We start from the raw sequence: 57,671 nt of genomic DNA on the forward strand, positions 1-57,671 counted from the left end.
GTTCGCCCTCTCCCGGCTGGTGCGGCTCTTTCCCGCCTACTGGGTCAGCGTGGTGGTCACCGCCGCGGTCTACGGGCTGACCGCGGCCACGGCCCTGGACCCCAAGCTCAGCCTCGGCGAGTACGGGGTCAATCTCACCATGCTCCAGCGGGCCTTCGGCGTCTATGACGCCAACGGCGTCTACTGGTCGCTCTGGGTGGAGCTCCGCTTCTACGTGCTGATCTCGATCCTGGTGATCACCGGGGTCACGCTCAACCGCTGCCTGGCCTTCATGGGCGTCTGGCTCCTGGCCGCGGGCTTCTTCGCGGGAAGCGATGAGGCGTGGGTCGAACTTGTGATCATGCCCAAGTACGCGGCCTACTTCGTCGGTGGCATGGCGTTCTTCCTGATGACCAGATTCGGTCCCAGGCTGGTCCTGTGGTGTCTGGCCGGGATCAGTGGCGGCCTGGCCGTCAGCGCGGCGCTCGACCGGGTGGCCGGGCGCGTGGAGAAGGTCGGCTACGCCGCGATGCCCGTGCCCGACTGGGCCGTCGTCGCCACGGTGGTCGGCTTCTACGTACTCATGGCGATGGTGGCGCTCGGCTGGCTGCGGTGGCTGCGCTGGCGCGGCCTGGTGGTTCTGGGCGCGCTCACCTACCCGCTCTACCTCTTCCACACCGCGGCCGCCGTCCTGATCGTCCCGGCCCTGCGGGACACGCTGCCGCCGCCGTTGACCGCCCTGGTCACCGTGCTGGCCGCGATGGCGTTCTCCTACCTGGTGTATCGGGTGGCCGAGCGTCCCCTTCAGGAGTTCGTCAAGTCGAGAAGGCGCAGGAAGGCCGCGCAGGCGTCGCCCGCACAGCCTCCCGGGTTCTCCTCGATCCCCCTCGCAACGGGCGAAAAGGCTTCGGTGCCATAACTGTCCGACCACCGGGCATAGTGAAGGGTCTAGGGTCGGGAATAGATACCTCGGAGAGAAACAGTCCCTGATGAACAGAGGGTGCGCATGACGGTACGGCGGGTGATGGGCATCGAGACCGAATACGGCATCTCCGTGCCCGGACAGCCGGGGGCCAACGCGATGGTGACCTCCTCTCAGGTCGTGAACGCCTATCTGGCGGCCTCGGCGGCCAGAGCGCGGCGCGCGCGATGGGACTTCGAGGAGGAGAACCCGCTGCGCGACGCGCGGGGGTTCGACCTCGCGCGGGAGGTGGCCGACCAGAGCCAGCTGACCGACGAGGACCTCGGCCTGGCGAACGTGATCCTCACCAACGGGGCCCGGTTGTACGTGGACCATGCCCACCCCGAATACTCCACTCCCGAGTGCACCAACCCTCGGGCGGCGGTGATCTGGGACAAGGCAGGCGAGCGGGTGATGCACGACGCGGCGGTTCGCGCCTCGGCGATGCCGGCCAACGCCCCGATCCAGCTTTACAAGAACAACACCGACAACAAGGGCGCCTCCTACGGCTGCCACGAGAACTACCTCATGCGCCGGGCGACCTCGTTCGCCGACATCGTCAGGCACCTGACGCCGTTCTTCGTCTCCCGGCAGGTCGTCACCGGCGCGGGCAAGGTCGGCATCGGCCAGGACTCCCGGGGTGAGGGCTTCCAGATCAGCCAGCGGGCTGACTTCTTCGAGGTCGAGGTGGGCCTGGAGACGACGCTCAAGCGGCCGATCATCAACACCCGGGACGAGCCGCACGCCGACCCGGAGAAGTACCGCCGCCTGCACGTCATCATCGGTGACGCCAACATGTCGGAGATCTCGACCTACCTGAAACTGGGATCCACCGCGCTCGTCCTGGCCATGATCGAGGACGGTTACTTCACCCGTGACCTCACCGTGGACAACCCGGTCCAGGCGCTGCGCGCGGTGTCGCACGACCCGACGCTCAAGTACGAGATCTCCATGCGCGACGGCCGCAGGCTGACGGCGGTGCAGCTCCAGATGGAATACCTGGAACTCGCGCGCAAGTATGCCGAGGAACGCAGCGTCAACGGCATGGACGAGCCCACCAAGGACGTCCTGGAGCGCTGGGAGTCGGTTCTCACCCGCCTGGCGGATGACCCGATGCAGCTGTCCGGGGAGCTTGACTGGGTGGCCAAGCTGGAGCTCCTGGAGGGCTATCGCACCCGCGACGGCCTTCCCTGGTCGCATCCGCGCCTGCAACTCGTCGACCTTCAGTACTCCGACATCCGCCCCGACCGAGGGCTCTACAACCGGCTGGTCGCCCGGGGCCGCATGCAGCGCCTGGTCACCGAGGAAGAGGTCCAGCGGGCTGTCGAGGTGCCGCCCAACGACACCCGCGCCTACTTCCGAGGCCGTTGCCTGAGCCAGTACAGCGAGTCGGTGGCCGCGGCCTCCTGGGATTCGGTCATCTTCGACATCCCCGGTCGCGAGTCGCTGCAGCGTGTCCCCACCCTTGAGCCGCTGCGCGGTACCAAGGCACACGTGGGCGAGCTGTTCGACCGCTGCCGTACCGCCGCGGAGCTGGTGACGGCGCTGACCGGTGAGTAGTGGCGCTCCCGAGGGGGAGGCTCCCGGCGGCCTCCCCCTCGATCCGGGCTGTCCCCACCTGCCGTACGAGGTCCGTGCGGAAGCGGCTGCCCGGCCCGGTGGTGATCGGTAGGTGCCGTACGGCCTGCCCGCCCGGTCGAAAGCGGGAGCGAGGCGCTACGCGTAGGCGTCCGGTGGCAGCCGTGCCGCGGGCAGTCGCGGCCGGGCCAGAGCCACGCCCTCCGCGTGCAGGACGGCCGACAGCATGCGACCCGCCTGACCCATGCTGATACGGGTCGCCGGGTCGCGCCGGAGCAGCCCTTCCAGGACGGGACGCAGCGCTCCCGCCCGTACCATCGTCTCCGGGTTCCCGTCGGCGGCCGAGCCCCGGGACGTCGGCGCGTGGTGACCGGATCGAGGCGGCCGGCCCTTCACCGCGAAGTACAGGCTCGCCCCGAACGACCACAGGTCGCCCGCCGGGGTCGGCGAGCCGCCCCGTAGCCGTTCCGGCGCGATGAAGGCGGGAGCGTGGGTGAGCGGCAGGGTCGTGGAGGTGCCCGAGTCACGGTGCAGCGCCGCGATTCCGAAGTCGGCCAGCACCACCCGGTCGCCGGTCAGCAGGATGTTGCGCGGGTTGATGGCCCGGTGCAGGACGCCGGCCCCGTGCGCGTGGCGCAGCCCGCCCAGCAACTGGAAGCCGATCCACGCCACCCAGTGGATCGGCAGGGGGCCCATGTGCCGCACCGTCTCCTTGAGCGTGAGGGCCTCCAGCAACTCCATGACGATCCAGAGCCGCCCGTCCTCCTCAAGCAGGTCGTGCACGGAGATCACCGCCGGATGGTTCAGCCGCCCGGCCGAGCGCGCCTCGCGCAGGGCTCGCCGCCGCGCGTCGCGCATGTCCGCCCCGTATTCGCCGAACCGCGGCTGGATTTCCTTGATCGCCACATTCCGCCTGAGCAGGGAATCATGGGCACGCCACACAATGCCCATGCCGTCCTGCCCGATCGGCGAGGTCAGGTGATAACGCCCACCCAGTGGGCGTGCCTTTCCTGCACCTGTTCCCATGAATCACCTGTTGCACATAGAAGCCGGGCCCCTCAGCTGATTCATATTTTCACCTGGAACGGTGCGCCATGTGGTTACTTATGGTAATTATGTGTAACAATTTAGTTGCATGGGCATAATGGAATTTTGTTCTGCGTCCTTAAATCCCTATTAGGTAATCAGAAAAATTGCCCAGAAGTCGGCGAACGCGCCGCGAAACGCGTCAGGCCGCGCTGAAACAGCGCACGTCCTCCAGCATCTTCGAGGTCCGCTCGGCACTCAGCCGAGCCCGTGGATCCTTGCGCAGCAACCCGCGCAGCACCGGCTCCAGGGCGCCCGCCCGCTTCGGCGCGCGCGGCGGCTCTCGCAGCGCCGCCACCAGCGACGCCATCGAGTTCACCGTACGGAACGGGGTCCTGCCCTCCACCGCCATGTAGAGCGTCGCGCCGAACGACCACATGTCCGCCTCGCGGGTGCCACCCCTGCCCTGCAGCGCCTCCGGCGCGATGAAGGCCGGCGTGCCCCGCATCGAGGTCGTCGCCGCACCCTCCGGCGCCGCGAACCCGAAGTCGGCCAGCACCACCCGATCACCGGTCAGCATGATGTTGGCCGGTTTGATGTCGCGGTGGATCACTCCGCCGTCGTGCGCGTGCCGCAGCGCCTCCAGCAGGCGGCACCCCATCGCCGCCACCAGGTCGACCGGGAGCGGGCCCGCCTGCACGAGCGTGTCGTGCAGCGTGAGGGCCTCCAGGAACTCCATGACGATCCAGAGGCGCTCGGCCTCCTCGGTCAGGTTGTGCACCGTCACGATGCCACGGTGGCTCAGCCGTGCCGCCATCCGCGCCTCCCGGACCACCCGCCGCCGCTGCTCGGCCGCGGCGGGCCCAGGTGGCAGGGGTATCTCCTTGAGGGCCACCTCTCGCTCCAGAAGCAGGTCGTATGCGCGCCAGACGACGCCGGTCGCCCCCTGGCCGACGCGGGAGACGAGCTTGTACCTGCGCGCGATGATGGTGCTCACCCCTCAATGATCGCAGTTTTCCACCCGGGAGGCCTACTTGGAACGTTCCCCACCTTCCCGTGGGCGCCGGATAACTCCGGATTCGAGGGTGATGGTGGTCACACAGGGCCGACCAGGGCGGCGGCACGCCCGAGTCGGGCGGTATCTCGTCCAGGAGAACGGGGCGGAGGGGATTTGCCGCGGAGCCCCCGGGGAGGTTTCCTGACGGGAGGTACCCCGGGACGGAGCAGGGGAGCTCCCGTAAAGATCGCGGGACGATCCGCGCGCAATGTCGTCCGGTTCGGGGAAGATATGAGTCAGATGCGTCCCCCAAGCGGAGGTGCCACACATGGCAAGTAAGGACACCGGCGGCCAGAAGCAGACCGGCCGGACCGACAAGGAAGTCGAGGAGACCGCCGCGGCGGAGACCTCCGACGTCCAGGAGCGTCACGAGAAGCTCTCCGACGACGTCGACGCGATCCTCGACGAGATCGACGAGGTTCTTGAGGAGAACGCGGAGGAATTCGTTCGAAGCTACGTGCAAAAGGGCGGTGAGTAGGAGGCCGCGCGGGAAAAGCCACCAGGGAGCGGCCGGAGGTTTCCGCCGGCCGCGAATATCGCCGGAGATACCAGGCGACCAGGCCGCGGGCCGAATTCAGCCGTGACCGAGCACGACCAGATGGACTGACTTCTCACCGCAAGCCCTGTCGCAGCTGGATGAAGAGGGCCGGCGAGGTCAAGAACCACGGCGGCGAGCGCGGCTACCGGCCGAAACCGAGGCATGGCATTACCGAGGGACGTCATCGAGGCCGACGTCGGTCGGATGTTCGCCGAGCGAGGTGGCTTCCGCTCGATCTACCGGGCGGGAGAGCGGAGCGGCGGGAGGAGGGGGCCCGGGGACCGGATGGGTCTCCGGCCCGCCCGCCCGCGCGCGCCCGGAGGTGGGCCGTGCGGCTCGCGCCCGGCGTCGACACCGAGGTGCGCCCGCCCGCGCGCCGGAGGCGGGCCAGCGGGCCGGCATGTCGCGACGACCCGGCCACCACACGGATGTGATCACCCGTAAAGATTCAAAAGCCCGGCGGAGGTGGGTTCGCGCTGAGCTGATCCAGGGAAGTGCAAGCAGGACGGCAAGATGAGTAAGGTCGGGCCTTAAAGGACTGCACCTTTGGAGGGAGTCGCGTGGGATCGCACAGGGACCTGCCCGCCGGCATGGTGAACCATATCTTTACCGACACCGGGAGCTCCTCGTTCACCGAGTTTGTCAGGTCCCATTCGCCGGACTTGTTGCCTGGCCGTAACGAGACTCTGGCGACCCCGGTGGGCGACCAGATCCCGCATGCCACCACGATCGTCGCGGCGATATGCGCGGGTGGCGTGGTGATCGCGGGAGACCGCCGGGCGACCTCGGGAAACATCATCTCCCAGCGCGACATGGAGAAGGTGTTCCGCACGGACGACTACTCGGGCATGGGCATCGCGGGGACGGCGAGCACCGGGATCGAGATGGCCCGCCTCTACCGGGTGGAACTCGAGCACTACGAGAAGCGGGAGGGCCGCACCCTCTCGGTGGCGGGTAAGGCCAACCGGCTCGCCACGATGATCCGCGGCAACCTGCCGATGGCGATGCAGGGGCTCGTGGTCGTGCCGCTCTTCGCCGCCTACGACCCCGATGTCGACGGCGGCCGGATCTTCAGCTACGACGTGGGCGGTGGCCCCTACGAGCAGTACCAGCACCACGCGATCGGGTCCGGCTCGATCTTCGCGCGGGGCGCGCTGAAGAAGCTCTACCGCGAGGGCGCCTCGCCCGAGGACACCGTGCTGACGCTCGTTCACGCCCTCTACGACGCGGCCGACGACGACTCGGCGACCGGCGGCCCCGATGTGATCCGCAAGATCTGGCCCGTCGTCGCGGTGATCACCGCCGACGGATACCGCCGACTCCCCGACGAGGAGGTGGGTGAGTTCGTCCGCACCGTGATCGACTCCAGAACGAACTTCCCCGACGGCCCCACCGCCCCGCTGCGCTAACACGAGAGGATCACCCCAGGTGTCCATGCCTTTTGGATATGTCTCGCCCGAGCAGCAGATGCGAGACAAGGCGGACTACGCGCGCAAGGGGATCGCGCGGGGCCGTAGTGTCGTCGTCCTGCAGTATGAGGACGGCATCCTGTTCGTCGCGCCCAACCCGTCCCGCGCCCTGCACAAGATCAGCGAGATCTACGACAAGATCGGTTTCGCCGCGGTGGGCCGCTACAACGAGTTCGAGGCGCTGCGCCTCGGCGGCATTCGCTATGCCGACATCAACGGCTACACCTACGCCCGTGACGACGTCACCGCCCGCGGCCTGGCCAACCTCTACGCGCAGAACCTCGGCCAGATCTTCACCGAGTCGCTGAAGCCGTTCGAGGTGGAGATCGTGGTCGCCGAGGTCGGCGACTCCTCCGACGAGGACCACATCTACCGGCTGACCTTCGACGGCTCGGTCTTCGACGAGGCGGGCCTGGTGGCCATGGGCGGCCAGGCCGAGGCGGTGGCCGGCCGGCTCAAGGAGCGTTACCGCGACGGCCTGTCGCTGGCGGAGGCCCTGGAGGCGGCGCTGTTCGCACTGACCGAGCCGGGCGGCGAACGCTTCCCGGCGAGCCAGCTGGAGGTCGCGGTCCTCGACCGGAACCGGCCGCACCGCAAGTTCCTGCGGTTCAGCGGCCCGAGGCTGGAACGCCTGCTGTCCGCCGGGGCCCCCGCGGCCGAAGCGCCCGCCCAGCCCGCCCAGCCCGCCCAGCCGGAGAGTCCCCTTTCCGCGCCCGAGACGCCCGGTGCCCCGCCGACCGCGCCCGACGGCGACATCGACACCGGGGCGAGCGGCTGACCGGGCCCGCCGGTCGACCATGAGACAGGAGAGCGTCGCCCTGCCCGGGGCGGCGCTCTCGGTGTGTCCTGGATCACTTCCTCCCCTGACAACCGGACCCGCTCACCGATGGTCACAGTCTGTGTGAAAAACGCCACCCCCCGAGCCTGGACCAGGCTCACCCTCCCCTCGGCCGGTCCCGCCGCGCTCGCACTGCTCGCAGCCGTGGTACTGATGTCCGGCTGTGCCGAGACGCCGGCTCCCGCCGCCTCCTTTGCCCCCTCGACCGGAGCGCCCGACGCCGCCGCCTCCTCCAGTCCCGCGGCCACCCCCGAAATCTTCGGCACCGAGTTCCAGGCCGCTCCCGAGCACGACTGGAGCAAGGGCGGCCCGCCCCCCTTCGAGGGGGTCCTGCGCGGCTGGCTCACCGACGTGGACAAGGGCGGTGTGGCCGAGTACCGGCCGATCCGCTTCACCCAGAGCGGTGGCGAGGACGGCCACTTCGACGGCCCCGAGGAAGGCGACGTGACCCGCTACGCGGCGCCCATCGCCGAGGACGTGCTGTTCCTCGCGGACAGTGGCTGCGACGGCTCGTCGCAGACCTACGACAAGGCCACCAACCTCGGCACCGAGAAGTGCACCCGCCAGACGTTGATCGACAACGTCAAGGAGGCGGCGTCCCTGGCCGGGGTGGAGGGCCTCTACCGACCGGCCCTGATCACCACGGAGAACGGCAGGATCACCAAGGTTGTCGAGATCTTCTGGCAGGGCGGCGGCTGATCCGGTTCACCGAGCCCGGCGCCCGCGCATCGCTCACACCCGGCGGTGACCCGGGTGCGAGACGCGTCCGCGCTTAGCCGCTCACAGCCCGGGGCATAAGCCGTACGACCGAAAACCCCATGATCCCTCCCACGAGAGGGGTTCGGCGAATAGTGTGAGGCAATGGATCGTCGCATCTTCGGGCTTGAGAACGAGTACGGCGTCACCTGCACGTTCAGGGGGCAGCGGCGGCTGTCACCCGATGAGGTAGCGCGTTATCTATTCCGCCGTGTCGTCTCCTGGGGCCGATCGAGCAACGTCTTCCTCCGCAACGGGGCGCGCCTGTATCTCGACGTGGGCAGCCACCCCGAGTACGCCACCCCCGAGTGTGACAACGTCGTGGAGCTCGTCACCCACGACAAGGCGGGCGAGCGCATCCTGGAGGGTCTCCTCGTCGACGCCGAGAAGCGTCTTCGCGAGGAGGGCATCGCCGGCGACATCTACCTGTTCAAGAACAACACCGACTCCGCGGGAAACTCATACGGCTGCCACGAGAACTACCTGGTGGGCCGGCACGGCGAGTTCGGCCGCCTGGCCGACGTGCTGATCCCGTTCCTGGTCACCCGGCAGATCATCTGCGGGGCCGGCAAGGTGCTGCAGACCCCGCGCGGGGCGGTCTACTGCGTCTCCCAGCGGGCCGAGCACATCTGGGAGGGCGTCTCCAGCGCCACCACCAGGTCACGCCCGATCATCAACACCCGTGACGAGCCGCACGCCGACGCCGAGCGGTTCCGCCGCCTGCACGTCATCGTCGGTGACTCCAACATGAGCGAGACGACCATGCTGCTCAAGGTCGGCGCCACCGACCTGGTGCTGCGCATGATCGAGGCGGGCACCGTGATGCGTGACCTGTCCCTGGAGAACCCGATCAGGGCCATCCGGGAGGTCTCCCACGACATGACCGGGCGGCGACGGGTCCGGCTGGCCAACGGCAGGGAGGCGTCCTCGCTGGAGATACAGGAGGAGTACCTTTCCAAGGCCCGTGACTTCGTCGACCGCCGCGGCGGCGACGAGATCAGCCACCGGGTGCTGGAACTGTGGGAGCGCACGCTCAACGCGGTCGAGACCGGCAACCTCGACAAGGTCGCCCGCGAGATCGACTGGGTGACCAAATACCAGCTGATCGAGCGCTACCGCAAGAAGTACGATCTGCCGCTGTCGAGCCCCCGGGTCGCCCAGCTCGACCTCGCCTACCACGACGTGCACCGCCGCCGTGGCCTGTTCTACCTGCTGCAGAAGCGTGGCGCGGTGGAGCGGGTGGCCTCCGATCTGAAGATCTTCGAGGCAAAGTCGGTGCCGCCGCAGACCACCCGTGCCCGGCTGCGCGGGGAGTTCATCCGCAAGGCGCAGGAGAAGCGCCGTGACTTCACGGTCGACTGGGTGCACTTGAAACTCAATGACCAGGCACAGCGCACGGTGCTGTGCAAGGATCCCTTCCGCAGTGTCGACGAGAGGGTGGACAAGCTCATCGCCGGAATGTGATGGTCACGCTTCGGCAAGCTCCTTCCATGCTTACCTCCTCCGTATGCCGGTACGGGTAGTGTTGCGCGAACCTGACGTCTGCTTGAGGGATACCTATGCGCCGCCGCAGCATGGCCGTACTGGCCGCAGTGCCTCTGATGTTCGCCGCAGCATGCGGCTCGGGAGGGGACGCGACCACCGGCGCCTCCACTTCCACCGGCAGCGGAGTCACCGAGCTACAGGTGACCGGGGAGATCGGCGCCAAGCCGAACGTGGCCTTCCCGACCAAGGTCGTCGAGACCTCCTCCTACAAGGTGCTCACCCCCGGCACCGCAGGGGAGGCCGCCAAGCTCGGCACCAACGTGGTGGCCAACTTCACGGTCTTCGCCTGGGACGGCAAGGAGAACAAGCTCGCGGGCTCGACCTACGACGAGGGCGGCCCGCAGGTCATCACGCTCAACGAGCAGGTCCCGGAGATCCTCAGAAAGGGCTTCGCCGAGACCAAGAGCGGCGGCAGGTTCATGTCCGTCGTGGCCAAGGACGCGCTGCCCAAGGAGCAGCAGGCGCAGGCCCCCGCGGGTCAGTCGCAGGTCTTCGTGGTCGACGTGGTCGGCGTCCCCGAGGGGAACGCGGCCAAGGGCACCGCGACCGACCCCGGCGTCGCCGGCGTCAAGGTGGAGAACCCGGGCGGTGAGACCGCGCCGAAGCTCACCACCAAGACCAAGGAGAAGGCGCCCAAGGAACTCGTCGCCAAGACCGTGATCAAGGGCACGGGGCCCGAGGTCAAGTCCGGTCAGTCGATCCTGGTCCAGTACGCCGGGAAGATCTGGGGTTCGGACGTCGAGTTCGACAGCAGTTGGTCCCGTGGTGCTCAGCCGATCATGTTCCAGATCGGCACCGGCAAGGTCATCAAGGGCTGGGACCAGGGTCTGGTCGGCGTCCCCGTGGGCAGCCGGGTGCTGCTGAGCATCCCGCCGGACCTCGGTTACGGCAAGGCGGGCTCCGGCGACAAGATCAAGGGAACCGACACCCTGGTCTTCCTGGTCGACGTGCTGGCCGCCTACTGACGCTCCTCGCGGAGCGACTCACCCCCGAACCCGGCCGTGCGCGCACGGCCGGGTTCGCGTTTTCCGATCGCGATCTCCAGCTACTGACAATTCTCCCAATAGGGCGTTAGGGTTGGCGCAGCCACCGGCCCCGGGAGTTCGGATGCGTCCCACGGCACTGCTCGTCGCGCTTTCGCTCGTGCTGGTCACCGCCTGCGCCTCCGGCGACGGGCAGGCGGGGCCGGAGGTCGAGGTGCTCGGGAACTTCGGTGACAGGCCCACCGTGCGCTTTCCCGAGGGCGCGCCCTCCGGCGGCCTGAAATTCACCGAGCTGATGGCGGGCACCGGCGCGGAGATCGGGGGGAACGACCTGGTCGTCGCCCAGTACACCGCGCACGTGTGGGACGGCAAGGACAACCGCCTGCTGGCCTCCAGCTTCAACCAGGGCGCCCCGGCGTCCTTTCCGCTGAACCAGACGATCACCGGCGTGGGCAAGGCCCTGCGCGGCCACAAGGTCGGCAGCCGGGTGGTCGTCGCGGTTCCGCCGGAGGAGGCGTACGGCCCCAATCCGCCCGGCGGGATGACCGCCGAGGACGGGCTGTTCTACGTGGTCGACGTGCTCGGCGCGTTCCCGCCCGACGCCACCGCGAAGGGCGGGGGCGGGGTCCTCGACGGGGTCAGGGTCACCGGAGCCTCCGGCGGGCGCCCGGTCATCTCCCTGCCGGGCACCGCGCCTCCCGCCGACCTGAGGAGCAAGATCCTCGTCCGGGGCGCCGGGGCCGAGACCCGTGCGGGACAGCTCATCGTCACCCAGTACGAGAGCAGGGTCTGGGGCGAAGACGTCTCCGACTCCACCTGGGCGGCGGGGCAGCCCAAGGCCTTCCAGATCGGCAAGGGCCGCGTCATCGCGGGCTGGGACCGGGCTCTGGTCGGCGTCCCGGTGGGCAGTCGCGTCCTGGTGATCGTCCCGCCCAGGTTCGGCTACGAGAACGGCCTGCCGCCGTCCGTCGAACCCGGCGAGACGCTCGTCTTCGTCGTCGACGTGCTGGCCGCCTACTGACAGTCACGCCCACCGGCCATCGCGCTTCTCGGGCCGCTCCCGCCGGTTTGTGCTCGGGTTCGTCGGTTCCCGACCGTTACCTTCAGCTACCGACGACTCTCCCGGCAGGGCGTCGAGGAAGGCGTGCTCTCCGCCCGGGGAGTCCGGACGCGTCCCTGACCGACGTCCTGACCGTCCGCCGACGCCGCCCGGCCCGCCGCGCGCCACAGGGTTGGAATCGCATACCGGGAAACGCCGACGTGCCTGCCGAGTGAAATTCTTGGTGTTAACGGGGTGGCATGATCGCTCACTCTGATTGTATAGTCGAATAAGCGACCGCATTTACTATGGGATGTCTTCGTTCTCCGGGAAAGGCTCCTCTTGTCAAAAGTAGTGAGTGAGTGACTCTGCGTTGGCTCGGCAGGTCCTGATATTCACGAACCGTAATGACTTGCACAGCGACGTCATCATCGGCAAGCTGCACGAGCTACGCCAAACCGTGGTCAGGCTGAATACCGATGACATTCCCCAGAAAACGCTGATCGAGCTGCGTCTGGATTCGAGCACCTGGATCGGTGGCATTCGGCTGGGGAACGGGCGGGCCGTCGAGCTATCCGAGTTGAAATCTACTCTGGTCCGGCGGCCGGAGGGTTATGTCTTCCCGCAACACCTGGACCCGATTTCACGAGGATTCGCCGACGCCGAGACGCGGCACACCATGGGAGGGCTGTGGGAGTCGGTCGACTGCTACTGGATGAGTCGGCCGGACATGATCCGCGCGGCCAGTTGGAAGCCTGAGCAGTTGCAGAGGGCGGCGCGCATGGGCTTCGAGGTGCCACGCACGCTCATATCGACCGATCCCGACGCGGTGCGTGAATTCCACGAATCCTGCTCGGGCCGGATCGTCTTCAAGAGCATGACCGGCCCCGCGGCGCTGGCCTCGGCCGCCAAGGCCGGGGGGAGCCCGCAGGAGGTCGGCTTCGCGGTGCGGGTCGTCACAGAGGAGGATCTGTCCCGTCTCGAGGCGACGAGGATAAGCCCCTGCCTCTTCCAGGAGTACATCCCCAAGAGCCACGAGATACGGGCCACGGTCATCGGGGACGAGGTCTTCGCGGCCGAGATCCGTTCCCAGGATTCTCCCGAGACCAGCGTGGACTTCCGGCAGGCGAGGATAACGATCCCCTACCGGAGAGCCGTACTCCCGCCGAGCGTGGAGACCCGCTGCCTGGAGTTCGTGCACAGCTACGGGCTCACTTTCGGCGCGCTCGACATCGTCGTCACCCCGGACGGCCGGTTTGTGTTCCTGGAGAACAATCCAGTCGGACAGTTCATGTTCGTCGAGAGAAAGGTGCCCGAGTTGCGCATGACCGACGCCTTGGTCGCGTGCCTGGCCCGCGGGGCCGGTGCCCCCTGACGCCCGACTCATGGAACCGGCCGCCGTGGAGTGGACAGAGATCGCAGACGTGAACGTACTCTCTGACCCCCACGTGCTCCTGTTCTGCCGTGTTCTGACAGGCTTGGCCTTCACCGTCTCGCTCATCGGCAAGGCGGCCGACGTCACGTCGTTCCGCGCCGCCATCCGGTCACTGGTGCCACTCCGCGAGGGCGCCGTGTGGCCGGTGCTGTCCCTGGTGTTCCTGGCGGAACTGGGCGTCGTGCTCATGCTGATCGCCGGAGATCTCCTGGTCCTCGGGTTCGCGTTGGCGGCGCTCCTGCTAGCGGCCTTCACAGCCGCTCTGGTGGTCTCCCTCGCGCAAGGCAGGAAGGTCTCGTGTAACTGCTTCGGCAAGAGCAAGGAGCAGGTTACCGGGTTCGATGTGGCACGAAACGCGATCTTGATCATCGCCGCCGCACTTCCCGCGCTCTTCTTGGCGGGCTCGCCGGCCCCTAATGCCGCTTTCGAGCCATTGGAACTCCTCACAGTCACGGTGATGAGCGGGACGACCCTCGCGTTCCTCCTCCACCTCCGCGACATCTCGCTCGTCGTCTTCCCCCGCTCCGCACCGAGAGACAGGGAGGAGAGGGTTTGAGTACCGAGACCCTCGTCCTGCTGTTGTGGATCGCTGTGTTCGCCAACTCCTTCCTCCTCTTCCGGGTGATCAGGAAGCTCAGGCCGCTGTTCGAGCCTCCGAAGGAGCTTCCGGAGATCCCCTCCCTCCCGCTGGACGCTCCAGCGCCCCCGTTCGACGCCGAATCGATAGACGGCGCGATTCTTTCCCTGCGGGATTTCGCCGAGTCGTCCGTCACCCTGGTCTTCGTCTCGCAGGACTGCGCCGGCTGCCGCGCGCATTTCCCGAACCTGGAGAAGATAAACCGGATCGCGAGGGTGTCGGGGACGAGGATGGTCCTGGTCGGCTTCACCGATTCGTTTTCGCCGCGTGAGGCCCGCGACGTCCTCAGGACCAGGCACCAGATCACCGCAGACATCGTGATCGTCGCGCGCAGGCACGTGCTGCGCCGCCTGTACAACCCCCGAGGGGCGACGCCTTTCTTCTACCACGTCGAGGACGGCGTGGTGCGGAGGAAGGGAGGGCTCGACACGGAGAACTGGGCGGAGACGGTCAAGCACTGGCAGGCCCTGGCGAGGAGCGAGGGAAGCGCGGGCCGGTAGCCGCGGCCCGCGCACGAACGCGCCCGATCGCTCACCGGCCTGAAGCCGGTGGGGAGTGATCGGGCGCGTTCTGCTCGCCTGGTCACCGCGTCCCGGCCTTCATGGTGGTGAACGGCGGCCGGTCAACGCCGAGCGCCTGCCGGGGAACGCGGAACCGAATACGGCGTGAAAGTCCGGCTGAAAGAGCGGGGACTTAACACCAGTCGCCGAAAAAAACGTCAAAACACTGGTACCAGCTGAAGTTGCTGTTCGAGCAGAGGCATATCTCGGCCTCCGCGTCCGACCGTCCCACCCAAAGCTGCTGCTCCTCGTCGTACTCTCCCGTGATCGCAGGAGGGGCGAGAACCTGCTGTACGCCGGAGGGGGCCGCGCTAAGTGCGAATGGAATTTCCAATGGTCACTCCCCGTTTGAGGCTGGTGGCAAACGAATTCAGTATTACCCGGCTGTTCTGTTTAATGCAAGGAAGCTGTGCGGCCGAAAGCTGATAGCCGGCGGTTTTCTGAAAACAATAAGAACGGAATGATCTTTTTGGTCGTGCCGAAAACATGTCGTATCAGCGCTGGGTTGATGAATGCATGCGGGGAGTATTGGCGCCGGGATTGTATTTCCTTCGGGCCGGCCGGGGAATTTCCCGGCGAGGAGGGCCGGCCGGTCAACGGCGGGTGCGGTGGTTGCGGGAGCGTGCGAGGGACGCCGGGCCCCCTCTGGGGCCCGGCCTAGAATCCTTGCTGTGAGCAGTGACGACCTCGGCACGGTGGCGGTACTTCACGACCCGGTGCGCCGGGCCGTCTACGACTATGTGACCTCCCGTGGCCAGGAGGTGGGGCGCAACGAGGCGGCCGAGGCGGTGGGGATCCAGCGGACTCTGGCCGCCTTCCACCTCGACAGGCTTGTCGAGGCCGGCCTGCTTGACGCGGGCTTCAGGCGGCTGACGGAGCGGACGGGACCCGGCAGCGGCCGGCCTGCGAAGGTCTATCACAGGGCGCGGGGGGAGTGGCAGGTCAGCGTGCCCGCCAGGGACTACCGAACGCTCGCCCTGGTGCTGGCCGAGGCGGTGGAGTCGCTCGGCGGGGAGGAACGGGCCGAGCAGGTCGCGCGACGCGCCGGGGCCGGGTTCGCGCGGCAGGACGATGATCTCGTCGGGGTGCTGCGGCGGCGCGGTTACGAGCCGTACGAGGAGGAGGGCCGGGTGCGGCTGCGCAACTGCCCGTTCCACGTGCCGGCCGAGGAGCATCCGCTGCTGGTCTGCTCGGTGAACCTGGGGCTGTGCCGAGGGTTGCTGGAGGCGCTCGGCCAGGACGCCTCGGCGGCCCGGCTGGACCCGCGCCCGGAGGAGTGTTGCGTCACCTTCTCTAAAAACAATGAGAGTTGACATAGAAAGGCCGGGGGTGATCTGCTGTGCTCATGCATCTGGCCCAACTGAACATCGCCCACATGCGTGCTCCCGTCGATTCCCCGGAGCTGGCCTCCTTCGCCGCAGGCCTCGACCCCGTCAACCGGCTGGCCGAGGCGACTCCCGGCTTCGTCTGGAGACTCAAGGGCGGTGACGCCCCCGAGGACACGGTCAAGCACGACTACGGTGACCACCTGCTGATCAACTTCTCGGTCTGGGAGTCGCGCGAGGCGCTGTGGGACTACGTCTACCGCAGCGGCCACCTGGAGTTCCTGCAGCGGCGCAGGGAATGGTTCCTGCGCATGGCGGAGCCGTCCTCGGTGATGTGGTGGATTCCCGAGGGGTACGAGCCGCCCCTGGCCGAGGGAATGGAGCGCCTGGAGCGGCTCAGGAGGGAAGGCCCCACGCCTGAGGCCTTCACTTTCAGGGTTTTCTACGACAGCAGCGAGGCCGTGTGGCGTCCGGCGGCGGCCGAGGCCAGGAAGTAGGCCAGGTCCTCGTCCAGGCCGCGGCCCATCGTCGACAGCCTGACCGGAGACTCCCGCAACGCCGCGTACAGCCCGTCCACCGGCACCTCGATCAGTTCGTGCCGCGCGGCGAGCGGGCGCGACTGCTCGGTCACCCGCCTGCCGAAGTCGCCGGGCAGCACGGGTACGGCGATCTGGGCGGGGGCCAGCGCCACCCGGCCGTAGGCGGTCAGCGAGTGGTGCGAGACCCCGATGTGGCGCTCGCGCAGGTCGCCTTCGCTGACCCGCAGCGCCGCGACCGGGCGGCCCCCGAGGACGGCGGCGGCGTTGACCGCCTCGCCGGCCGAGACGCCGGAGAAGCCCCAGCGGGTGCCGCTGCCCAGGTTGCCCGGCCCCTGGGTGACGACCGCGACATCGGCCCCCAGGACATGCCGGGCCGCCAGCAGGCCGGTGTGCGGCGTCACCGCCTCCACGTCGCCGCCGAAGGCCTGGCCCACCGTGACCACCCCGCACAGCCAGCCGGTCTCTCGTAGCCGCGCGCACGACATGGAGAACCAGGCGGGCAGCGCGCCCCCGTCGAGCATCACGTAGGCGACCCTGGCGGGCCGGTGCCCGCCGGACTCCCCGGTACGCGGCGGATTCGAGCCGTACAGGCCGCAGAGAATCGCCGGCAGGGCAGAGTGCAGGTCGGCGACGATCACCGGCATGCCGTCCACGGAGTCGGCGTCACGCAGGAGGTGGTGGAAGGGCGAGTCCTGCTCGTCCGCGCCGAGTACGGTGGTCTGCAACGGGGTGTAGCGTGCCTTCACCAGGTGTCCGGGACCTTGAGGATCTTGTGGCAATCGGTCGGGAACAGCCACCACCATGGCGTAACCTCCCGTACCGAGACCCATTGCGAGCGCGGTCGTGTTGAGCAGCACCACGTCACCGGGCTCCGGGCGTCCCACCAGGGCCGGATAGGCGAGCGCGCGCGCCTCGCCGTCCTCGGTGGTCACGTCGAGTTCCATTGCCCCCGGCCATTCGCGCCGGATCCGTACGACCTCGCCCCTGCGCCATCTGATCACGGGGGAAGGGTAGCGTCACTTGAACAGGGAGGAGGCCGGATGTCGCGCCGGAAGACCGAGCGGCTGCTCAATCTCGTGATCTGCCTGCTGGCCACGCGGCGGCCGCTCAGCGCCGAGCACATCCGCCAGGCGGTGCCGGGCTACGACGCCGACAACGACGAGGCCTTCCAGCGGATGTTCGAGCGGGACAAGAACGAACTGCGCGAGATCGGCATCCCGATCGAGGTCCACAAGGACCCCTGGGAGGAGGATCCCGGCTACCGGATCGTCCGCCAGGCCTACGAGCTGCCGGAGATCACCCTGGAACCGGACGAGGCCGCGGTGGTGGGCCTGGCGGCCCAGGTGTGGCAACGGGCCAGCCTGGCCGAGGCGGCCAGTGGCGCGCTGCTGAAGCTGCGCGCCGGGGGCGTGGAGACCGACGAGGCGTACGGGGTGCTCGGCGGGGCACTGGAGTTGCGCGTCGACACCCAGGATCCGTCCTTCCCCGCGCTCTGGGAGGCCGTGCGCGACCGGCGGGCGGTCCGCTTCGCCTACCGGGCGGCGGCCAGCCAGAACGTGCTGACCCGCACCGTGGAGCCGTGGGGCGTGGTCAGCCGCCGTGGCCGCTGGTACATGGTCGGTCACGACCGCGACCGGGACGCGCCGCGGGTCTTCCGGCTCAGCCGGATCGGCGGGGCGGTCACCACCGTCGGCCGCCCGGGCTCCGTGACGGTGCCCGAGGGCGTCGACATCAAGTCCATGGTCGTCTACAGCGACGCCGCGGTCCGGGAGCGTACCGCCCTGGTCCGGGTCAGGCAGGACACCTGCCAGGGACTGCGCCAGGTGGCGAAGGCGGTGCGGCCCGCCGGCGACGGATGGGACGAGCTGGAGGTCGACTTCACCGATACCGGCCGGCTGGCCGGGTGGATCGTGGGCTTCGCCGCCGACGCGGAGGTGGTCGGCCCGCCGGACGCCCGCGACGCGGTGATCTGCCGCCTGAAGGGAGCACTCGCGTGAGCACCGCCGATCGCCTGCCCAGGTTGCTGGCGCTGGTGCCCTATCTGATGTCGCACCCCGGGGCACAGGTGCCCGAGGTCGCGAAGATCTTCGGTCTGAGCGAGAAGCAGCTCATCGACGACCTGCAGCTGGTGTGGATGTGCGGGCTGCCCGGCCACACCCCCGGCGACCTGATCGACGTGTCGTGGGACGGTGGGGAGATCGTCATCGACAACGCCGACACCATCGCCCGCCCGCTGCGGCTGGGGGTGGACGAGGCCAGCGCCCTGCTGGTCGCGCTGCGCCTGCTCGCCGAGATGCCGGAGTTCGGGGAGCGCGACGCGCTGGCCCGGGTCATCGCCAAGTTCGAGCAGGCCTCGGGCGAGGGCGCGGCGGCGGTCAGCAGCCAGGTCGCGGTGGAGGTCGACGCCGCACCCGACGCGCTGCCCAGCGTCAACGAGGCGCTGCGGCGCGGTAGACGGCTGTCGCTGCGCTACTACGTGCCGGGGCGCGACGAGATCACCCCGCGCGAGGTCGACCCGATGCGCCTGGTCGTCGTGGACGGCCGTCCCTACCTGTCGGGCTGGTGCTACCGGGCCGAGGCGGTCCGGCTGTTCCGGCTGGACCGGATGCTCTCCGTCGACGTGCTCGACGTGCCCGCCGATCCGCCCGCCGACGCGGTGCCGGACGAGGTGACGTCCGGGGTGTTCCGGCCCTCGCCGACCGACGAGCTGGTGGAGCTGGAGCTGACCGCCGCGGGCCGCTGGGTCGCCGAGTACTACCCGTGCGAGGAGGTCACCGAGCTCGGTGAGGGCCGCGTGCGGGTGGCGCTGCGCGCCAGGGACCAGGGCTGGGTGGTACGCCTGGCGCTGCGCCTGGGCGACACCGGCAGGGTGATCTCGCCCGCCTCGCTGGACGCGAGCGTGCGCGCCGCCGCGACGGCCGCGCTGAATCGTTACGAGTCGATCTCCTGACGTGCGGTACTAGGATCTCCCACTATGAGCTGGATCATCGCCGCGCTCTCGCTGGCCCTCGTGGGGCTGGGAATCCTTGGTTTTCTGGCTGTTCGCGTACTGCGCGCGGCCACCGAACTCGGCCGCGAGATCGACCGCGCGCATGGCAGGCTGGAGCCCGTCCGGGTGCTGTTCGGCGAGAGCGGGGGGACGATACCTGCTCCGAAGGGATGAGTCTGTCCTCGGGGCAGCGTACGATCGGATGCATAGACCGCAGGTCATTCGGAGTAAGGATGTGTAATGCCAAACCTCGGACCTGGTGAGCTGATCATCATCGGCTTGATCCTGGTGCTGCTTTTCGGTGCGAAGAAGCTGCCGGAAGCCGCTCGCGGGCTCGGCCGGTCGCTGCGCATCTTCAAGTCGGAGACCGCGAAGCTTCGCGAGGACGACGAGGCCGACGGCACGACCAGCACGGTCGTTCAGGCTCAGGCCCATCCCCAGCCCGCCGCCCCGGCGCCGCAGCCGATCCCGGCTGCGACCTCGACGCCGACCGCCGCGCTGAGCGTCGAGGAGCAGGCCCGCCAGCTCGAGGAGCAGGCGGCCAGGCTGCGAGCCCAGGCCGGAGCGCCCAAGACGCAGTGATCGGCGGTAGCCTGAAGATCTACCCCGATCAACCGACTCGTCACCCCAGGATTCGTGAATGGCGCTGCTGAAGTGGCCTAAACCGGGCCGGAACGGGACGGAACCGCCCGCTGACTCTGGCGACGGTCGGATGCCGCTCATGGAGCACCTGCGCGAGCTGCGCAACCGGCTGATCATCAGCCTGCTCGGCTTGCTCGCGGGCATTGTGATCGGTTTCATTTTCTTTGCCCCGATCTGGCAGTTCGTGTCGGCTCCCTACTGTGGGCTTCCCCAGGCGCAGGAGCTACGGCCAGGGGAGTGCACGATGCTGATCCTCGGCGTCTTCGACTCCTTCTTCGTGAACCTCAAGGTCGCGGCGATGTTCGGAATCGTCGTCTCCTCACCGGTCTGGCTCTGGCAGATCTGGGGTTTCGTCACCCCCGGCCTGTACCGCAACGAGAAGCGTTACTCGATCCTCTTCATCGTGCTGGCAGTCCCGCTGTTCCTCGCGGGCGCGGCCCTGGCCTACTTCGTGATGGACACGGGGTTGTCGATCCTGCTCGGGTTCGCCCCTCCGGGGACGCTGATCGGCATCACGATCGACGAATACCTCAGCTACGCGCTGGTCATGCTCATCATCTTCGGCGTCTCCTTCGAGCTGCCGCTGCTCATGGTGTTCCTGAACATCATCGGGGTGCTGCCGCGCTCGCTGGTGGCCAAGCACCGCCGCATGGTCATCTTCATCATGTTCCTCTTCGCGGCCCTGGCCACCCCGAGCACCGACCCGTTCTCGATGATCGCCTTGGCCATCCCGATGGTGGTGCTGTTCGCATTGGCCGAGGGGGTCATGTACCTGCGGGAGAAGAGGCAGCCGAAGGGCGAGGACTTCTCCCACCTCTCCGATGACGAGGCCTCCTCGCTCGACGACGACGCCTCGCCTCTGGGCGACGTGACCCCCGTCGATGATCCGGCTCCTATCGATTCGAGAACGACCGACACCGATCCCAGCAAATAGGGGATAAGTTCCGATCTGTGCCCGCAGAGATCGCAGTCCTCGTCAATCCCGCCGCCCGTGGCGGCCGTTCACGGGGACTGCTCTCCCCGGTGCTCGACCGGTTGCGGCAGGGCGGTCGCGAGGTCTCGGTGATCCTCGGAGACTCCGCCGCCGACGCCCTGGACCGCGCCTGCCTGGCCGTCGCCGAGGAACCGGAGGCGCTGGTGGCCTTCGGCGGTGACGGCCTGGTCCATCTGGCACTCCAGGCGGTCGCGGGCAGTGGCGTGCCGCTGGGCGTCATCCCCGTGGGCACCGGCAACGACATCGCGGGCGCGCTCGGCATCCCGCTGAAGGCACCCCTGGCCGCCGCCGACACCGTGCTGCGCGGGCGGGTGCGCACCGTCGACGCCGCGAAGGTGGGCGAGGACGAGTGGTTCGCCGGGGTGGTGGCCTGTGGTTTCGACTCCCGCGTCAACGAGCGGGCCAACCGGATGACCTGGCCGCCCGGCATGGCCAGATACCTGGTCGCGCTCGCCGAGGAACTGCGCTCCTTCAGGCCCATCCCGTTCCGGATCGACCTGGACGGTGAGATCGTCGAGCGGGAGGCCATGCTGGTCGCGGTCGGCAACACCCGCTCGTACGGCGCGGGCATGCGCGTGTGCCCTGATGCCGTGCCCGACGACGGCCTGCTGGACGTGACGATCCTCGGCGCCGTCCCCCGGGGGGAGTTCCTGCGCGCCTTTCCCCGCGTCTATCGGGGCTCGCACGCGAGCCACCCCGCCGTCACCATGCACCGCGCCCGAAGGGTGCGGGTGGAGGCCCCCGGAGTGATCGCCTACGCCGACGGCGAGCGGGTCGGTCCCACTCCGCTGACCTGCGAGGTCGTTCCCGGAGCGCTGGCGGTCCTCGTTTAGGGCCGTTCCGTCCGCGCGATCGGCCGGATCGCCGGGTAAAAAGGGGGGACGGACCGGAATCCCGATATCGGTAGGCTGGGAGGTATGACGACCCCAGCGGAACGATACGCTGCCTTCCGTCAGAGCCAGGCTGAGAGTGGGCCGGCGCTGACCTCGTTCCGCGGCCTGTACGACTTCGAGCTGGATGACTTCCAGATCGACGCCTGCCGGGCGCTGGAGGCGGGCGACGGGGTCCTCGTGGCGGCACCCACCGGCTCGGGAAAGACGGTCGTGGGCGAGTTCGCCGTGCACCTGGCCCTGGCGGAGGGCCGCAAGTGCTTCTACACCACCCCGATCAAGGCGCTGTCCAACCAGAAGTACAACGACCTGGTCAGGCGGTACGGCGCGACCAAGGTGGGCCTGCTCACCGGTGACAACAGCGTCAACGGTGAGGCTCCCATCGTCGTCATGACGACCGAGGTGCTGCGCAACATGCTCTACGCCGGCTCCGGCACCCTGGCGGGGCTCGGCTTCGTCGTCATGGACGAGGTCCACTACCTCGCCGACCGGTTCCGCGGCGCGGTCTGGGAAGAGGTGATCATCCACCTGCCCGAGTCGGTGCGGCTGGTCGCCCTGTCCGCCACGGTCAGCAACGCTGAGGAGTTCGGCGAGTGGATGGGAGAGGTCCGCGGCGACACCAGCGTCATCGTCGACGAGCACCGCCCGGTCCCGCTCTGGCAGCACATGCTCGTCGGCAACCGCATCTACGACCTGTTCGTCACCGGCGACGAGGACCGTCGCCCCCAGATCAACCCCAACCTGCTGCGCATCGCCAGGGACGAGGAGCGCCAGGCGTACGGCAGGGGCCGCCGCGGCTACCCGCGACCCCGCAGGAACGGCCCGCCGGACCGGGCCGCGGCCATCGAGCGACTGGACGCCGACGCCCTGCTGCCCGCGATCACGTTCATCTTCTCCAGGGCCGGTTGCGACGCCGCCGTCATGCAGTGCCTGCACGACGGCATCCGGCTCACCACCGACGCCGAGCGCCACGAGATCCGCCAGATCGTCGACGAGCGCACCGCGCACCTGCCCGACGAGGACCTGGCCGTGCTCGGCTACCTCGAGTGGCGCGACGCCCTGGAACGGGGCCTGGCCGCCCATCACGCGGGCATGCTCCCGGCCTTCAAGGAGGTCGTCGAGGAGCTGTTCACCCGCGGCCTGGTCAAGGCCGTGTTCGCCACCGAGACCCTCGCGCTGGGCATCAACATGCCCGCCCGCTCCGTGGTGATCGAGAAGCTCGACAAGTGGAACGGCGAGACCCACGCCGACCTCACCCCCGGCGAGTACACCCAGCTCACCGGGCGAGCCGGGCGCCGCGGCATCGACGTGGAGGGCCACGCGGTGGTCCAGTGGCAGCCGGGCACCGACCCCCTCCAGGTCGCCGGCCTGGCCAGTACCCGTACCTACCCGCTGCGCTCCAGCTTCCGCCCCTCGTACAACATGGCGGTCAACCTGGTCGGCCAGGTGGGCAGGGAGCGGGCCAGGACGCTGCTGGAGTCCTCGTTCGCGCAGTTCCAGGCCGACCGGGCCGTGGTGGGCATCGCCAAGCAGGTGCGCCGGGCCGAGGAGGCCCTGGAGGGCTACCGCCAGGCGATGACCTGCCATCTGGGCGACTTCGAGGAGTACGCCGCGATGCGCAGGGCCCTGTCCGACAGGGAGGCCGAGCTGTCACGCCAGCGCGGCGCGGCCCGCAGGACACAGGCGCTGCGCTCGCTGGAGGCGCTCAAGCCCGGCGACATCATCAGGATTCCCGGCGGGCGCCGCGCCGGCCTGGCCGTCGTTCTCGACCCCGGCCTCAACTCCCGGGGCGAGGGCCCGTCCCCGCTGGTGCTGACCATCGGCAAGCAGGTCAAGAAGCTGTCGCCGGCCGACTTCCCCGTCCCGGTCGAACCGGTCGAGCGTCTGCGCATCCCGAAGAACTTCAACGCCCGCTCGCCGAAGGAGCGGGCCAACCTGGTCTCCTCGGTACACGCCAAGATCGGCGACCGGGACTTCGGCAAGCCCGTCAGGGCACGCGACCACGCCACCGAGGACGAGGAGATCACCCGCCTGCGCCGGGAGATCCGCCGGCACCCCTGCCACGGGTGCGACGAGCGCGAGGACCACGCCCGCTGGGCCGAGCGCTACCACAAGCTGCTCCGCGAGACCGAGGGGCTGCGCCGCCGGGTCGAGGGCCGCTCCCACGTCATCGCCCGCACCTTCGACAAGGTCTGCGGGGTGCTCGACCAGCTCGGCTACCTCGACGGTGAGAGCGTCACGACCGAGGGCCGCCGCCTGGCCCAGCTCTACACCGAGCTGGACCTGCTGACCGCCGAGTGCCTGCGCGCCGGGCTCTGGAACGACCTGGACCCGGCTGAGCTGGCCGCGTGCGTCTCCTCGCTGGTCTTCGAGTCCAGGCAGGCCGACGACGCCCGCCAGCCCAGGATCCCCGCGGGCGGCGCGCAGCAGACGCTGGCCGACATGGTCCGTCTCTGGAGTGAGCTGGAGTCGATCGAGAGCGACCACGGGCTGTCGTTCATCAGGGAGCCCGACTTCGGCTTCGCCTGGGCGGCCTTCCGCTGGGCCAGGGGCCACACCCTGGACTCCGTGCTCCGAGACGGCGCCGGCGGTGCGGAGCTGGCCGCGGGAGACTTCGTACGCTGGATGAAGCAGCTGCTCGACCTTCTCGGCCAGATCTCCACCGCCGCCCCCGCCGGGAGCAAGGTCAAGCAGAACGCGAGCAAGGCGATGGACGCGCTGCGTCGCGGGGTGGTGGCCTACTCGTCCCTGGCCTGAGCCGGGCCGTGCGGGGGGCGTACCGGGTACGGCTGGTTTCCCCCGGGCGAGGCGCGGTCAGGCCAGGCTGAAGCGGACCTCGCGGGTGGTCGGGTCGGCGCGCGTCAGCCGCACGCGCACGCTCCTGCCCAGCCCAAGCCCCTCGCCGTCGCAGCGGGCCACCACCGCCGGATCGGTGAGCTGCACCTGGCCCCACGGCCGGTCCTCGGCCACGTCGATTACCACCGCCTCGAACGTCTGGCCCACCCGCTCACGGAGCACGAAGGCCTCCACCAGGTCCACGCACGCCCGCTCGACGCCGTTCACGCGCCGCCCGGTGGCGTGCATGATCTCCGGCAGCTCGCCCATGGCCTCCTGGACGTCCTGCGGCACCGGCTCGCCCGCCGCGATGGCCAGGCAGATCTCCGTGGCGTAGCGGTCGATGAGCCGGCGCAGCGGCGCGGTCACATGCGCGTACGGCGCGCCCACAGCGGCGTGCTCCGCCTGCGAGGGGGGCTCGCCGTTGAAGGCCACGTAGCCGGCGCCGCGCAGCAGCACCGTCGACTCCTGCAGGAACGCGGCCTGCTCGGGGATCTTCGGGTCGAGGGCGTGCACGACGTCGCCGTACCCGGCATCCTCCGGCCAGGGCACGCCGAGTGCCGCGGCCACCCTGCGGACCTGGGCGACCCTCTCGGCGGGGGCGGGCGGCAGCACCCGCAGCAGGCCGATCTCCGCGTCCAGCATCATCGAGGCGGCGGCCATGCCCGTCAGCAGCGAGATCTGCGCGTTCCACGCCTCGGCCTCCAGCGGGGCGCGAAACTCCAGCCGGTAGCCGTCCCCGTCCGGAACGACCTCCTGGTCGGGGGTGGGCAGCGTGACGCCGCCTCTGGCCCGCTCCAGGGCGAGCCTGAGCCGGCCGATCTCGGCCAGCAGCCGCAGCGTGCCGTCGGCGGTGCCGGTGTCGATCGCGGCCTGCGCGTAGTCGTAGTCGAGCCGCTCGCGGCTGCGCACCAGCGCCCTGGTCACGTCCGCGCCCACGATCCGGCCCTCCGCGTCGAGGTCGACGCACCACAGCGCGGCGGGCCGCGTCACGCCCGGCAGCAGGCTGGCGGCGGCCTCCGACAGCAGGGGCGGGTGCAGCGGCACGCGCCCGTCGGGCATGTAGACCGTCTCGCCCCGGGTGCGGGCCTCGGTGTCGATCGCCCCTCCGGGCCTGACGAACGCCCCGATATCGGCGATGGCGTACCAGACGCGGTAGCCGCCGGGCCGCTCCTCCAGGTGCACGGCCTGGTCGAGGTCCATCGCCCCCGGAGGGTCGATGGTGATCAGTGGCAGGTCGGTCCGGTCCAGCCGGGGCAGGGCGGGCACCTCGGCGACCCACTCGGCCTCGTCGACCGCCGCCCGGGGAAACCCCTCGGGCAGCTTCATCTCACGGCGGATCCGTTCGAAACCGTCGTCGAGGCGGGGGTGGGACTCTCCGGGTACCCGGATGCTCTTGTGAGGCACAGGGAGCAACCTACCGGCTGGCGGCGGTCCCGCCCCACCGACTAGGGCGAAATGGTCAGATCGGACATCTAGTAGGTGGGGCGGAGCGTGGAGGTCAGGCGTTCCAGCGGCCCGCCCAGGCCGTAGCGCTCGCTCAGCGCCGCCAGGGCGTCCGGGTCGCGGGGCTTGGCCGGGAGCGTGAGGTCGGTCTCGGGCATGGGCACGTCGCGGGCGACCCAGACCACCTCGGGGGCCACCCGCAGGTAGTCGCGGGCGGCCGACAGCCTGGCACGCTGCCCCGAGGTCAGGTCGCCGTCCCCGTCGACGGCGCGCAGCAGCGCCTCCAGGGAGCCGAACCGGGTGATCAGAGCCGCCGCGGTCTTGTCGCCCACCCCCGGCACGCCCGGCAGGCCGTCACTGGGGTCGCCGCGCAGGGTGGCGAAGTCGGCGTAGGAGCGGCCGGGGATGCCGTACTTCTCGGCGACGGCGGCCTCGTCGACCAGCTGGAGGTTCTTGACCCCTCTGGCGGTGTAGAGAACGCGGACCGGCCGGGAGTCGTCGACCAGCTGGAACAGGTCGCGATCGCCGGTGACGACGTCGACCTGGCCGCTCGCCCGTGCGGTGAGCGTGCCCATCACGTCGTCGGCCTCGTAGCCGGGCACGCCGATGCGGGCGATGCCCACCGCGTCGAGCACCTGCTCGATCACCGGTACCTGCGGGGCGAGCGTGTCCGGAGTCTCCTCGGCACCGTCCTCGGCGACCCTGTGGGTCTTGTACGTGGGGATGGCCGCCACCCGGAAGGCGGGGCGCCAGTCGGCGTCCATGCAGGCCACGAGCTCGTGGGGAGAGTGCCGGCGGACCAGCATGGCGATCATGTCGATGACGCCGCGCACCGCGTTGACGGGCATGCCCTCGGGCGAGGTCATCGACTCGGGAATCCCGTAGAAGGCGCGGTAGTACAGCGACGGGGTGTCAAGAAGCATCAGGCCGGGCATGGCGACCATTTAACCAATCAGCCGAGCACCCCGATGGCCAGAACACAGGTGTCGTCCTCGGGATTGGGGCCGCCGATCACCTCGATGAGCTGATCGAGCCCGTCGTTCGGATCCCCCCTCAGCAGGGCCGCGGCCTCCATGGTCAGCGCCAGGCCCTCGTCGATGTCCCGGGTGCGCCGCTCCACCAGCCCGTCGGTGAAAAGCAGCAGCAGGTCGCCCTCCCGCAGCTCGACCCCGGCCAGCTCGTACGGCTCGTCCGGGGTGGCGCCCAGCAGCACCCCGGCGGGTGGGTCGAGCTGGGTGGCGGTCCCCTCGCGGACCAGGATCGGTGCCGGGTGCCCGGCCTGTCCCCAGGTGAACATCCTGGTGGCCGGGTCGAGGTGACCGACGATCGTGGTCGCCGTCGTCTCCGGCATCCGGTGCAGCACGAAGTCGTTGAGCCAGGCCAGCAGCCGGTCGGGGGAGTGGCCGGTCATCGCGAGGCCGACCAGGGCGTGCCGCAGCTGGACCATCTGGGAGATCGCGGGCATCCCGTGCCCGGCCACGTCGCCGATGGCCAGCAGCACCCTGTCGTCTGGCAGGGGAACGGCGTCGTACCAGTCGCCGCCGAGGCTGGGCTTGGCGTCCGCCGCCACATAGCGGACCGCGATGCGCGCGTGCGGCAGGTCGATGGTCTCTCCCAGGCCGGGCATTATCGCCTCGCGTAGCGCGAGGCTCATGTGGTGTTCCTGCTCGGCCTGCTCGCGGACCCGCAGCAGCTTGCTCCGCGACTCGGCCATGATGCGCTCGGCGCGACGTCGGCAGGTGATGTCCTGGACGACACCGTGCACGGCGGCGTGACCGCCGGTCACGACGGGGTCGAGCACGGCGCGAAGGTGGCGGAGCTCGCCGTGGCGGCGGATGCGGAACTCGACCTCGCCGGGCTCGGCCCGGTGCATGACGGACCACAGACGCAGGTCGAGGTCGGGACGATCGGTCGCCTCGACGTGGCCGGCCAGGTCGCGCAGGTGAATCGGGCCGTCGCCGGGATCTCGGCCGAATATGGTGTACACCTGATCGGACCAGGTGGACTCTCCGGTCTGAAGATTCCACTCGGTCCAGCCCATATCGCCCAGGCGTTCCGCGTGCGCCAGGCGGGTGTTGAGGAGTTGCCGCTCCACGTCCATGTGCTCGTCCGGTTCGTCTGGCAACCGCTGCGCCATCTCAGCGGCGATCGACGGAGCCGAACCGGTCACCTGGTCGTTTCGTGGGGGGAGGGGGGGCTGGTGGCCGCCCACTACGCCGACCATGTAGCTCGCTCTCGGAATGTATGGCTTTGCGGACATTTTGCCAACAAAATGTGATCGTACTTCAACGGATTGTAGTGGCGGGGCTGCCGTCGTACCTTCCTTTTCCTGAGTTTCGGTCCTGGGGCCGCTCCCGGATGCATCGCCGCTCCGTCCGGGATTAGATTGGTCGGTGTGACGACGGAGTCCTCTGATCTCTATCCCGTGACCCGCCTGGAGGCCGCCCGCGAGGCCGCCGCCACCGCCGGGCTCGACGCGCTGCTGCTCACGCCAGGCCCGGACCTGCGTTACGTGACCGGTTATGAGGCGCTGCCGCTGGAGCGGCTCACCTGCCTGGTGCTCCCGGTCGTGGGTGAGGCGTTCCTGATGGTGCCCCGCCTGGAGTTGCCCGCTGCCGAGCGCTCTCCGGCGTCCAGGCTCGGCGTGGAGTTCGTCCCCTGGGACGAGACCGACGACCCGTACGCGGTCGTCGGCGGGCGTTTGGGCGCGGTTGGAAAGGTGGGCCTCGCCGACCGGATGTGGGCGATGCAGTCGCTGCGCCTGCGCGATGCGATCCCCGGAGCCGAGCAGGTGCTCGCCGGGACGGTCCTGCGCGGGCTGCGGATGCGCAAGAGCCCGGCCGAGGTGGCGGCGCTGCGCGAGGCGGGCGCCGCGATCGACGCCGTCCACGCCCAGGTGCCCGGCTTCCTGCGGGCCGGCAGGACCGAGCGGGAGATCGGCAGGGACATCGCCGAGGCGATCATCGCGGCCGGGCACTCCACCGTCGACTTCGTCATCGTCGGCTCCGGTCCCAACGGCGCCAGCCCGCACCACGAGCTGTCGGACCGGATCGTCAGGGAGCGCGAGCCGATCGTGGTCGACATCGGGGGTCAGATGCCCGGCGGCTACTGCTCGGACTCCACCCGCGTCTACGCCATCGGCGAGCCTCCGGCGGGCTTCCTGAAGTACTACGAGGTGCTCAGGCACGCCCAGCAGGCGGCCTGCGACGCCGTGCGTCCCGGGGTCCCGTGCGAGGCGATCGACGCCGCCGCGCGAGACGTGATCGCGGCCGAGGGGTACGGCGACTACTTCATCCACCGCACCGGCCACGGCATCGGCCTGGAGACCCACGAGGAGCCCTACATCGTCGCGGGCAACGCCGAGCCGCTGGCGCCCGGTTTCGCCTTCTCGATCGAGCCGGGCATCTACCTGCCCGGGGCACACGGCGCCCGCATCGAGGACATTCTCATCTGCACGGAGGAGGGCGGCGAGCGGGTCAACCACCGCACTCGCGAACTCGTGGTCGTCTGACGGGTATCTCAGCAGGCCCCTGTCCGGTCGCGCCCCGGGGTGGAGCCGCGGTCGTCCGGCGGGTGCCAGAATCGGGGTGGCCGGCGACCCCGGCCACCCACCTTCGTCGTCCGCGCCAGGACCTGGAGCACGCGGATGCGATCCCCTCCCCCCGAGCCCAGGGGCGGGGTCTCCACGTTGGAAGGATTCAGATGACCGTTGAGCGCGTTCTGCCGACCGGTGACGCCCATGACCTGCTGGACCTGGTCCGCGACCTGATCGGCAAGGAGGTCGCCCCCCGGGCCGCGGCCGACGAGTCCGCCGAGCGCTTCCCCCGGGAGGTGTTCACCACGCTGGGCCGCGCGGGACTGCTCGGTCTGCCCTACCCCGAGGAGCATGGCGGGGCGGCACAGCCGTACGAGGTCTACCTGCAGGTGATCGAGGAGCTGGCGGCCGGCTGGCTGGCGGTGGGGCTCGGCCTGTCGGTTCACACCCTGTCGTGTTTCCCGGTGGCCGCCTACGGCACCGCCGAGCAGCGCGCCGCGCTGCTTCCCCGGATGCTGGGCGGTGAGTGGCTGGGCGCCTACTGCCTGTCGGAGCCGCAGTCGGGGTCCGACGCCGCCGCGCTGGCGACCCGGGCGGTTCCCGGCGAGGACGGTTACACGGTCGACGGAGTCAAGGCCTGGATCACCCACGGCGGCGCCGCCGACTTCTACACGCTGATGGCCCGTACCTCGGCCGACGGCGCGCGCGGCATCTCCTGCTTTCATGTGCCCGCGGGGACGGAGGGGCTGTCGTTCGGCGCGCCCGAGCGGAAGATGGGCATGAGGTCGTCACCGACCGCCCAGGTCCGCTTCGACGGGGTGCGACTGGGGCCGGAGGCGCTGCTGGGCGCCGAGGGGGAGGGCTTCAGGATCGCCATGGCCGCGCTGGACGGCGGCAGGCTCGGTATCGCCGCCTGTGCCGTCGGCGTGGCGCAGGCCGCCTTCGAGGCCGCCACCGCGTACGCCGCCGAGCGCCGCCAGTTCGGCTCGCGGATCATCGACTTCCAGGGCGTCGGCTTCATGCTCGCCGACATGGCCACCCAGATCGCCGCCGCCCGCGCCCTCTACCTGGACGTCGCCCGGCTGCGCGACGCGAGCCGGCCCTACGGCACGCGGGCGGCGATGGCGAAGCTCTTCGCCACCGACATGTGCATGAAGGTCACCACCGACGCGGTACAGGTCCTCGGCGGCTACGGCTACGTGGAGGACTTCCCGGTCGAGCGTTACATGCGGGAGGCCAAGGTCCTGCAGATCGTCGAGGGCACCAACCAGGTCCAGCGCCTCGTCATCTCCCGCGCCCTCGCCAGAAGCGACCGGGCGTGACGTCCCGACCGGCCGGGCGGTGAGCTCAGGCCCTGGCGGAGGGGATCCCGGTCGTCACCCCGAGGCGCCGCCGGAGTTCTGGGGGCCGGTGTGGATGATGGCGGCCCACAGGTCCGGCCGGCCGGGGTATCGCTCGCGAAGGGCCAGGCTCGCGCCGTGGACGGCGTCGGCGACGCCGGCGCCGGGCGGGACGCCGGGATCCAGCCGGGCGTAGACGTGGTCGGCCGCCTGCGCGGCGACATCGTCCCTGATCCCCCACAGTGTGGCGATGACGTGCTCGTAGCCCGCGAGCTGGAAGGCCGACGCCAGGTGGATCGCCTCGTCGGCGATCCTGCCTGTCGGGGCGGCGGTGTGGCATGCCGAGAGGTAGGCGAGCTCCGCGTGGGGCAGGTCCTGCCGGGCGATGTCCAGAACACCGAGCCGGTCGTGCCCCAGGGCCAGGTGGCTCCTGGACGGCCGGTGCGGATCGGCGTAGGCGTGACCGGCGAAGTGCAGCCAGGCGTGATCGGGGAGCGCGGCCAGCAGCCGCTCGCGGGAGACCGCTCCCAACAGGACCGACCCGGGAATCCGGTGCGCGATCCGCTCGGCCTCCTTGACGGTGGCGGGCAGGTCGCTCATCCCCGGTGTGCGGTCGACGGCCACGACCAGGGGGCGGCGCGGACGTGGAGGCGCCGGCGGCTGCCGGCGGGCGTGCTGCAGGGCTCGCAGCGTGGAGGTGTACGAGGACACGACGTGGTCGAGCACGCCCGGTTCCCCCGGCCGCCCCGCCGCGTGCAGCGGAAGGTACGAGAGAGCGGCGGTCGGGCACCAGCAGACACGGGGAGCGGGTCCGCCGGGCGCGGGAGGTCCGGTGAGGCCGAGGGCGTCGAGGACCGGCGCGGCGACCGCGTCCCACAGCCAGCCCAGCGTCTCCTCGGCGACGCGCATGTCCACGGTGCCCTCGACGGCCAGGCGGAATCGTATGGCGTGCTGGAACGACCTGTCGCGGTCCAGGAGGGGAAGGTGGACGGACTCGACGCCGTCCTTCCGCACGATCAGGGCGTCGCTGCGGTAGGGACTCACATTGACGACCACCACGGGGTCCTCGCCCACGGTGGCGATCAGATCCTCGCCACGCGGGGGTACGAGAAGGCCCATCGCGTGAACCGCCCGCAGCGCCTCCTCCCACTCGGCCGCCAGACGCCAGCGGTGCTCGGCGGTGAGGCCGCCGGCCATGGCGGTGCCGAGGACGGAGGGCTCCTGATCCAGCAGGCCGCGCAACCGCCGCACGCGGAGCGCCAGCTCCGGTGCCCGCTCCTCAAGCTCACCCAGGTCGGAACGGGTTTCCAGGGACTGGGCGAACAGCAGGCCCCGGCCGTACTCCAGCAGTTCCAGCGCCCGGACCGGCTGCCCCTGATGGAGGGCGCACGCCGCGGCGTCCAGGCCGAAGTAGGCGTTGCTCCCGAGCACGCGTTCCTGCTCGGCCCTGGGCAGCCTGCGGGTGGTGGCCAGGGGAAGCAGCCGTACGGCTGCCGCGAACCCGTCCGCGCCCTCCTCCCAGCGCCCGTGGTCGGCCGCGGCCTGACCCCATTTCCAGCTCGCGTGGAGCCGGTCGGACAGATTCCCGGTGGGGGATCGCGCGACCTCTCGCAGCGTCCGCAGCGCCTCGTCGAGATCGGCGGCATCGCCGCTCCGGGTGAATCGCTCCGTCATGGCGTCGCCGACGCCGATGGGGTCGTCCGCCTCGCGCAGCAGGCGGACGGCTTCGGCCAGCTCGTCGGGATCGCCGGTCAGCTGTGCGCGCCGCAGGAGGGTCCGCCCGAGTTCCTTGAGCCCCGCCTGCCGCTGCGCGTCCCCCGGGGGAGCGGCGGCGGCCGCGGCCCGGCAGAGCTCGACGGCCTCGTCCAGCGCGGGCCGCTCACCCGTGTGGTCGAACCTGATCCTGAGTGCCCAGGCGAGCCCGGAAAGCAGCAGGGGAGTGTCCCGCATGGCGGGGTCGGTCTCGGCGACCGCCTGGCGCTTCCGTCTGATGCCCTCGTTCAGGCAGGTGGCGTCGCCGCTCGCCTGGAAGCGGAGGAGCTGGACCGTGCCGAGCAGGTCCAGATGCAGGGCCCGTCCCGAGGCTCCGGGCGGGACGGCGTCGATGCTCTCCTCAAGCGCGTCGGCGGCCTCGGGGAAGGCGGACAGGTCGCCGAGGTAGGCGGAACGGATGAGGATGACCTGCGCGTACGCGGGGAGAACCGTGTAACGGCCGGCCGACCGGAGGGGAAACATCTCCAGTGCCTCGCGGGCGATCCGCACCGCCTCCTCGATGTCCTCCTCACTGCCTCGCTCGGCGAATCGCATCGCCAGCGACATGGCGAGCCGCGGCACGATGAAGGAGTGATGCGGATCACCGGGGTTCAGGCCGCCGGACGCCGCGCGCAGCGCCACGACCGCCTCCTCCAGGGCCGTTTCGTCCCCGGTGCGGATGGCCAGGTTCCGCAGCGCGCTGCCGAGCGCGCTCCGGGCGATGACCAGGTCCTTCGACGGCTCGTCCCCGAGCAGTTCCACCGCCTCCCGCAGCGACGCGACCGACTCGGCCAGCGACGCGTCGTCACCGTGGCGCAGGTACACCTCCTCCAGAACGTTTCCAAGGGTCGTCAGGCAGGCCGCCCGGATCGGATCCTCGGCGCGGACACGCGCCACGGCCTCTCGCGCCGCGTGGACGGCGTCGTTCAGCGCAGGCCCGTCGGCGGCGAGGACATAGAGGTTCCGCAGCGTCATGGCGAGATCTTTCAGGCACGCCACCCGCTCGGGAGCCTCGGGAGGGAGCAGCGCGGCCGCCCGGCGCAACAGCGTGGCCGCCTCCCGCAGCTCGGCCCCGTCCCCGGTTCTCAGCGAGGACTCGGACAGCACCCCGCCGTAGGCCTGGAACACGGCGGCCTCCGCGGGATCGCCAGGAGGGCAGGCCTCAAGGGCGAGCCGGCCCGCGTCGATCGCCTCTGCGATCACGGACGGGTCACCGCCGTGCAGGAAGCGGTGATGGAGGACGGCGCAGAGACCCAGCGCGGAGCTGAGTCGTTCCCGGCTGCCGGGCGGGGCGCTCGCCCATGACCGCCGGAAGGCCGTGGCGGCCTCCTCCAGGAGCCGTAGGTCGCGGGAGACGTCGAAGTGGTTCGCCGCCGCGAACCCCAGGGCGTTCAGATACTCGGGCCTCTCGGGGCTGCCGGAGGGGAGCAGGGTGACGGCCCGCCGGGCGGTCTCCACCGCCTCGTCGAGGGCGTCCCGCTCACCCGTCGAGGCGCACCACTCCATCGCGTACCGGGAGATCTCCCTCATCAGGGCCGGCAGCATCGGGTCGCTCTCGGGCGTCAGCGATTTCGCCACCATGAGGAGCAGCCGGCCCAGCGCGATCCTCTCGTCCTCGGTCGGCAAAAGGCGCAGCGAGCCGCCGTCCGGGTAAAGCACCCCGAGCAGCCGGTCACGATGGCCGGGGCGTCTCCGGCGCATGTGCTGGATGAACGGCAGGACCTGCTCCGGCACCGTGAGCCCGCAGAGATCGGAGAGGTCGAGGAGGACGAACATGGCCACGAAGTCCGGTGAGTCCATGGCGAGGTCCGCGGAGCCGCGGTCGCTCGCCCGGTATCTGGCGCCGTACAGCATGCCGGTCGCGTAGAGGAGCACGGCGGTCTCCCGCGGTGGCAGTCCCTCGTGGTCGCGGAGCCAGATGCCGGACCTGTACAGCAGCTCCGCGGCGGCGGCACTCGTCCCGGGGCTCAGCACCTGATCCGGACGGCCGTCGTTGATGATGCCGCCAAGGCGCGTCAGGACGTCCTGGATGGTGATCTCCACACCGTCTCCTCTCCGATCCTCCAAGAGTGCGCGACGGCGGAAGATCGGCCAAGATTGACTTCGTGAGAGAGCAGAGTTCCCCCATGTCCCCCGGCGGGGATCCGGCCGAGCGGGGTGTGACCGAGATGCTGCTCGGAGCGCTCGCCGGGTCGGCCCTGCTGCCGTTCCTCCAGGCGGTCGCGACCAAGGCCGGAGAGGATCTGTACACGAGGATCCGGGACCTCCTCTCCGGTGAGAGCCGCGAACGCGCCAGGACCTCGATCGCCGAGGCCGGTCATGTCACGCTGGCCGACCGGGGCTCGAAAACGATCGTGCGACTGCCCGCCGACCTTCCCGCCGACGCGGCGGCGGCGCTCCGAGCCCTGAGGCTGCCCCCGGCGGAGCCGGGGTGGCGCGTCGTCTACTGGGACGGGGCGCATCGCGTGTGGGTCTGCCACGAGGTGGACGCCCCTCCCCGGGGTGCTCTGCGGGTCGACGAGATCACCGGGGACACCCCGCCCGAGCCGGAGCCTCCGGCACAACCCGGCTAGAGCCCGTACGTCTCCAGTAGCCGCAGCCAGATCTCGCTGACCGTGGGGAAGGACGGCACCGCGTGCCAGAGCCGGTCGAGGGGCACCTCGGCGGTGACGGCGATCGTCGCGGCGTGCAGCAGATCGCCCACGGCCGGGCCGACGAAGGTCACTCCCAGCAGGACGCGGCGCCGCTCGTCCACCACCGCCTTGGCCATGCCGCGGTAGCCGTCGCCCTGCAGGTAGGCTCCCGACACCCTGCCCAGGTCGTACTCGACCACGCGGACGTCGAACCCCTCGGTGCGGGCCTGTGCCTCGGTCCGGCCGACCGCGCACACCTGCGGGTCGGTGAAGATGACCTGCGGCGCGCCGTAGCCGTCCGCCACGTCGCGCATTCCCGGCAGGTCGTCGGGCTCGCCCTTGACCCGTGCCGCGATGACGTCGCCGCACAGCCGTGCCTGGTACTTGCCCATATGGGTGAGCAGGGCGCGGCCGTTGACGTCGCCCACCGCGTACAGCCAGCCGCCGGGGACGCCGGTCGCGCGCATGCTGTCGTCGACCTCCACCGAGCGCCCGGCCTCCAGGCCGACACTCTCCAGGCCCAGGTCGCCGGTGGCGGGGCGCCTGCCGGTGGCCACCAGCAGCTCGTCCGCCTCGATGGGCGGGCCCTCGGACAGGTGGAGCGTGACCGGGCCACCCGGCCTGGGCCGCTCGACCTTCGTCACCTGGACGCCCTCGCGCACCGTGATGCCCGCCCCGGTGAACGAGGCGGCCACCAGTTCCCCGGCGAACGGCTCCATCCTGCCGAGCAGTCCGCCGCGTGCCAGCACCGTCGTCTCTCTCGCGCCGAGTCCGTGCATGGCCTGGGCCATCTCGCAGGCCACCACGCCGCCGCCCAGCACGGCCAGCCGCTTGGGGACGCTTCTGGCCGCCGTCACCTCATGGCTGGTCCACGGCATGGCCTCGGCCAGGCCGGGGATCGGCGGGACGATCGCACCGCTGCCGGTGGCCAGCACGACCGCGTGCCTGGCGGTCAGCGTGCGGACCGAGCCGTCCTGCGCGGTCACCGCGACCCGCCTCGGGCCGTCCAGCCGCCCGTGGCCGCGGACGAACTCCACGGGCACGCTCCTGATCCACTCGACCTGGCCGCTGTCGTCCAGGTGGGACACCGCCTCGTCGCGCCGGGCGAGCACGGCGGCGGTGTCGATCGGGCCCAGCGTCAGGCCCGGTACCCGGGCGACCTCGGCGGCCAGCTCCACCGGGCGCAGCAGTGCCTTGCTGGGGATGCACGCCCAGTACGCGCACTCGCCGCCGGCCAGGTGCCTCTCGACGATCGCGGCGGTCAGCCCTCCCCTGACCGCGCGGTCGGCGACGTTCTCGCCCGCCGGGCCCGCGCCCACAACCACCACGTCGAACTCGTCAGACACGACTTACCTCCCAGGCAGAACCGGTCATGGACCCGCACCGCTCCCGTGGCGCGGGTCGTATCAGCTTCGCATCCTCCGGTCCGGGCCGGAGCCACGTGCGTGGCTCCGGCGAGGCGCGGGGCCTCGCCGTCTCGCCGCCTTGTCGTCGATCGCCGCGGCTCCCTCCTCCGTGTCGGGAGGCGCGGCCTGACCGGTGGTCCCCGCCACGGCAAGAGCCGCGGGCCAGGGGGCGCGGCACAGGGCCTGGCGAGGGGCAGGGCCTGGCGAGGGGCGGGGCCTGGTGAGGGGCGGGACCGTCCCGCGCGGGGTCGGGGCCGGCCGCTAGCGGCGGCGTCCGCGAGCCTTCAGGGTGGTCAGGGGAAGCTCGGGAGCGGGCAGTGGGGCGGCGCCGCCGGGCACCGTGCCGAACTCCTCGCCCTCCATCCACTCCTGCCGGAACCTGGCGATCTCCTCGTGGCTGCGGCCGACGAAGTTCCACCACATGACGATCCGCTCCTCGAACGGCTCGCCGCCGATGAGCAGCAGCCGACCGGCATCCTCGGCCCCTATGGCCAGCGCCGAACGCCCGCTGCCCAGGTAGAGCAGCGGCCCGGGAGACAGGTCCGTCTCGTCGACCCGCACGGTGCCGGACAGGGCCAGCGCGGCGTACTCGAAGCCGGGACGGAGCGGGACGGAGATCGCCGCGCCGGCCTCCAGCCTCACCTCGGCCCCGACCAGCGGGGTGTAGATCGTCGCCGGTGACGTGACGCCGCCCAGCTCGCCCATGATGACGGTCACCCTGGCGCCCGGCAGGGTCAGCTCAGGCAGCACCGGGTGGTGCTCGAAGGCCGGAGCCGTCTCGCGGGCGGCGGAGGGGAGCGCCACCCACAGCTGGACCCCGTGCAGGGCGGCCTCGGCGGCCGACTCCTCGGAGTGGGAGATGGCACGTCCCGCGGTCATCAGGTTGAGCCGGCCCGGTCTGATCAGTTGCTCGCTACCGACGCTGTCGCGGTGCAGGATCTCGCCCTCCACGAGCCAGCTGACGGTCTGCAGCCCGGTGTGCGGGTGCGGGGGGACGCTCATCGTCGTCTTCTCCGGGCCGTAGTGGTCGACGAAGCACCAGGCGCCGACCATTCTGATGTCCCGGTTCGGCAGGGTTCTGGTGACCTTCATCGCCCGCGGGCCGCCCAGTACCACGTCTCGGCCGGCCAGCACTTCGGTCACCGGCTCCGCCACCACGTCCGCGAGGCCACCGCACGCCGACTCCCGCGGATCCGTTTCCAGGTTGCTCATTTCGCGACTGTACGTTCTGATCCGGCCGCCGCGGGAACCGGGTCGCGAGATTGCCCGTGGGTTGGGACCGTGCCGTGACGTCCGGGCGATGCGTGTGCTCTCCGGTGCCGTTACCGTTTACCGGATGGAGGAGATCGACCGCTGTATCGTCACGTTGCTGGCCAGGGATGGCCGGATGAGCTTCACCGATCTCGCCAGGGAGACCGGGTTGTCGGTGTCGGCGGTGCACCAGCGGGTGCGCAGGCTGGAGAAGCGCGGGGTGCTGCGGGGTTACGCGGCGCTGGTCGACTACGACGCCATCGGGCTGCCGCTCACCGCGTTCGTGTCCATCAAGCCGATCGATCCGGCCGCCGCCGACGACGCCCCGGAACGGCTGGCCCACCTGAGCGCCGTCGAGGCGTGCCACAGCGTGGCCGGGGACGAGAGCTACATCCTCAAGGTCCGGGTGGCCTCGCCGATCGCGCTCGAGGAACTGCTGAACCAGATCCGCACCGCCGCCAACGTCTCCACCCGCACCACGGTCGTGCTCAGCACGCCGTACGAGCACCGTCCCCCGGAGCCGGCCGGTACGGAGGCCGGTAAGCCCGACGAGCGCGCCTGAGCCCCGTGGGCGCAGGTTACTAAGTACCGATTTGCCGGGCATGGGGTAGTTAATCCAAGCTGAACGGGTGTCTGCTAGGAAGATCATTATCGACTGTGACCCGGGGATCGACGACGCCCTGGCGCTCGTCCTCGCTCATGGGAGCCCCGACCTGAAGGTCCTGGGGATCACCACGGTCGGCGGCAACGTCGACCTGGCCAGGACCACGGACAACGCGCTGCGGCTCCGCGAGTTCCTGGGGTTCGGCGACGTACCGGTCACCGCGGGGAGCGCGGGCGCCCTGCTGCGCGCCCGGGTGGACGCGGCCGACGTGCACGGCGGCTCCGGTCTCGGGGACGCGCTGCTGCCTCCGGCGACGCTCCCGCCGGCCGCCGGGCACGCCGTCGACTTCATCGTCGAGACGCTCAGGGCCGACCCGGGCGAGGTGACCCTGGTCGCCATCGGCCCGCTGACCAACGTGGCGCTCGCGGTGCTCAGGGAACCGAGGATCGTCGACTGGGCGCGGGGGCTCACCATCCTCGGCGGGTCGTACACCCGGGGCAACTTCTCCCCGGCGGCCGAGTTCAACATCGCCGCCGACCCGGAGGCCGCCGCGATCGTCTTCGGCGCGGGCTGGACGGTGACCATGATCGGCCTTGACGTGAGCCGTGCCGCCATGACCACGGAGGCGGTGGCGGCCCGAATGGCGGCCATGGGCAGGCTCGGCACCGACCTGCTCATCCCGTGCGTGCGGTTCTACGGCATGATCACCGCCGACGACGGGCCCGCGATTCACGACGCCTGCGCGGTCGCCCACCTGATCGACCCGTCGCTGATCACCCTGGAACCCGCGGTCGTCGACGTCGAGACGGCGGGCCGCTTCACCTCGGGGATGACCGTGACCGATTTCAACCTCCGGGGCCGCGCCCCCAACGCCCTGGTCGGCACCTCGCTTGACGTCGGCCGCTTCTGGGACCTTCTGCTGGCCGTCTACGCGCGGGTCGCGGAGTCGATCGAACGCCGGGAGAAGCACGTCGGACTTTGACCGGGAGACCTCGGGCGGGATGCCCGGTCCGGGGAGAGGCCGGACCGGGCTCCCGGGCCACGGCGACACGGCGTCCACGAGCGGAGGTGGGGGCGCCGGTCACGTCGGCCGGTCGGTGCGTCAGACGCGCTGCCACAGGGCCGGTACGTTCGGCGGCTCCCATCCGGCGTAGGCCGTGTGTCCCTGAAGGCAGCGGTAGGTCACGCCGCCGTAGGTGACCTGGTCGCCGGCCTTGTAGTTCGTTCCGGCCTGCCACGTCCCGCCCGGCGGGGGGCTCGTGGTCGGCGTCGGGCTGGGCGACGGGGTGCCGACGATGTTGAGCACGAAGTCGAACGTCGCCTCCCTGCCGGAGCCGACCGTGCGCACGGTCATGACCAGTGACGGGTCGAAGATCGTGTCGGTGCTGTTGCGCGGTTCGTTCGGGAAGTAGAGCTGGGTGGTGAGCACCGGCCGGTTCGGGGCCTGGACCTTGACGTGGATGTGCCGGGTGCGTCCGGGATACAGGCCCGGAACGATCGTGGTCAGCTTGAACGCGCCCTGGGCGTCGCTGAACTGGTGCCCGCGGAAGCCGAATCCGCTGTTGTCGTAGGCGCCGTTGGTGTCCGCCTGCCAGAAGTCCAGAAGCGCGTTGGCGATCGGCTGGCACGAGCGGCCGAACACGTAGCCGCTGACGGTCAGCGGGACGCCCGGTGTGCCGGGCCCGACCAGTGAGGTGCGCCGTGGCGAGTTGGGCTTGAAATAGGGGCCCTCGGTCTGGGCGATCGTCGGGTCGTCGCCGTCGTCGCAGAAGGGTGTGGGGGCGAGCAGCCCGTCCGTCCGCTGCACGTCGCGGGCCAGCACGGGAGCCTGGCCGACCAGCAGCGGGATCGGGGCGATGAGAGCGGCCTTCAGCAGGGTCTTGCGGCTGATGCCCCCGCTCTCGCTGCCGGTATTCTGGTGGTGGGTGTTCTCGGCGTCCACAATGGCCTCCTTGGCCTCCGGGGGGACGTGCCTGGACGCGACCTGTCGAACGCGTGCGGCGCCGGGGCGGCCGGTCGAAACCGGCACCGTGCGACACCGCCGCGGGGAACCGGCGGGACCTGGCAGCCTGGACGTGCACAAGGCTGACATTGGACGTGAGGCCGCAATACCCTCCATGTTTCTATAGCTTTGCCATATGGCTACCGTGGTAATAATCATGCAGGTGGGGGCCGCCCGAATAAGGCTTTCGCCACGTCATACCAAATATTTATGACACGAATGGGATGACATGACCGGCGAAATTCCAATGAGGTGATTCACCTCGCGGATACCTCCGTTTCACCGCATGGGAACGGGGCACCTCCGCGACGGCCGGGTCCTCCGCGTGAAGCCTGGGTGGCGACGGTTGTCTACAGCGTTCGACGCTGGGCAGGTACTTCCTGTGGACACTGGCGAAAGGAGCCGGCTGTGCCTGACAACGATGTACTGATCATCCGATTCCACCCGGTGGGGGGTGAGGACGTCTCCGTGACGAGCGGGGATTTCGACGGGGAGTCCGAGGCGGTGGAGGCGATCTCCCGTGCTCTGGACGAGCGGCGCAGCCTGGTGCTGACCCAGGTGAGATACGGCTTCGAGACCGAGATGATCGGCATGGTCGTCAACCTGGCCAACGTGGTGTCGGTGCGGGTGTCGAAGACGGATGGAGCCGAAGCCGGCCAGTACCTGTAACGGCTGGTCAGGGGAGAGGCGACCGCACCGCACGCGGGGACGACGGGCTCCCCGGTCACCTTCTCCCGGACGGCCCGGAGCGGAGACGCCCGGGACCGCACCGTGCGCGGGGAGCACCGCCCCCGCAGCCGGTACCCGGCGGCCCTCTCACCGAACTCCGCACCTGGATGCGACGTCGGGGAGAGGACCGATCTCCGGGAGGGGGACGGGTGAGCCGGGCGCGTCTCAGGTCAGGGCGTGGAAGTGGGCCCGCAGGCGGGCCCTGGCCTCCTCGGTGGCGCCGAGGGCGTCCAGCCCCAGGAGGGCGGCCCCCATGATGGGGGCGACGTCGGCGACGATCGGCTTGGCCTGCGGGGCCCGCTCGGCGAAGCCCCGCTCGAGCAGTTCGCTCATCAGCGGGTCGCGGGCGGTGAGCACGCCGCCGCCCAGGACCACCTCCATCGGCACGGCGAGCAGGTCCAGGCGGCGCAGCGCGACCACCGCGAGCACGACGACCTCCTCGGCCATCCGCGCCACCAGCGAGCGGGCCACCCCGTCACCCCGGGCGGCGACGGCCATCAGCACCGGTACCAGCTCGTTCAGCCTGCCGTAGGGCAGCTCGCCGAAGTGGATGGCCAGGGACACCTCCTCGACGGTGCGGGTGCCGAAGTGCTCGCGGATCGCGGAGGTCAGCGCGCTGGCGGGCCCCCGGCCGTCCTCGGCGCGTACGGCGTGCCAGAGCGCCTCCTCACCGAGGCCGAGACCACCGCCCCAGTCGCCGGTGAGCCGCCCCAGGGCCGGGTATCTCGCCACCTCCCCCGAGGGGGAGACCGCCACCGCGTTGATGCCCGCGCCGCACACCACGGCCACGCCCGCGGGGCCCGAGGCCCCGGCGCGCAGCAGCGCGAAGGTGTCGTTGCCGACGGTCACCTCCGTGCCGTACCCCCGCAGGAGGATCTCCGCGCGGAGCGCGTCCTCCTCCACCGGCAGGTCCGCGCCCGCCACGTAGGCGGCCACGTGGTCGGCGTACGGTGTCCTCGCCCCCTCGCCGAGCGCGGAGCGCACGGCGTCGCCGATCACGTCGATCGCGGCCCCCACCCCCGCGGTCTGTGGCTGGAAGGCGCCGCCGCGCCCGGTGGCGATGACCGAGCCGTCCTCGCCGACCAGCGCGACGTCGGTCTTGCTGTTGCCGCCGTCGACGGCCAGCACCGTCCTCACGCGTTCGCCCAGGACAGGTGCCCGCGGTTGGCCTCGATCAGGCGCCGGGCCAGGTCTTTCGAGAGTGCGGCCTGCCCGATCAGCGGGTGGGCCAGCAGCGCGTCGGCGACACGGTCCTCGCCGCCGTGCAGCGCGGCCGCGAGCGCCAGCGTCTCGTACGCCGTGACGTGGGCGATGAGCCCGGCGAAGAGCGGCTCCACCGGGTCCACCGGCAGCGCGGTCGCGCCCGCCGCGGTGATCGTGGCCGGGACCTCGATGACCGCCTCGTCGGGCAGGAACGGCAGCGTGCCGTCGTTGCGCAGGTTGACCACCTGGGTGTCGCCGCGGTCGCCGACCAGCGAGGCGATCAACGCCACCGCGGCCTCCGAGTAGAAGGCCCCGCCGCGCTTCTCCAGGAGTTCCGGCTTGGTGTCCACGGCCGGGTCGGTGTACATCTCCAGCAGCGCCGTCTCCATCGCCGAGACCTCGGCCGCGCGCGACGGCTTGGTCCGCTGCTCGGCCACCACCAGGTCGTGCTCGTAGAAGTAACGCAGGTAGTAGGAGGGGACCACGCCCAGGTGCCGGATCAGCGCGGCGCTCAGGCCGACGTCCTCGGCGATCTCCGCACCGTGGCTCTCCAGCAGCCGCGGCAGCACGTCGACTCCGTCCAGGTGGACGGCCCGCTCCCAGGTGAGGTGGTTCAGGCCGACGTGGCCCAGGGAGATCCGCTCGGGGGCGACGCCCAGGTTCGCGGCGAAGCGGCGCTGGAAGCCGATGGCCACGTTGCACAGGCCGATGGCCCGGTGCCCGGCCTCCAGCAGCGCCCTGGTGACGATGCCGACAGGGTTGGTGAAGTCGACGATCCAGGCGTCGGGCGCGTGCTTTGCCACCTTCTCGGCGATGTCCAGCACCACCGGTACCGTGCGCAGCGCCTTGGCCAGCCCGCCCGCCCCGGTCGTCTCCTGGCCGACGCAGCCGCACTCCAGGGGCAGGGTCTCGTCCACGTCCCGCGCGGCCTGGCCGCCGACGCGCAGTTGCAGCAGGACCGCCCCCGCCCCGGCGACGCCCTCCTCGACGGAGGTGGTGGCGACGACCGTGGCCGGATGCCCGGCCCGCGCCAGCATCCGGCGCGCCATGCCGGACACCGGTTCCAGCCGGCGGACGTCCGGGTCGACCAGCGCGATCTCGGTCAGTGGAAGCTCGTCGCGTAGCCGCGCGAACCCGTCGATCAGCTCCGGCGTGTACGTCGAGCCGCCCCCGACAACGGCGAGTTTCACCCTTTTACTCCTGTCAGCGTGACGCCCTCGATGAAGACCCTCTGGGCGAAGAAGAACACGATGATCACCGGGGCCATGACGAGCAGGGTCGCCGCCATGGTGAGGTTCCACTGCACGCTGTGCAGTGCCCGGAAGGACGCCAACCCGAGGGAGAGCGTCCAGTTTTCCTCGTTTATCTGGGCATAGAGCAACGGACCGTAGTAATCGTTCCAGCAGTAGAAGAACTGGAACAGACCCACCGCCGCTATCGCTGGACGCGCCATCGGCAGGATCACCCTGATCAGGGTCTGGAAGTCCGAGCACCCGTCCACGCGGGCGGCCTCGGTGTACTCCCTGGGAATCGTGACCAGGAACTGCCGAAGCAGGAAGATCGAGAAGGCGTCCCCGAACAGCATCGGCAGGATCAGCGGCCACAGCGTGCCGGTGAGGTCCAGGCGCGCCCAGATGAGGTAGACGGGGACCGCGACGACCTGTGGCGGCAGCATCATCATCGTGATGACCGCGAGGAAGGCGAGTCTGCGCCCGCGGAAGCGGAAGCGGGCCATCGCGTAGGCCACCGGGATCGACGACAGCAGCATGAACACGGTGCCGAGCCCGGCGTACAGGAACGTGTTGCCCAGCCAGGCCAGCAGCCGCGACCTGGTGAACACCTCGGCGAAGTTGCCCCAGTTCCAGGTGTCCGGCCACAGGTCGCCGGTGAGCGTCTGGTCGGTGCTCATGAGCGCGGTCAGCGCCACGAACACCAGCGGAGCGACGAACATCAGCGACAGCGCCACGGCGATGGCGTGGGTGGCGATCCAGTACAGGACCCTGCGGGTACGCGGGCCGCGCGCGGGGGAACCCGGCGCCGCGCGCTTCATGGTCAGGGTGGTCACCGGTCTCCTCCCTGGTCGAACGCGCGGAACCGGCGGAGCAGGACGAGGGTGAAGAGCGTGGAGACCGCGAACAGCAGCAGGGCCAGCACGCAGGCGTAGCCCATGCTGAAGTCGCGGAAGCCCACGTGGAACAGCCACTGGGCCAGCGTCAGCGTCGACAGCTCGGGGTAGCCGGGGACGAAGGAACTGCCGGGGGAGTCGGTGACCCCGGCGGCGACCCGGGAGGCGATCATCGCCTGGGTGAAGTACTGCAGGGCGTAGATGACGCCGGTGACCGCCGAGAACATCAGCACCGGCGAGATCGTCGGCAGCGTGATGGTCCTGAACTGCCGCCACCCGCCGGCCCCGTCGATCGCGGCGGCCTCGTACAGATGCTTCGGCACGTCGAGCAGGGCCGCGAGGAAGATCATCATGGTGTTGCCGATACCCCACATGGCCAGCAGGGTCAGGCCGGGTTTGGCCCAGTTCGGGTCGCCGAACCAGTCGGGTGCGGTGATCCCGAAGAGTTCGATGAACTGGTTGAAGGGACCCGAGGGGTTCAGCAGGAACACGAAGGAGACGGTCCCGGCCACCACCGGGACCAGCGAGGGCAGGTAGAAGAGGGTCCGGAAGAAACCGGCCCCCGCCTTGAGGCGGGTGAGCAGTTGCGCCACGCCCAGCCCGAAGATCACCTGGGCGGGGACCATGAAGACCGTGAACCAGAGCGTGTTCCTGATGGAGACCCAGGCCCGGTCGTCCACCAGGAAGTAGCGGTAGTTGTCCAGGCCGACGAACTCCAGGGTGAACAGGTCGTAGCGGTGGAAGGAGAAGTAGACGGTCGCCGCGAGGGGGTAGGCGAAGAACACCGCGAACCCCACCAGCCAGGGCGATATCCAAAGGAGGGCCACCAGGCCCTCACGGCGCCGCCACCTGGGCGGCGCCGCGTGGACGATGCTCATCGAGGCTCAGCCCCCGGAGAGCTTCAGCTTGTCGTCGAGACGCTTGTCGACCTTGGCCAGTTCGGCGTCGAGGTCGGTGAGCGTCCCCTTCTCCCACCGGCCGAGGAACTCCTGCACCGTGTCCTGGTTGAAGGCGCTGTTGACGTTCGCCGGGACCGTGCTCGTCTTCGGGTGAGCGAAGATGTCGAGGAAGGTCTGGAAGTTCGCATCCTTGTCCAGGTCGGGCGACTCCAGTGAGGCCTTGGTGGTCGGCACGTTGCGCAACGCGTTGGAGAGCGTGACCAGTGCCGAGGTGTCGGTGGTCAGATACTTGACCAGTTCCCAGGCCGCCTGCGGGTTCTTGGCGCCCTTGGGCACGCCGATCACGGTGCCCGCGGTGAAGCCGCTGCCGTACAGGTCGGGCTTGGTGTCGGAGACCGGGAGCGGTGCGGTGCCGTAGTCGAGGCCCTTGGCCTCACTGGCGATCATGGCGTTACGCCACTCGCCGTCCAGGACCATGGCGACCTTGCCCTTGTAGAACGGGTGGGCGGCCGACCACTCCTGGCCCAGGCTCTTGCGGAACTTCTCCAGCTTGTCGTAGCCGTACCAGTCGACGAGCTCCTTCTGCCAGCGCAGCAGTTCCTTCCACGCCGGGTCGGAGCCGATCGCCGAGGTGCCGTCCGGCTTGTACCAGGTGGCGCCGACCATCGGGGCGAGGTGCGAGGCGGAGTTCTCGTAGTACGAGAAGCTCGGGATGAACCCGGCGACCTTGATGTTGCCCTCCGCGTCGCGGACGGTGAGCTTCTTGGTCAGCTCGGTCAGCTCCGAGAGCGTCTTCGGCGGCGCGGAGCCCTTCATCAGGGCCTTGTTGTAGTAGAGCCCGTACGCGTCGGCGAGCAGGGGCATCACGCACCGCCTGCCCTCGTACTCGGTGTAGGAGCGCGAGACCTCGGGCAGCACGGACAGGTCGATGCCATCCTGCTTGATCACCGGGGTGAGGTCCTGGAACGTTCCGCTGCGGCACCACTGGGCCACGTTGTCCGTGGTGAAGGAGGAGGCGACGTCAGGGGCCTTCCCACCGCGCACCGCCTGGGTGATCTGCTCGTCCTGGACGCCCTTGACCAGTTTGACGGTTATCTGGGGAAATTTCGTACGGAATCCGGCTATGGCGTCTTCGAACGCCTTGACCTCGCCGGGCGCGGAGAATCCGTGCCACAGTTCGATGGCCGAGGCCGGCAGGGTGGCGGAGGCCGAGCCTGAGGGCTTGGGGCGCGAACCGAGCGTGGGTGCGCCCTCCGTGCCCGCGGTACAGGCGGTCAGAGCGGCGGCCGTCAGGGTGGCGAGGGCGAGGGTGAGAAAGCGTCGGTGCACGACGGCTGCCTCCTGGGGGGTGGGGGGTACACGGGAGGGTCAAGAAGGGACTGTGGAGCCGAAGACCTCGTCGCGTACGGTCGCGAGGGCCAGATCCAGCGCGCCGGCGAGGACGGGATTGCCCTCGACGGTTGACAGCAGCAGCGGTGGTCGGGGGATGGTCAGCGCGTGGAGTTCGTGCTCGACGAGCTCGCGCAGGGTGTCGCCGCCCGCGAGCAGGGTCCCGCCGGTCAGCACGATGATCTCGGGGTCGATGACCGAGGTGATCGAGGCCAGCCCGACCGCCAGCCGGGAGGCGATGTCGCGCAGCCCGGCACGGGCGTCGTCGGCGCGCCTGCCGGTGGAGGCGGCGGCCCGCACCGCGTTCAGCACCGCCTGCGCGGGGGCGCCGCCGCGCACGCCGTACGACCGGAGGATCTTGAGCACCGCGGGGCCGCCGGTCAGTGCCTGGTAGCCGTGGTTGGCGTAGCGGCCGGTCTCCCTGGCGGTCGGCGCGCCGGGGGTGGGCATGTAGCCGATCTCGCCGGCGCCGCCGGTGGCGCCCCGGTGCAGCCGGCCGCCGAGGACCAGCGCCGCGCCCAGGCCCTCGTCGGCCCAGAGCAGCACGAAGTCCCGGTGGCCCCGGCCCACGCCGTGCGCCTGCTCGGCCTGGGCGACGAGGTTGACGTTGTTCTCTATCGCGACCGGTATGCCCAGGCCGTCGCCGAGGGCGCGGACCAGGTCGGGGATGTGCCAGCCGGGCATGTCCCTGCTGGTGGCGTAGGCCAGCCTGCCGGTGCCCGGGTCGATCGTGCCCTGCACGCCGATGACCGCGCACCGCGGCGTCGCCGGGGCGCCCGCGCCCTCCAGCGCGGCGGCGACCCGCTCCACCGCGTCGCCGCCGGAGCGGCCGGGAGTGGGCAGGTGGTACTCGCCGACCACGGCGCCGGTGATGTCGGCGACCCTGACGTCGATGCCCGCGCGCGTGACGTCCATCGCGGCGGCGTACGCGGCGGCCGGGTTGAGCCGGTAGACCTCGGCGGTGCGGCCGGGCAGTCCCTCGCGGATGCCGTTGAGCACGACCAGGCCCGCCTCCTGCAGGCGGATGAGGAGCTGCGAGGCGGTGGGCTTGGACAGGCCGGTGAGGGCGCCGATCTCCGGGCGGGTCAGCGGGCCGCGCTCCAGCAGCGCCTGCAGGGCGGCGCGGTCGTTGATCGCGCGCAGCAGGCTGGGGGTGCCCGGCGTCGGCTGTTTCACTGGCCCTCCGCGTGTGTCCTCGCATTCACCGGCGAAGCGAAGTTAGGAAACTTTCCTAACTTCGAGTGAATGTAAGGAACCCGGCGGATCCTCGTCAAGCGGGCAGGAGCCGTCGCAATAAAGCTGTGATGGCGCAGGGGCGGGTAAACTTCTCAACGGACCTGCTAGGGTGATGGTTTGTCATAACAACTAGCGCAATGGTCCGGAGTATCCCATTACTAGCAACGATAATGGAGCGACGGCAACCCGTCAAATCGAGCTGACCAAGGAGCAGGAGTACGTCTCCGGTCTCTACGCGAGGCTCGATCTGCTGCGCGAGCGCACCCAGCGGCAGCTGGACGGCGTCCTCGCGCAGGGAGGGAGCGGGGGCACGCACCAGAACCGCTCTGAGCGCGACACCTTCGCCGGGATGTACGCCGAGCGTCTGGGCCGTCTGTGGGCCGTCGAGAACGGCCTGTGCTTCGGCCGGCTCGACAACGCCGACGACACCTCCCTCTACATCGGCCGCATCGGCATGGCCGACGACGATCAGCGCCGATTGCTGATCGACTGGCGCGCCCCGGTCGCCCAGCCCTTCTACGGCGCCACCCCGGCGGCCTCGATGGGCGTCATCCGCCGTCGCCACCTGCAGACCAAGGGGCGCAGGGTGATCGGGGTCGACGATGATCTCCTGGATCTCGACAACCTCACGGACGAGGACGTGGCCACCCTCAACGGGGAGGCCGCCCTGCTCGCCTCCCTGGCCGCGCGGCGCACCGGGCGGATGCGCGACATCGTGGCCACCATCCAGTCGGAGCAGGACCGCATCATCCGCTCGGACCTGGGCGGGGTACTGGTCGTGCAGGGCGGTCCCGGGACCGGCAAGACCGTGGTCGCGCTGCACCGCGCGGCCTACCTGCTCTACACCCACAGGGAGAAGCTGGCCCGCAGGGGGGTGCTCATACTCGGGCCGAACCTGACATTCCTGCGCTACATCGAGCAGGTACTGCCCTCCCTGGGGGAGACCGACGTGCTGTTGTCGACGGTCTCCGAGCTGTACCCGGGGGTCGTTCCCGGGCGCAAGGAGTCCCCGGAGGTGGCCGGGCTCAAGGGCGACTCCCGGATGGCCCAGGTCATCGCACGGGCCGTGCGCGAGCGGCAGCGGGTGCCGCGCAAGCCGATCGAGATCCGCCTCGACCGCTACACCCTGCGGCTGGAGGGCAACGTCCTGGAGGCGGCACGCAACAGGGCGGCCCGCTCCAGGCGGGCGCACAACGAGGCCCGCGCGCTCTTCGTCCGCCACCTGCTCAACGCGCTCGCCCGCCAGGCGGCCAGGCAGCTGGGCAAGGGGATGATCGACGACGACGAGCTGGCCGACATCCGTGAGGAGCTCCGTACCGAGCGGCCCGTCAAGGCGGCCCTGAACCGGCTGTGGCCCTACGTCACACCACAGCAGCTCCTGATCGGACTGTTCACCTCCCGGGAGCGCCTCGACCACGCCGCCGCCGAGTTCGGCGAGGCCGAGCGGGAGCTGATGCTGCGCGAGCCGCCCCGCAAGGGGGAGAGCTGGTGGGCCGAGTCCGACGTGCCGCTGCTGGACGAGGCCGCCGAACTGCTCGGCGACATCGACCCCGCGGTGCTGCGGGCCGGGGCCTGGATGGCCGAGGAGGAGCAGGCGGCGCAGCGTGCCGCCGCGCTCGACGAGCGGCAGCACCAGCTCGAGTACGCCAAGGAGGTCCTGGAGCTGACCGGGCTCTCCGACATCATGGACGCCGAGAAGTTCGCCGCCCGTCACCTCGGCGACGACGTCTTCCTGACCACCGCCGAGCGCGCCGCGGCCGACCGCTCCTGGGCCTTCGGCCACGTCATCGTGGACGAGGCGCAGGAGCTGTCGCCGATGGACTGGCGGATGCTGATGCGCCGCTGCCCGACGCGGTCGATGACGATCGTCGGCGACCTGGCCCAGACCGGATCCTCGGCCGGGGCGCACTCCTGGGGCCGGGTCCTCGACCCCTACGTGGCCGGGCGCTGGCGCGAGGAGACCCTCAGCGTCAACTACCGCACTCCGGCGGAGCTGATGGCGGTGGCCGCCGACGTGCTCACCCTGGTCGATCCGGCGCTGAAGGCCCCGGCCTCGGTCAGGGAGACCGGGGCGCGCCCGTGGGCGGCCTCACCGACGGCCTCGCTCGGCGACGTCGTCAAGGCCGAGATCGTGGAGGGTGGGCGACTTGTCGTGATCGTCCCTGAGTCGCGCGCGCGGGAGCTCGGAGAGGTGGTGGTCCGCTCCGTCGACGGCGCGGTCGCCGGTCCGGGGGCCGCCGCCCTGGACGCCCAGGTGGCGGTGCTGACCGTCGCCGAGGCCAAGGGGCTGGAGTTCGACGCGGTCATCGTGGTCGAACCGGAGTCGATCCTGGGCGAGTCCCCGCGCGGGGCCAGCGACCTTTACGTGGCGTTGACCCGCGCGACCCAGCGGCTTGGCGTCGTGCACGACGGTCCGCTTCCCGATGCCCTCGCTCGACTTGAGAGACATCGGATCACATGAGACCATTGACGGCTCTCGTCGATCATGTCCCAGCTGCGAAAACTTGATGTTTCCGCTGTTAGTGACACGGTTGACATCTGCGCTGGGCTCGGTAGTTTGCTGCCCAGTCCAGCACGGGACTGGCCGGTCGGCCGCCTTTCGACATCGCCGTTTCCTGCGCCCGTGACGGGGGTGACCCCGTCCGTTCAGCCAGACGCAGGACCGGCAGTCCGTCGAGGCGGGGCACTCCTTCCGGGCGGGGGGTTGGACCCAGGAGGGGTCCGGGCACCCAGTAGACAACGGCAATCCGCGCTCGCCGCCGACGGGACGGAACCGGTCCGAAGGGTTGCCCGGGCTCTCTTCCCGCTCCCGTGCGAGCGCCGCAAGCGTCGGGGCGGTCCGGGGTGTCGAAGGACACCCCGGACCGCCCCGTTGCCGGTTATGGAGCCCCTCCGGGTGGTTTGCTGGTTTCAGGGCGATCTGGTGGGCTTGCGAGGAATATGTCGTGGAACTTTTTGGGGGCGTGCCCGCTGGGCGGTAGCGTTCGGGCTAGGAGGACCGGGCGTCACCGGCCCGTACGACATGGCAAGGAGCCCCGCCCGTGGTGCAGGAGAAGACGGCCGCCCCGGTGCCGGAGGCATCCGATACGGACGACCCGTCAGGTGAGGTGACCTCGCCTCCCCCGTCCCGTCTGGAACTGCCCGCCCGTGTCGCGGGTGTGGTGGCCGGTGGCCTGCTGATCTTCCTCGCCTTCCCGCCGCTCGGGCTCTGGTTCCTCGCGCCGCTCGGCATGGCCTCGGCGGTCCTGGCGGTGCACGGCACCCGCCCGCGCCGTGGCGCCTGGCTGGGCCTGCTGGCCGGGCTCGCCCTGCTGCTGCCCGGCCTGTACTGGGTGAGCCCGATCGGCATCGATGCCTGGCTGGGGCTGGTCGCCATGGAGAGCGCCTTCTACGGCGCCTGGGGTACGGGCACCGCCCTGGTGGCCAGATTGCGCCTGTGGCCGCTGTGGAGCGCCGCGCTCTGGGTGGCGGCCGAGTGGGCCAGGGGCGAGTTCCCCTTCGGCGGGTTCCCCTGGGCGCGGGTGGCCTTCAGCCAGGGTGAGTCGATCTTCACCCCGTACGCGGCACTCGGCGGGGCGCCGCTGGTGAGCTTCGCGGTGGCCCTGTGCGGTGGCCTGCTCGCGCTGGCGGTGTCGCGATCGGCACCGCGCACGTCTTCGGCCCCGGAAGGGGCCCGGGGCCCGCGCTGGGGGCGGGCCGTCGCGTGGCCGCTCGCCGGGGCGCTGGCCGTGCCGGCCGGGGCGCTGGCCGTCCCCCGGTACGGCGACGAGGGCAGAAACGTGACCATCGGCGTCATCCAGGGCAACGTCCCCGGCCGGGGCATGCACCCGCTGGGCGACGAGCCGGCCGTGGTCCTCGGCAACCACACCCGGATGCTCCACCAGATGGCGCGGGACGTCAGGGAGGGCAGGACTCCCCGCCCCGACCTGGTCGTGCTGCCGGAGAACTCCACGGACATCGACCCGCTGCGCAGCGAGTTCGCCAGGAGCGAGATCGACGCGGCGGTCAAGGACATCGGGGTGCCCGTCCTGGTCGGCGCGGTGGTCGGGATCGGGGAGAACAACCGGGCGACCCGCAGCCTGGTCTGGGACCCGGTCACCGGGCCCGGCGCCCACTACGACAAGCAGCAACTGGTCCCCTTCGGGGAGTACACCCCGCTCAAGGACCTCGTGCTGGCCCTGTTCGAACGCGCGTCCCTGGTCGGTAAGCAGTCGGTGGCGGGCACCCGTGACGGCGACCTCAGACTGGGGCCGGTGACCATCGGCGCGATCAACTGCTACGAGGTGGCCTTCGACGGCATCGTGGGCGACACCGCCAGGACGGGCGCCTCGCCGCTGGTGGTGCAGACCAACAACGCCACCTACGCGCTGACCAATCTGCCGCCGCAGCAACTCGCCATGTCCCAGTTGCGGGCCGTGGAGCACAATCGGGCGGTGATCACTTCCGCAATTACGGGTATATCGGCATATGTGACTCCGAGCGGTTCGATCGCCTGGCGCACCGGGGAACTGGTGCCCGCCATGAACGTCCTGACAGTCCCGGTCAGGACCGCGCAAACCATCGCCACACGCGTGGGCGCGCTGCCCGAATGGGCCTTGATACTTGTGGGTGCGGGCGCACTGGCCGTCGCCTGGCGGCGCCGGACGCCTAGCGTGGGGCACCCCGTGATCCGAAAAGACGATCAGCAGGTGGGAGACGCGTGATGGAGCGGATGCTTGGTCGGGTGCTCGTCATCGTCCCGACGTACAACGAGCGGGAGAACCTGCCGATGATCACCCGGCGGCTGCGCGAGGCCGTGCCCGAGGCGCACCTCCTGGTCGTCGACGACGACAGCCCCGACGGCACGGGGGCGGTCGCCGACAAGCTGGTGGCCGACGACGACCACGTCCACGTGCTGCACCGGCCGGGAGGCAAGCAGGGCCTGGGCGCGGCCTACATCGCGGGTTTCCGCTGGGGCCTGGGGGAGGGCTTCGGTGTCCTCGTGGAGATGGACGCCGACGGCTCCCACCGGCCAGAGGAACTGCCCAAGCTGCTGGACAGGCTGGCCGGCGGGGCCGACCTGGCGATCGGCTCCCGGTGGGTGCCCGGCGGCAAGGTCGTCAACTGGCCGGCCTCGCGGGAGTTCCTGTCGCGCGGCGCCAACGTCTACACCCGGTTCATGCTCGGCCTTCCGGTCCGCGACGCCACCGCGGGGTTCCGTGCCTACCGTGCCGCCACCCTGGAGAAAATCGGCCTGGAGGACGTCGAGTCACAGGGCTACTGCTTCCAGGTGGATCTGACCCTGCGCACGGTCCGCAACGGGCTGCGCGTCACCGAGGTGCCGATCACCTTCGTGGATCGCACCATCGGGACCAGCAAGATGGGCCGTGGCGTCGTGGTCGAGGCCTTCTGGCGGGTCGCCGCCTGGGGTGTCATGGGCCTGCCCGCGCGTCTGCGCCGCCGCCGTGGTCGCTGATCCCCGGGGTACGGCGAGAGCGTGGTTCTGAGTCTCCGCCGAAGATGCGTCCACGCTGAGCGAACGCGGAACGCGCGGCCGCTCCGCGGCGTTGTCATGTCATACGGCTGTCGCATGAGTTGAGGCAAAGATGCGTTTTCTGCTGGTCCTGACCTTCCTTGTAGTGCCGGTCCTTGAGGTGTTGGTGCTCATTCAGGTCGGTCAGGTCATCGGTGGCTGGACGACGCTGGCCCTCCTGCTCGCCGGCGGCCTGCTCGGTTCCTGGATCGTGCGCCGCGAGGGCCGCCGGGCCTGGCGTAACCTCCAGAGCGCGCTGCAGAGCGGGCGGATGCCCGACCGCGAGCTCGCCGGCGGCGGCCTGATCCTGGTGGGCGGCACCTTGCTGCTCATCCCCGGATTCCTCTCCGACGTGCTGGGCATCCTGTGCCTGCTGCCCTTCACCCGGCCGATGGTCCGCAGGCTCGGAGCCTGGTTCTTCGCCCGCCGGGTCCGCACCATCATGGCCAGGAACGCGGCAGGTGCCGGGCTCGGTTCGCCGTTCGGCGACGGGTCGCCCTTCGACGTGCTGCGCGACGCCGGGAGGCCGCCCGGCTCGGGTCCGGTCCTGCACGGGGAGGTCATCCGTGACGAGCCGGCCGCACCTGGAAGAGCCCCCGAAGGGGCCTCCGACGGGACCGCCGGCCCCCGGAGCCTCACCGATCGCTGAGCGCGGCCAGACGGCGCAGTGAGAGCCGGAACAGCGCGGCGTTCAGCGGCCTGACCGCCAGCCAGCCGAGCCGCCCGGCCGCGCCGAACGGCAGGTCGAGATCCTCTTCCCAGATGATCGTGCTGCCGCCGCCCTCACGGGGCAGCACGCGGAAGACCCCGGTGCCGCGCACCGGCCGTCCCGTGTGCCGGACCCCCACGCTCCTGGGCGGGTCCCACTCGGTGATCTCCATGGTGTCGAGGAACCCGAGAGGCCCCACGCCGGTGAAGGCCGCCAGCCGGCTCCCGGCGCTACGGCCGTTCCCTGCGGTGACCCGGGCCCGGGTCAGGACCATCCACTCGTCGTGCCTCGACCAGTCGGTCAGCACGGAGAAGACCTGCTCGGGCCGGGCATGTGCGTCCACCGAGACGCTGATATGAGAACGGGTCACCTCCGGTTCCTTCCCACTGCCCGGCGGCCGCCCCCTGGGGCGCGCCACGAACATTGACAGGAAAATACTATTTTCCTACCTTTTAAATCGATATTTAGAATGTGACGGCCTGACGGGCGACGCCGGTGCGGGCCGGTGCCATGCGGGTCTGTGACCATGGGAACAGAGAGAGGGAGAGGGGCTGTCATGACCGCGTTCGCGGAGGGAACCGGCCTGGTCACGGTCAGGTCCGTGCCCTGGGACGACGCCGCGGCCGTGGCGCTGCGCCAGGCCATGGCCGAGGAGATGCGCGCCCGCTACGCCGACCTGCTCGCCGCCACCCCCGACCTGCTGCCCCGGGGCATGGACGTCGAGCCCGAGACCGTCGCCTACAGCGGGGTCGCGTACTCGGCGGAGGGGCTCCCCGTCGGGCACGTGGCGCTGCGCAGGCTCGGCGAGGAACTCGAGCTCAAGCGGATGTTCGTGGCCCCCTCGCACCGGGGCAGCCGCGTGGCGCGAGCCCTGCTGGCCGCGGCGGAGGACGCGGCTCGCGCGCTGGGCGCGTCCCGGGTCGTCCTGCAGACCGGCGACCGCCAGCCGGACGCGGTGAGGCTGTACCGGAGGGAGGGGTACACCCCTGTCCCGATCTTCCCACCGTACGAGCGGCTCACGGGCTCCCACTGCTTCGAGAAACTCCTGTCGTGAAAGGCCCGGAGGGCTCCCGGCGAACGCAGGCCGACACGCCCTCGCCGGCCCGGCCGATGGGTTCGGCCGGGCCGGCGAGGTGCCCGCGGGTACCTAGATGATCGGCTAGGACGCCACGCGCTCCGGGCTGTCGACGTAGATCTCACCGAAGTCGATCGCCGGGGCGAACCCGGCGAAGTTCCGCTGGACTTCGGCCTTCTCCGCCGCGTTCGGGTAGGGGTTGGTGCAACTCGTGCCCGCGCTCGCGCCGGACATCAGGTCCGTGCACCGGCCGGTGCGCCGGTCGGGCAGGCCCAGGATGTGGCCGATCTCGTGGGTGGCGATACGCAGCGGGTTGTGGCCCTCGGCGGTCGCCTGCCGCCCCATCCACACGGTTCCGCGGCCCAGGCTGGTGGGCTGCGCGCGAGGCCAGCCGTTGTCGGCGAGCACCACGAAGTCCGCGGGGCTGCCGGCCACCAGTCGCACGTTCGAGACGCTGGAGTTCCAGATTTGTGCCGCCTGATCCACGGCGGACCGGAACTCCGCGGCCCTGCTCGCGTCGTACCTGAGCACGCGTACGGCCGCCGTACGGGCGTCCGCCGCGTGGACGAGCGTGGCCTGGGCGGGGATGGCCACCAGGAAGGCCAGTCCCAGGACGAGGGCGACACCGAGGCGAGTGATTCCGGACATTTCTAGCGGGCCTCCTCGGCCATCGGGGGGTTGCTCGCGGGGAGCAGCTGGTGAGGAGGTGGGATCAGCCGGTGACGAGCGTCAGCCCGTACACCGAGAGGATCTCGTTGACCGGCTGGTGGTAGGTGGTGCCGCCGACGGAGCAGTTGCCCGAGCCGCCGGAGGTGACGCCCTGGGCCTGGCTGCCGGAGATGTAGGAGCCGCCGGAGTCGCCCGGCTCGGCGCACACGGTGGTGCGGGTCAGGCCGCTCACCGTGCCCTGCGAGTAGGTCACGCTGGTGTTGTGCTGGCTGATGACGCCGCAGCGCCAGCCGGTGGTCGAGCCCGAGCGGCAGATCGAGGCGCCGACCGAGGCCTGGGTGGAGCCGCGGACGATCACGTTCGCGCCGCCGGAACCGCGCACCCACGGCTGCACGGTGTGGCCGGGAGTGGCGACCCAGGCGTAGTCGTTGCCGGGGAACGACGAGCCCTGGAAGGTGCCGGACGGGTTGCTGGTGGCGTTGCTGGCCCGGCCGCAGTGTCCCGCGGTCACGAAGCCGGGGGTGGTTCCCTTACGGACGGAGAAGCCGATGCTGCACCGGCTGGAGCCGATGTAGTAGGCGCTGCCGCCGATGATGTTGATGAGGGGCTGGGGCTTCTCGGCGGAGAGCGTCACCCGTACGGCGTTCTTGTCGACGCCCGCGGCGGCGACGAGGGCCTCGCCCGCGGCCTGGTCACCGGTGAGGACGACGACGCTGTTGGTGGTCACGTCGACGTACCAGAGGGAGGCGCCGGCCTTCGCCTCCGCGGAGGCCTGGTCGAGACCGTCCTTGACGGCGTTGAGTTCGGCCAGGGTCCGGCCGACGATCACGGGTTGTGCGCCCTTGGCCCTGATGGCGGCGGCGTCGGCGGCGTCGGTGGTGGCCACGGAGAGCTGGGAGGCGTCGCCGTTGAGCCAGGCGCCGGCGTAGTCGGCGCCGAGCTCACCGCTCAGGGCGGACTCCGAGGCGGCCGCGCGCTGCTCGTTGGCCAGTCGCTGGACGGCCTGCTCGGCGGTGAGGCCGAGGTCGCGCTGGAGGGCCTCGAGCATCGCTGCCGGAGGCTGGGGGGCGAGGGGGGCGGGTGCTGCGACGGCGGGCGCCACGGTGGCGACCAGGTACAGGGCCACGGTGGTGGCTCCGGCCAGGAGGGTACCTCGACGTAACATGAACACTCCTTGTGAGGGGTGCTGTCAAGGTATTTGCGGGGCGCCCGTTAAGGGATCTCCCAAACAATCCCTATCGCGATGTTATGGAGTCCTGATCACCGATGGCGGGCGCGTGATCGACTGGTCCACCCCACTCACGCGGCTGTGAAGGACTCTGGAAGACTGATCACCTTGCCCTCGGCGCACAGATGTCGATCTCTGAAAGAGATCGGAGGGAGCGGCGTCGAACGACCGGTTGCAGGAGGACGCGTGCCCATGGCCGAAGAAGTCGCCGTCGACGGTGGGAACGGAGGGCCGGCGCCGTTACCACGCCGCGATGACGCGTCCCGGTGCCCGCACACCGAGCACGACGAGCGCCGCTGCGTCCTGCCCCCCG

The 57,671-nt window shown here is 70.3% G+C and carries 52 protein-coding genes (2 of these 52 running past the window's edge); 33 read left to right on the forward strand and 19 right to left on the reverse strand.

What is annotated here, in order from left to right; translation table 11 throughout:
• A protein-coding gene (locus tag ABT061_RS19345; RefSeq protein ID WP_350919236.1) for an acyltransferase family protein crosses the window boundary here: on the forward strand, positions 1-898 show its 3' portion. It extends 260 nt beyond the left edge of the window; 898 of the gene's 1,158 nt are visible here — the last part of the coding sequence; the start codon falls outside the window, past its left edge; the stop codon is at positions 896-898.
• A gap of 87 nt (positions 899-985) precedes the next feature.
• Positions 986-2,500 (forward strand): depupylase/deamidase Dop, encoded by a 1,515-nt coding sequence (gene dop, locus ABT061_RS19350; protein WP_350919239.1) that lies wholly within the window; start codon positions 986-988, stop codon positions 2,498-2,500.
• A gap of 156 nt (positions 2,501-2,656) precedes the next feature.
• Here dop and ABT061_RS19355 read toward each other — a convergent pair whose 3' ends face one another.
• Together ABT061_RS19355 and ABT061_RS19360 are read right to left on the reverse strand one after the other, a co-directional pair.
• Positions 2,657-3,544, reverse strand: a complete 888-nt coding sequence (locus ABT061_RS19355; RefSeq protein ID WP_350919241.1) for a serine/threonine-protein kinase — start codon at positions 3,542-3,544, stop codon at positions 2,657-2,659.
• 202 nt (positions 3,545-3,746) lie between these two features.
• Positions 3,747-4,541: a serine/threonine-protein kinase gene (locus ABT061_RS19360; protein WP_350919244.1), complete on the reverse strand. Its 795-nt coding sequence runs from the start codon at positions 4,539-4,541 to the stop codon at positions 3,747-3,749.
• A 328-nt stretch (positions 4,542-4,869) separates the two neighbouring features.
• On the opposite strand from ABT061_RS19360, the gene ABT061_RS19365 reads away from it, so the two are divergent.
• The 12 genes from ABT061_RS19365 (at position 4,870) to ABT061_RS19420 (ending at position 16,223) form a co-directional block, all read left to right on the forward strand.
• Positions 4,870-5,079, forward strand: a complete 210-nt coding sequence (locus ABT061_RS19365) for a ubiquitin-like protein Pup (RefSeq protein ID WP_030904562.1) — start codon at positions 4,870-4,872, stop codon at positions 5,077-5,079.
• A 650-nt stretch (positions 5,080-5,729) separates the two neighbouring features.
• Positions 5,730-6,548, forward strand: coding sequence for a proteasome subunit beta (prcB, locus tag ABT061_RS19370; RefSeq protein WP_350919446.1), 819 nt, complete (start codon positions 5,730-5,732; stop codon positions 6,546-6,548).
• A gap of 25 nt (positions 6,549-6,573) precedes the next feature.
• Positions 6,574-7,386, forward strand: coding sequence for a proteasome subunit alpha (prcA, locus tag ABT061_RS19375; protein ID WP_350919247.1), 813 nt, complete (start codon positions 6,574-6,576; stop codon positions 7,384-7,386).
• A gap of 123 nt (positions 7,387-7,509) precedes the next feature.
• On the forward strand, positions 7,510-8,145 hold the full coding sequence (locus ABT061_RS19380) for a hypothetical protein (protein ID WP_350919250.1): 636 nt from the start codon (positions 7,510-7,512) through the stop codon (positions 8,143-8,145).
• A gap of 162 nt (positions 8,146-8,307) precedes the next feature.
• Positions 8,308-9,666: a Pup--protein ligase gene (pafA, locus tag ABT061_RS19385; RefSeq protein WP_030904553.1), complete on the forward strand. Its 1,359-nt coding sequence runs from the start codon at positions 8,308-8,310 to the stop codon at positions 9,664-9,666.
• 95 nt (positions 9,667-9,761) lie between these two features.
• Positions 9,762-10,712 carry an FKBP-type peptidyl-prolyl cis-trans isomerase gene (locus ABT061_RS19390; protein ID WP_350919253.1) on the forward strand — a complete coding sequence of 317 codons (951 nt, stop codon included), beginning with the start codon at positions 9,762-9,764 and terminating at the stop codon, positions 10,710-10,712.
• A gap of 142 nt (positions 10,713-10,854) precedes the next feature.
• Complete coding sequence (locus ABT061_RS19395; protein WP_350919256.1) at positions 10,855-11,751, forward strand: FKBP-type peptidyl-prolyl cis-trans isomerase; 897 nt, start codon at positions 10,855-10,857, stop codon at positions 11,749-11,751.
• 376 nt (positions 11,752-12,127) lie between these two features.
• Positions 12,128-13,144 (forward strand): ATP-grasp domain-containing protein, encoded by a 1,017-nt coding sequence (locus tag ABT061_RS19400; protein WP_350919259.1) that lies wholly within the window; start codon positions 12,128-12,130, stop codon positions 13,142-13,144.
• A gap of 10 nt (positions 13,145-13,154) precedes the next feature.
• Positions 13,155-13,760 carry a MauE/DoxX family redox-associated membrane protein gene (locus ABT061_RS19405; RefSeq protein WP_350919262.1) on the forward strand — a complete coding sequence of 202 codons (606 nt, stop codon included), beginning with the start codon at positions 13,155-13,157 and terminating at the stop codon, positions 13,758-13,760.
• Complete coding sequence (locus tag ABT061_RS19410; RefSeq protein ID WP_350919265.1) at positions 13,757-14,341, forward strand: TlpA family protein disulfide reductase; 585 nt, start codon at positions 13,757-13,759, stop codon at positions 14,339-14,341. Before ABT061_RS19405 ends, ABT061_RS19410 begins: the two co-directional genes overlap by 4 nt.
• A 731-nt stretch (positions 14,342-15,072) precedes the next feature.
• Positions 15,073-15,714 carry a helix-turn-helix transcriptional regulator gene (locus ABT061_RS19415; protein ID WP_350919268.1) on the forward strand — a complete coding sequence of 214 codons (642 nt, stop codon included), beginning with the start codon at positions 15,073-15,075 and terminating at the stop codon, positions 15,712-15,714.
• A 32-nt stretch (positions 15,715-15,746) separates the two neighbouring features.
• A complete protein-coding gene (locus tag ABT061_RS19420) occupies positions 15,747-16,223 on the forward strand; it encodes a DUF3291 domain-containing protein (protein WP_350919271.1) in 477 nt (158 codons plus the stop codon).
• Here the strand turns inward: ABT061_RS19420 and ABT061_RS19425 are convergent.
• Positions 16,169-17,266 carry a DUF3866 family protein gene (locus ABT061_RS19425; protein WP_350919274.1) on the reverse strand — a complete coding sequence of 366 codons (1,098 nt, stop codon included), beginning with the start codon at positions 17,264-17,266 and terminating at the stop codon, positions 16,169-16,171. The two genes, ABT061_RS19420 and ABT061_RS19425, sit on opposite strands and share 55 nt — an antisense overlap.
• A 39-nt stretch (positions 17,267-17,305) precedes the next feature.
• Here ABT061_RS19425 and ABT061_RS19430 point away from each other — a divergent pair, with 39 nt between their 5' ends.
• The 7 genes from ABT061_RS19430 to ABT061_RS19460 all read left to right on the forward strand — a co-directional run bounded on the left by ABT061_RS19430 (position 17,306) and on the right by ABT061_RS19460 (position 24,537).
• Positions 17,306-18,262: a helix-turn-helix transcriptional regulator gene (locus tag ABT061_RS19430; RefSeq protein WP_350919276.1), complete on the forward strand. Its 957-nt coding sequence runs from the start codon at positions 17,306-17,308 to the stop codon at positions 18,260-18,262.
• Positions 18,259-19,215, forward strand: a complete 957-nt coding sequence (locus ABT061_RS19435; protein WP_350919279.1) for a helix-turn-helix transcriptional regulator — start codon at positions 18,259-18,261, stop codon at positions 19,213-19,215. Before ABT061_RS19430 ends, ABT061_RS19435 begins: the two co-directional genes overlap by 4 nt.
• Before the next feature lie 24 nt (positions 19,216-19,239).
• On the forward strand, positions 19,240-19,428 hold the full coding sequence (locus ABT061_RS19440; protein WP_350919282.1) for a hypothetical protein: 189 nt from the start codon (positions 19,240-19,242) through the stop codon (positions 19,426-19,428).
• A 66-nt stretch (positions 19,429-19,494) separates the two neighbouring features.
• Positions 19,495-19,836: a Sec-independent protein translocase subunit TatA gene (gene tatA, locus ABT061_RS19445; RefSeq protein ID WP_350919285.1), complete on the forward strand. Its 342-nt coding sequence runs from the start codon at positions 19,495-19,497 to the stop codon at positions 19,834-19,836.
• 139 nt (positions 19,837-19,975) lie between these two features.
• A complete protein-coding gene (gene tatC / locus ABT061_RS19450) occupies positions 19,976-20,830 on the forward strand; it encodes a twin-arginine translocase subunit TatC (protein ID WP_350919288.1) in 855 nt (284 codons plus the stop codon).
• A gap of 17 nt (positions 20,831-20,847) precedes the next feature.
• A complete protein-coding gene (locus ABT061_RS19455; RefSeq protein ID WP_350919291.1) occupies positions 20,848-21,723 on the forward strand; it encodes a diacylglycerol kinase in 876 nt (291 codons plus the stop codon).
• An 84-nt stretch (positions 21,724-21,807) separates the two neighbouring features.
• Complete coding sequence (locus ABT061_RS19460) at positions 21,808-24,537, forward strand: DEAD/DEAH box helicase (protein WP_350919294.1); 2,730 nt, start codon at positions 21,808-21,810, stop codon at positions 24,535-24,537.
• Between the two features lie 57 nt (positions 24,538-24,594).
• On the opposite strand, the gene ABT061_RS19465 is transcribed toward ABT061_RS19460, so the two are convergent.
• From ABT061_RS19465 to ABT061_RS19475, 3 genes are all read right to left on the reverse strand, one after another.
• Positions 24,595-26,022: an RNB domain-containing ribonuclease gene (locus ABT061_RS19465; protein ID WP_350919297.1), complete on the reverse strand. Its 1,428-nt coding sequence runs from the start codon at positions 26,020-26,022 to the stop codon at positions 24,595-24,597.
• 68 nt (positions 26,023-26,090) lie between these two features.
• A complete protein-coding gene (locus tag ABT061_RS19470) occupies positions 26,091-26,996 on the reverse strand; it encodes a 5'-3' exonuclease (protein ID WP_350919300.1) in 906 nt (301 codons plus the stop codon).
• Positions 26,997-27,013: 17 nt separating this feature from the next.
• The gene (locus ABT061_RS19475) at positions 27,014-28,186 is read right to left on the reverse strand and encodes a PP2C family protein-serine/threonine phosphatase (protein ID WP_350919303.1); all 1,173 of its coding nucleotides are present in this window, start codon (positions 28,184-28,186) and stop codon (positions 27,014-27,016) included.
• A gap of 270 nt (positions 28,187-28,456) precedes the next feature.
• Between ABT061_RS19475 and ABT061_RS19480 the strand changes: the two genes are divergently transcribed.
• Positions 28,457-29,572 (forward strand): M24 family metallopeptidase, encoded by a 1,116-nt coding sequence (locus ABT061_RS19480; RefSeq protein WP_350919306.1) that lies wholly within the window; start codon positions 28,457-28,459, stop codon positions 29,570-29,572.
• 191 nt (positions 29,573-29,763) lie between these two features.
• Positions 29,764-30,918: an acyl-CoA dehydrogenase family protein gene (locus ABT061_RS19485; RefSeq protein WP_350919309.1), complete on the forward strand. Its 1,155-nt coding sequence runs from the start codon at positions 29,764-29,766 to the stop codon at positions 30,916-30,918.
• Between the two features lie 54 nt (positions 30,919-30,972).
• Here the strand turns inward: ABT061_RS19485 and ABT061_RS19490 are convergent, their stop codons facing one another.
• On the reverse strand, positions 30,973-34,731 hold the full coding sequence (locus tag ABT061_RS19490) for a CHAT domain-containing protein (protein ID WP_350919312.1): 3,759 nt from the start codon (positions 34,729-34,731) through the stop codon (positions 30,973-30,975).
• Positions 34,732-34,793: 62 nt separating this feature from the next.
• Here ABT061_RS19490 and ABT061_RS19495 point away from each other — a divergent pair, with 62 nt between their 5' ends.
• Positions 34,794-35,261: a hypothetical protein gene (locus ABT061_RS19495; protein WP_350919315.1), complete on the forward strand. Its 468-nt coding sequence runs from the start codon at positions 34,794-34,796 to the stop codon at positions 35,259-35,261.
• On the opposite strand, the gene ABT061_RS19500 is transcribed toward ABT061_RS19495, so the two are convergent.
• Both ABT061_RS19500 and ABT061_RS19505 read right to left on the reverse strand, forming a co-directional pair.
• Positions 35,258-36,667 (reverse strand): dihydrolipoyl dehydrogenase family protein, encoded by a 1,410-nt coding sequence (locus ABT061_RS19500; protein ID WP_350919318.1) that lies wholly within the window; start codon positions 36,665-36,667, stop codon positions 35,258-35,260. The two genes, ABT061_RS19495 and ABT061_RS19500, sit on opposite strands and share 4 nt — an antisense overlap.
• 321 nt (positions 36,668-36,988) lie before the next feature.
• On the reverse strand, positions 36,989-37,939 hold the full coding sequence (locus tag ABT061_RS19505; RefSeq protein WP_350919321.1) for a pirin family protein: 951 nt from the start codon (positions 37,937-37,939) through the stop codon (positions 36,989-36,991).
• A 124-nt stretch (positions 37,940-38,063) separates the two neighbouring features.
• On the opposite strand from ABT061_RS19505, the gene ABT061_RS19510 reads away from it, so the two are divergent.
• Positions 38,064-38,540 carry an Lrp/AsnC family transcriptional regulator gene (locus ABT061_RS19510; protein ID WP_350919324.1) on the forward strand — a complete coding sequence of 159 codons (477 nt, stop codon included), beginning with the start codon at positions 38,064-38,066 and terminating at the stop codon, positions 38,538-38,540.
• Positions 38,541-38,607: 67 nt separating this feature from the next.
• A complete protein-coding gene (locus ABT061_RS19515; RefSeq protein ID WP_350919327.1) occupies positions 38,608-39,564 on the forward strand; it encodes a nucleoside hydrolase in 957 nt (318 codons plus the stop codon).
• 120 nt (positions 39,565-39,684) lie between these two features.
• Here ABT061_RS19515 and ABT061_RS19520 read toward each other — a convergent pair whose 3' ends face one another.
• Positions 39,685-40,524 (reverse strand): dioxygenase family protein, encoded by an 840-nt coding sequence (locus ABT061_RS19520; protein WP_350919330.1) that lies wholly within the window; start codon positions 40,522-40,524, stop codon positions 39,685-39,687.
• 468 nt (positions 40,525-40,992) lie between these two features.
• On the opposite strand from ABT061_RS19520, the gene ABT061_RS19525 reads away from it, so the two are divergent.
• Complete coding sequence (locus ABT061_RS19525; protein WP_350919333.1) at positions 40,993-41,253, forward strand: hypothetical protein; 261 nt, start codon at positions 40,993-40,995, stop codon at positions 41,251-41,253.
• A gap of 225 nt (positions 41,254-41,478) precedes the next feature.
• Here ABT061_RS19525 and ABT061_RS19530 read toward each other — a convergent pair whose 3' ends face one another.
• The 6 genes from ABT061_RS19530 to ABT061_RS19555 are packed head-to-tail and all read right to left on the reverse strand — an operon-like array spanning position 41,479 to position 48,105.
• Positions 41,479-42,450, reverse strand: a complete 972-nt coding sequence (locus tag ABT061_RS19530) for an N-acetylglucosamine kinase (protein ID WP_350919336.1) — start codon at positions 42,448-42,450, stop codon at positions 41,479-41,481.
• Positions 42,447-43,706, reverse strand: coding sequence for a 6-phospho-beta-glucosidase (locus ABT061_RS19535; RefSeq protein ID WP_350919339.1), 1,260 nt, complete (start codon positions 43,704-43,706; stop codon positions 42,447-42,449). The genes ABT061_RS19530 and ABT061_RS19535 overlap by 4 nt, the downstream gene beginning before the upstream one ends.
• Positions 43,703-44,581, reverse strand: coding sequence for a carbohydrate ABC transporter permease (locus ABT061_RS19540; RefSeq protein ID WP_350919341.1), 879 nt, complete (start codon positions 44,579-44,581; stop codon positions 43,703-43,705). The genes ABT061_RS19535 and ABT061_RS19540 overlap by 4 nt, the downstream gene beginning before the upstream one ends.
• Positions 44,578-45,519, reverse strand: coding sequence for a carbohydrate ABC transporter permease (locus ABT061_RS19545; protein ID WP_350919344.1), 942 nt, complete (start codon positions 45,517-45,519; stop codon positions 44,578-44,580). The genes ABT061_RS19540 and ABT061_RS19545 overlap by 4 nt, the downstream gene beginning before the upstream one ends.
• 6 nt (positions 45,520-45,525) lie before the next feature.
• Positions 45,526-46,869, reverse strand: a complete 1,344-nt coding sequence (locus ABT061_RS19550; RefSeq protein WP_350919347.1) for an extracellular solute-binding protein — start codon at positions 46,867-46,869, stop codon at positions 45,526-45,528.
• A 39-nt stretch (positions 46,870-46,908) separates the two neighbouring features.
• On the reverse strand, positions 46,909-48,105 hold the full coding sequence (locus tag ABT061_RS19555; RefSeq protein ID WP_350919350.1) for an ROK family transcriptional regulator: 1,197 nt from the start codon (positions 48,103-48,105) through the stop codon (positions 46,909-46,911).
• Positions 48,106-48,319: 214 nt separating this feature from the next.
• Here ABT061_RS19555 and ABT061_RS19560 point away from each other — a divergent pair, with 214 nt between their 5' ends.
• The 4 genes from ABT061_RS19560 to ABT061_RS19575 all read left to right on the forward strand — a co-directional run bounded on the left by ABT061_RS19560 (position 48,320) and on the right by ABT061_RS19575 (position 54,326).
• Positions 48,320-50,626: a HelD family protein gene (locus ABT061_RS19560; protein ID WP_502991458.1), complete on the forward strand. Its 2,307-nt coding sequence runs from the start codon at positions 48,320-48,322 to the stop codon at positions 50,624-50,626.
• A gap of 580 nt (positions 50,627-51,206) precedes the next feature.
• Complete coding sequence (gene lnt / locus ABT061_RS19565; RefSeq protein ID WP_350919356.1) at positions 51,207-52,868, forward strand: apolipoprotein N-acyltransferase; 1,662 nt, start codon at positions 51,207-51,209, stop codon at positions 52,866-52,868.
• Entirely contained in the window at positions 52,868-53,620 is a 753-nt protein-coding gene (locus tag ABT061_RS19570; protein ID WP_350919359.1) for a polyprenol monophosphomannose synthase, read from the forward strand. The genes lnt and ABT061_RS19570 overlap by 1 nt, the downstream gene beginning before the upstream one ends.
• A gap of 130 nt (positions 53,621-53,750) precedes the next feature.
• Positions 53,751-54,326, forward strand: a complete 576-nt coding sequence (locus ABT061_RS19575; RefSeq protein ID WP_350919362.1) for an FxsA family protein — start codon at positions 53,751-53,753, stop codon at positions 54,324-54,326.
• Here the strand turns inward: ABT061_RS19575 and ABT061_RS19580 are convergent.
• Positions 54,313-54,756 (reverse strand): SRPBCC family protein, encoded by a 444-nt coding sequence (locus tag ABT061_RS19580; protein WP_350919365.1) that lies wholly within the window; start codon positions 54,754-54,756, stop codon positions 54,313-54,315. The two genes, ABT061_RS19575 and ABT061_RS19580, sit on opposite strands and share 14 nt — an antisense overlap.
• Positions 54,757-54,942: 186 nt before the next feature.
• Here ABT061_RS19580 and ABT061_RS19585 point away from each other — a divergent pair, with 186 nt between their 5' ends.
• Positions 54,943-55,440, forward strand: coding sequence for a GNAT family N-acetyltransferase (locus tag ABT061_RS19585; RefSeq protein ID WP_350919368.1), 498 nt, complete (start codon positions 54,943-54,945; stop codon positions 55,438-55,440).
• A gap of 105 nt (positions 55,441-55,545) precedes the next feature.
• Here ABT061_RS19585 and ABT061_RS19590 read toward each other — a convergent pair whose 3' ends face one another.
• Together ABT061_RS19590 and ABT061_RS19595 are read right to left on the reverse strand one after the other, a co-directional pair.
• A complete protein-coding gene (locus tag ABT061_RS19590) occupies positions 55,546-56,109 on the reverse strand; it encodes a snapalysin family zinc-dependent metalloprotease (RefSeq protein ID WP_350919371.1) in 564 nt (187 codons plus the stop codon).
• 64 nt (positions 56,110-56,173) lie between these two features.
• Positions 56,174-57,295 (reverse strand): S1 family peptidase, encoded by a 1,122-nt coding sequence (locus tag ABT061_RS19595; RefSeq protein WP_350919374.1) that lies wholly within the window; start codon positions 57,293-57,295, stop codon positions 56,174-56,176.
• Positions 57,296-57,550: 255 nt separating this feature from the next.
• Here ABT061_RS19595 and ABT061_RS19600 point away from each other — a divergent pair, with 255 nt between their 5' ends.
• A protein-coding gene (locus tag ABT061_RS19600; RefSeq protein WP_350919377.1) for a hypothetical protein crosses the window boundary here: on the forward strand, positions 57,551-57,671 show its 5' portion. Its footprint extends 62 nt past the window's final position; only the first 121 of its 183 coding nucleotides appear in the window; the start codon lies at positions 57,551-57,553; the stop codon falls past the right edge of the window.

The sequence above is a fragment of the Streptosporangium sp. NPDC002544 genome, assembly GCF_040295965.1.
Taxonomy (GTDB): Bacteria; Actinomycetota; Actinomycetes; order Streptosporangiales; family Streptosporangiaceae; genus Streptosporangium.

What these genes read in the sequence shown, in the direction of transcription:
- dop (WP_350919239.1), top strand. Translation starts at nt 986, where the DNA reads ATGACGGTACGGCGGGTGATGGGCATCGAGACCGAATACGGCATCTCC.
- ABT061_RS19355 (WP_350919241.1), bottom strand. Translation starts at nt 3,544, where the DNA reads ATGGGAACAGGTGCAGGAAAGGCACGCCCACTGGGTGGGCGTTATCAC.
- ABT061_RS19365 (WP_030904562.1), top strand. Translation starts at nt 4,870, where the DNA reads ATGGCAAGTAAGGACACCGGCGGCCAGAAGCAGACCGGCCGGACCGAC.
- prcB (WP_350919446.1), top strand. Translation starts at nt 5,730, where the DNA reads ATGGTGAACCATATCTTTACCGACACCGGGAGCTCCTCGTTCACCGAG.
- prcA (WP_350919247.1), top strand. Translation starts at nt 6,574, where the DNA reads ATGCCTTTTGGATATGTCTCGCCCGAGCAGCAGATGCGAGACAAGGCG.
- pafA (WP_030904553.1), top strand. Translation starts at nt 8,308, where the DNA reads ATGGATCGTCGCATCTTCGGGCTTGAGAACGAGTACGGCGTCACCTGC.
- ABT061_RS19390 (WP_350919253.1), top strand. Translation starts at nt 9,762, where the DNA reads ATGCGCCGCCGCAGCATGGCCGTACTGGCCGCAGTGCCTCTGATGTTC.
- ABT061_RS19395 (WP_350919256.1), top strand. Translation starts at nt 10,855, where the DNA reads ATGCGTCCCACGGCACTGCTCGTCGCGCTTTCGCTCGTGCTGGTCACC.
- ABT061_RS19405 (WP_350919262.1), top strand. Translation starts at nt 13,155, where the DNA reads ATGGAACCGGCCGCCGTGGAGTGGACAGAGATCGCAGACGTGAACGTA.
- ABT061_RS19420 (WP_350919271.1), top strand. Translation starts at nt 15,747, where the DNA reads ATGCATCTGGCCCAACTGAACATCGCCCACATGCGTGCTCCCGTCGAT.
- ABT061_RS19430 (WP_350919276.1), top strand. Translation starts at nt 17,306, where the DNA reads ATGTCGCGCCGGAAGACCGAGCGGCTGCTCAATCTCGTGATCTGCCTG.
- ABT061_RS19440 (WP_350919282.1), top strand. Translation starts at nt 19,240, where the DNA reads ATGAGCTGGATCATCGCCGCGCTCTCGCTGGCCCTCGTGGGGCTGGGA.
- tatA (WP_350919285.1), top strand. Translation starts at nt 19,495, where the DNA reads ATGCCAAACCTCGGACCTGGTGAGCTGATCATCATCGGCTTGATCCTG.
- tatC (WP_350919288.1), top strand. Translation starts at nt 19,976, where the DNA reads ATGGAGCACCTGCGCGAGCTGCGCAACCGGCTGATCATCAGCCTGCTC.
- ABT061_RS19460 (WP_350919294.1), top strand. Translation starts at nt 21,808, where the DNA reads ATGACGACCCCAGCGGAACGATACGCTGCCTTCCGTCAGAGCCAGGCT.
- ABT061_RS19470 (WP_350919300.1), bottom strand. Translation starts at nt 26,996, where the DNA reads ATGCCCGGCCTGATGCTTCTTGACACCCCGTCGCTGTACTACCGCGCC.
- ABT061_RS19485 (WP_350919309.1), top strand. Translation starts at nt 29,764, where the DNA reads ATGACCGTTGAGCGCGTTCTGCCGACCGGTGACGCCCATGACCTGCTG.
- ABT061_RS19505 (WP_350919321.1), bottom strand. Translation starts at nt 37,939, where the DNA reads ATGAGCAACCTGGAAACGGATCCGCGGGAGTCGGCGTGCGGTGGCCTC.
- ABT061_RS19510 (WP_350919324.1), top strand. Translation starts at nt 38,064, where the DNA reads ATGGAGGAGATCGACCGCTGTATCGTCACGTTGCTGGCCAGGGATGGC.
- ABT061_RS19545 (WP_350919344.1), bottom strand. Translation starts at nt 45,519, where the DNA reads ATGAGCATCGTCCACGCGGCGCCGCCCAGGTGGCGGCGCCGTGAGGGC.
- ABT061_RS19570 (WP_350919359.1), top strand. Translation starts at nt 52,868, where the DNA reads ATGGAGCGGATGCTTGGTCGGGTGCTCGTCATCGTCCCGACGTACAAC.
- ABT061_RS19575 (WP_350919362.1), top strand. Translation starts at nt 53,751, where the DNA reads ATGCGTTTTCTGCTGGTCCTGACCTTCCTTGTAGTGCCGGTCCTTGAG.
- ABT061_RS19585 (WP_350919368.1), top strand. Translation starts at nt 54,943, where the DNA reads ATGACCGCGTTCGCGGAGGGAACCGGCCTGGTCACGGTCAGGTCCGTG.
- ABT061_RS19590 (WP_350919371.1), bottom strand. Translation starts at nt 56,109, where the DNA reads ATGTCCGGAATCACTCGCCTCGGTGTCGCCCTCGTCCTGGGACTGGCC.
- ABT061_RS19595 (WP_350919374.1), bottom strand. Translation starts at nt 57,295, where the DNA reads ATGTTACGTCGAGGTACCCTCCTGGCCGGAGCCACCACCGTGGCCCTG.